This is a genomic window from Burkholderia sp. AU4i (assembly GCF_000466765.1).
Taxonomy (GTDB): domain Bacteria; phylum Pseudomonadota; class Gammaproteobacteria; order Burkholderiales; family Burkholderiaceae; genus Burkholderia; species Burkholderia cepacia.
The window spans coordinates 1-49,740 of the sequence record NZ_ASSI01000086.1 but is presented as its reverse complement, the minus strand read 5'-3'; the positions used below and the strand labels follow the sequence as shown (position 1 = coordinate 49,740).

Annotated in this window: 41 protein-coding genes and 1 pseudogene; 10 read left to right on the top strand and 32 right to left on the bottom strand. The window is 66.9% G+C overall.

Annotation, left to right across the window (positions count from 1 at the left end):
* Window positions 1-227: 227 nt before the first annotated feature.
* The 9 genes from L810_RS20250 to L810_RS20210 form a co-directional block, all read right to left on the bottom strand.
* Window positions 228-2,912, bottom strand: coding sequence for a GH92 family glycosyl hydrolase (locus tag L810_RS20250; protein WP_021160145.1), 2,685 nt, complete (start codon window positions 2,910-2,912; stop codon window positions 228-230).
* A 447-nt stretch (window positions 2,913-3,359) separates the two neighbouring features.
* Window positions 3,360-4,547 (bottom strand): beta-propeller fold lactonase family protein, encoded by a 1,188-nt coding sequence (locus L810_RS20245; RefSeq protein WP_021160143.1) that lies wholly within the window; start codon window positions 4,545-4,547, stop codon window positions 3,360-3,362.
* 127 nt (window positions 4,548-4,674) lie between these two features.
* Window positions 4,675-6,177: a M81 family metallopeptidase gene (locus L810_RS20240; protein ID WP_021160142.1), complete on the bottom strand. Its 1,503-nt coding sequence runs from the start codon at window positions 6,175-6,177 to the stop codon at window positions 4,675-4,677.
* Window positions 6,174-7,463 (bottom strand): Zn-dependent hydrolase, encoded by a 1,290-nt coding sequence (locus L810_RS20235; RefSeq protein ID WP_021160141.1) that lies wholly within the window; start codon window positions 7,461-7,463, stop codon window positions 6,174-6,176. The genes L810_RS20240 and L810_RS20235 overlap by 4 nt, the downstream gene beginning before the upstream one ends.
* Window positions 7,464-7,497: 34 nt before the next feature.
* Entirely contained in the window at window positions 7,498-8,199 is a 702-nt protein-coding gene (locus L810_RS20230) for an ABC transporter ATP-binding protein (protein WP_021160140.1), read from the bottom strand.
* Entirely contained in the window at window positions 8,196-8,963 is a 768-nt protein-coding gene (locus L810_RS20225) for an ABC transporter ATP-binding protein (RefSeq protein WP_021160139.1), read from the bottom strand. The genes L810_RS20230 and L810_RS20225 overlap by 4 nt, the downstream gene beginning before the upstream one ends.
* A complete protein-coding gene (locus tag L810_RS20220) occupies window positions 8,960-10,003 on the bottom strand; it encodes a branched-chain amino acid ABC transporter permease (protein WP_021160138.1) in 1,044 nt (347 codons plus the stop codon). The genes L810_RS20225 and L810_RS20220 overlap by 4 nt, the downstream gene beginning before the upstream one ends.
* Window positions 10,000-10,860, bottom strand: coding sequence for a branched-chain amino acid ABC transporter permease (locus tag L810_RS20215; protein WP_021160137.1), 861 nt, complete (start codon window positions 10,858-10,860; stop codon window positions 10,000-10,002). Before L810_RS20215 ends, L810_RS20220 begins: the two co-directional genes overlap by 4 nt.
* 69 nt (window positions 10,861-10,929) lie before the next feature.
* Window positions 10,930-12,138, bottom strand: a complete 1,209-nt coding sequence (locus L810_RS20210; RefSeq protein ID WP_021160136.1) for an ABC transporter substrate-binding protein — start codon at window positions 12,136-12,138, stop codon at window positions 10,930-10,932.
* Window positions 12,139-12,366: 228 nt separating this feature from the next.
* On the opposite strand from L810_RS20210, the gene L810_RS20205 reads away from it, so the two are divergent.
* Window positions 12,367-13,221 (top strand): FadR/GntR family transcriptional regulator, encoded by an 855-nt coding sequence (locus L810_RS20205; RefSeq protein WP_021160135.1) that lies wholly within the window; start codon window positions 12,367-12,369, stop codon window positions 13,219-13,221.
* A 176-nt stretch (window positions 13,222-13,397) separates the two neighbouring features.
* On the opposite strand, the gene L810_RS20200 is transcribed toward L810_RS20205, so the two are convergent.
* The 3 genes from L810_RS20200 to L810_RS20190 are packed head-to-tail and all read right to left on the bottom strand — an operon-like array spanning window position 13,398 to window position 17,713.
* Window positions 13,398-14,837 (bottom strand): aldehyde dehydrogenase family protein, encoded by a 1,440-nt coding sequence (locus L810_RS20200; RefSeq protein WP_021160134.1) that lies wholly within the window; start codon window positions 14,835-14,837, stop codon window positions 13,398-13,400.
* A 36-nt stretch (window positions 14,838-14,873) separates the two neighbouring features.
* Window positions 14,874-16,271 carry an aspartate aminotransferase family protein gene (locus L810_RS20195; protein ID WP_021160133.1) on the bottom strand — a complete coding sequence of 466 codons (1,398 nt, stop codon included), beginning with the start codon at window positions 16,269-16,271 and terminating at the stop codon, window positions 14,874-14,876.
* 50 nt (window positions 16,272-16,321) lie between these two features.
* Window positions 16,322-17,713: an APC family permease gene (locus tag L810_RS20190; protein WP_021160132.1), complete on the bottom strand. Its 1,392-nt coding sequence runs from the start codon at window positions 17,711-17,713 to the stop codon at window positions 16,322-16,324.
* A gap of 251 nt (window positions 17,714-17,964) precedes the next feature.
* Between L810_RS20190 and L810_RS20185 the strand changes: the two genes are divergently transcribed.
* On the top strand, window positions 17,965-19,059 hold the full coding sequence (locus L810_RS20185) for an AraC family transcriptional regulator (RefSeq protein WP_021160131.1): 1,095 nt from the start codon (window positions 17,965-17,967) through the stop codon (window positions 19,057-19,059).
* Window positions 19,060-19,388: 329 nt separating this feature from the next.
* On the top strand, window positions 19,389-21,824 hold the full coding sequence (locus L810_RS20180) for a PEP-utilizing enzyme (protein WP_042975487.1): 2,436 nt from the start codon (window positions 19,389-19,391) through the stop codon (window positions 21,822-21,824).
* A gap of 34 nt (window positions 21,825-21,858) precedes the next feature.
* Here the strand turns inward: L810_RS20180 and L810_RS20175 are convergent, their stop codons facing one another.
* Window positions 21,859-22,233 (bottom strand): hypothetical protein, encoded by a 375-nt coding sequence (locus tag L810_RS20175; protein ID WP_021160129.1) that lies wholly within the window; start codon window positions 22,231-22,233, stop codon window positions 21,859-21,861.
* Window positions 22,234-22,509: 276 nt separating this feature from the next.
* On the opposite strand from L810_RS20175, the gene L810_RS20170 reads away from it, so the two are divergent.
* The 3 genes from L810_RS20170 to L810_RS20155 all read left to right on the top strand — a co-directional run bounded on the left by L810_RS20170 (window position 22,510) and on the right by L810_RS20155 (window position 25,477).
* The gene (locus L810_RS20170) at window positions 22,510-23,490 is read left to right on the top strand and encodes a bifunctional helix-turn-helix transcriptional regulator/GNAT family N-acetyltransferase (protein ID WP_042975486.1); all 981 of its coding nucleotides are present in this window, start codon (window positions 22,510-22,512) and stop codon (window positions 23,488-23,490) included.
* 411 nt (window positions 23,491-23,901) lie between these two features.
* Window positions 23,902-24,126, top strand: coding sequence for a hypothetical protein (locus L810_RS20160; protein ID WP_021160126.1), 225 nt, complete (start codon window positions 23,902-23,904; stop codon window positions 24,124-24,126).
* A gap of 241 nt (window positions 24,127-24,367) precedes the next feature.
* Window positions 24,368-25,477, top strand: a complete 1,110-nt coding sequence (locus tag L810_RS20155) for a polyamine ABC transporter substrate-binding protein (protein ID WP_042975491.1) — start codon at window positions 24,368-24,370, stop codon at window positions 25,475-25,477.
* Between the two features lie 221 nt (window positions 25,478-25,698).
* On the opposite strand, the gene L810_RS20150 is transcribed toward L810_RS20155, so the two are convergent.
* The 5 genes from L810_RS20150 to L810_RS20130 all read right to left on the bottom strand — a co-directional run bounded on the left by L810_RS20150 (window position 25,699) and on the right by L810_RS20130 (window position 30,694).
* Window positions 25,699-26,298, bottom strand: coding sequence for a Rossmann fold nucleotide-binding protein (locus L810_RS20150; protein WP_021160123.1), 600 nt, complete (start codon window positions 26,296-26,298; stop codon window positions 25,699-25,701).
* Window positions 26,295-27,542 carry an MFS transporter gene (locus tag L810_RS20145; RefSeq protein ID WP_021160122.1) on the bottom strand — a complete coding sequence of 416 codons (1,248 nt, stop codon included), beginning with the start codon at window positions 27,540-27,542 and terminating at the stop codon, window positions 26,295-26,297. Before L810_RS20145 ends, L810_RS20150 begins: the two co-directional genes overlap by 4 nt.
* A 297-nt stretch (window positions 27,543-27,839) precedes the next feature.
* Window positions 27,840-28,169, bottom strand: a complete 330-nt coding sequence (locus L810_RS20140) for an H-NS histone family protein (protein ID WP_021160121.1) — start codon at window positions 28,167-28,169, stop codon at window positions 27,840-27,842.
* Window positions 28,170-28,518: 349 nt separating this feature from the next.
* Window positions 28,519-29,868, bottom strand: a complete 1,350-nt coding sequence (locus L810_RS20135; protein ID WP_042975483.1) for a reverse transcriptase family protein — start codon at window positions 29,866-29,868, stop codon at window positions 28,519-28,521.
* A 253-nt stretch (window positions 29,869-30,121) separates the two neighbouring features.
* Window positions 30,122-30,694 (bottom strand): plasmid fertility inhibition factor family protein, encoded by a 573-nt coding sequence (locus L810_RS20130; protein ID WP_021160119.1) that lies wholly within the window; start codon window positions 30,692-30,694, stop codon window positions 30,122-30,124.
* A 158-nt stretch (window positions 30,695-30,852) separates the two neighbouring features.
* On the opposite strand from L810_RS20130, the gene L810_RS47365 reads away from it, so the two are divergent.
* Together L810_RS47365 and L810_RS20125 are read left to right on the top strand one after the other, a co-directional pair.
* A complete protein-coding gene (locus L810_RS47365; protein ID WP_155836316.1) occupies window positions 30,853-31,053 on the top strand; it encodes a hypothetical protein in 201 nt (66 codons plus the stop codon).
* Window positions 31,054-31,315: 262 nt separating this feature from the next.
* Window positions 31,316-31,588, top strand: a complete 273-nt coding sequence (locus L810_RS20125; RefSeq protein ID WP_021160117.1) for a hypothetical protein — start codon at window positions 31,316-31,318, stop codon at window positions 31,586-31,588.
* Here L810_RS20125 and L810_RS47360 read toward each other — a convergent pair.
* A complete protein-coding gene (locus tag L810_RS47360) occupies window positions 31,585-31,725 on the bottom strand; it encodes a hypothetical protein (protein WP_021160116.1) in 141 nt (46 codons plus the stop codon). The two genes, L810_RS20125 and L810_RS47360, sit on opposite strands and share 4 nt — an antisense overlap.
* A gap of 292 nt (window positions 31,726-32,017) precedes the next feature.
* Here L810_RS47360 and L810_RS20120 point away from each other — a divergent pair, with 292 nt between their 5' ends.
* Window positions 32,018-32,446, top strand: coding sequence for a VOC family protein (locus L810_RS20120; protein ID WP_021160115.1), 429 nt, complete (start codon window positions 32,018-32,020; stop codon window positions 32,444-32,446).
* A 141-nt stretch (window positions 32,447-32,587) separates the two neighbouring features.
* Here the strand turns inward: L810_RS20120 and L810_RS20115 are convergent, their stop codons facing one another.
* The 12 genes and pseudogenes from L810_RS20115 to L810_RS47355 form a co-directional block, all read right to left on the bottom strand.
* Complete coding sequence (locus tag L810_RS20115) at window positions 32,588-33,571, bottom strand: succinylglutamate desuccinylase/aspartoacylase domain-containing protein (RefSeq protein ID WP_042975482.1); 984 nt, start codon at window positions 33,569-33,571, stop codon at window positions 32,588-32,590.
* 81 nt (window positions 33,572-33,652) lie between these two features.
* Window positions 33,653-34,981: an MFS transporter gene (locus tag L810_RS20110; protein ID WP_021160113.1), complete on the bottom strand. Its 1,329-nt coding sequence runs from the start codon at window positions 34,979-34,981 to the stop codon at window positions 33,653-33,655.
* Window positions 34,982-35,161: 180 nt separating this feature from the next.
* Window positions 35,162-36,070, bottom strand: coding sequence for a LysR family transcriptional regulator (locus L810_RS20105; RefSeq protein ID WP_021160111.1), 909 nt, complete (start codon window positions 36,068-36,070; stop codon window positions 35,162-35,164).
* A gap of 139 nt (window positions 36,071-36,209) precedes the next feature.
* Complete coding sequence (locus L810_RS20100) at window positions 36,210-37,163, bottom strand: dTDP-4-dehydrorhamnose reductase family protein (protein ID WP_042975481.1); 954 nt, start codon at window positions 37,161-37,163, stop codon at window positions 36,210-36,212.
* Between the two features lie 90 nt (window positions 37,164-37,253).
* Entirely contained in the window at window positions 37,254-38,336 is a 1,083-nt protein-coding gene (locus L810_RS45440) for a DUF6708 domain-containing protein (RefSeq protein WP_081712882.1), read from the bottom strand.
* Window positions 38,337-38,443: 107 nt separating this feature from the next.
* Window positions 38,444-38,899, bottom strand: a pseudogene (locus L810_RS20090) (contractile injection system protein, VgrG/Pvc8 family); the annotation flags it as partial.
* 740 nt (window positions 38,900-39,639) lie between these two features.
* Window positions 39,640-40,137, bottom strand: coding sequence for a hypothetical protein (locus L810_RS20085; protein WP_042975479.1), 498 nt, complete (start codon window positions 40,135-40,137; stop codon window positions 39,640-39,642).
* A gap of 86 nt (window positions 40,138-40,223) precedes the next feature.
* Window positions 40,224-43,565 (bottom strand): type VI secretion system Vgr family protein, encoded by a 3,342-nt coding sequence (locus L810_RS20080; RefSeq protein WP_021160107.1) that lies wholly within the window; start codon window positions 43,563-43,565, stop codon window positions 40,224-40,226.
* Between the two features lie 56 nt (window positions 43,566-43,621).
* Window positions 43,622-44,299 carry a hypothetical protein gene (locus L810_RS20075; RefSeq protein ID WP_042975478.1) on the bottom strand — a complete coding sequence of 226 codons (678 nt, stop codon included), beginning with the start codon at window positions 44,297-44,299 and terminating at the stop codon, window positions 43,622-43,624.
* Window positions 44,300-44,400: 101 nt separating this feature from the next.
* On the bottom strand, window positions 44,401-45,369 hold the full coding sequence (locus tag L810_RS49155; RefSeq protein ID WP_021160105.1) for a type VI secretion system baseplate subunit TssF: 969 nt from the start codon (window positions 45,367-45,369) through the stop codon (window positions 44,401-44,403).
* Between the two features lie 371 nt (window positions 45,370-45,740).
* Window positions 45,741-46,154, bottom strand: coding sequence for a DoxX family protein (locus L810_RS20065; protein WP_021160104.1), 414 nt, complete (start codon window positions 46,152-46,154; stop codon window positions 45,741-45,743).
* Window positions 46,155-46,161: 7 nt separating this feature from the next.
* A complete protein-coding gene (locus tag L810_RS47355) occupies window positions 46,162-46,533 on the bottom strand; it encodes a hypothetical protein (protein ID WP_155836314.1) in 372 nt (123 codons plus the stop codon).
* A gap of 624 nt (window positions 46,534-47,157) precedes the next feature.
* Between L810_RS47355 and fliD the strand changes: the two genes are divergently transcribed.
* Window positions 47,158-48,660, top strand: coding sequence for a flagellar filament capping protein FliD (gene fliD, locus L810_RS20060; protein ID WP_021160103.1), 1,503 nt, complete (start codon window positions 47,158-47,160; stop codon window positions 48,658-48,660).
* 200 nt (window positions 48,661-48,860) lie between these two features.
* Here fliD and L810_RS20055 read toward each other — a convergent pair whose 3' ends face one another.
* Complete coding sequence (locus L810_RS20055) at window positions 48,861-49,508, bottom strand: hypothetical protein (RefSeq protein ID WP_027792145.1); 648 nt, start codon at window positions 49,506-49,508, stop codon at window positions 48,861-48,863.
* Window positions 49,509-49,740: the final 232 nt, after the last annotated feature.

The following is a 49,740-nucleotide window of genomic DNA, read 5'->3' as shown; positions in this document are numbered from 1 at the left end:
CGACGGGCGCGACCGTCGCGGGGCCGTCGGTGCCGGGCGTGCCGGACGCGCCGGCGGGCGCATCCATGTCGCCACCGCAGCCGGCGAGCCAGCCCGTGCCGACCAGTGCGGCGCCATACGACAGGAATTTCCGGCGTTCTTTCGACGTCATGTGGTTGTCTCCCGGATGATGCCGCCATCGTCGCGGGCACGCGTGCGGTGCGAGACCATACGCGCGCCGATCACGTTCACTGCGCGCCGGCCCGGTGCATGCGCATCACCGTCGACGGACTGCCGGCCGTCATCTGCGTATAGTCCGCGTTCGGCCCGGACGGCGGCGTCAGGTTGTCGGCGGCTGCCCATTGCGTCGGCGCCGCCGACAGCGTGTAGCTCATCGTGCCGCCATTCGCGATCTTGCCCAGCGGCAGCCATGAGCCCGCGTAGTCCGCGCCGTTCACCTTCAGCGACTGGATATACGCAAACGACGGGTGCCCCGCACCGTCCATCGCCACCTGCTTGTCGCTTTCGAGCCGCAGCGTCTTGCCGTTGCCGAACCAGACGGTGATCCCGCTGAACTGCGGCGTGGACAGCGCGAGCCCCGCTTCCGACGGAATCACCGGGAACATGCCGAGTGCCGCCCACACGTACCAGCTCGACGTCGCCCCCATGTCGTCGTTGCCCGGCAACCCGTCGCGCGCGGTCGTGAACGCCTTCGACATGATGATCGGCAGGATGTACTGCGCACCGCTCGGCTGCCCGGCCCAGTTGTAGCCCCACGGCGACTGGAACGACGGTTCGTTGCCGATGTACAGGCCGGTGGACGATTCGCCGCCGTTCAGGTCGCCGGAGGCCGGCACGGTCGAGAACGGCGTCGTGACCGCAAACAGCGTGTTCAGCCGCGCGACGGCCGCCTGCTTGCCGCCGATCGCGTCGATCAGCGCGCTCCAGTCCTGCGCGAAGGTCCAGAAGTAGTTCGGCTCGGTCGATTCATGGAACGAACCCTGCACGAGCGTCCCCAGCGTGCCCGGCGCCGAGCCGGCCGGCGGCGCATTGCGCGCGGCGATCACCTTGTTCGTGTAGTCGAAGATGTTGCGCCACCACCCGGCCCGCGTGTACAGCGTGCCGATGTTGTCGGGCGTCACGCCGACCGACGGCGCGTTCAGCACGCTGGCGGGCAATGCCTGCAAAAACGCGGCCGCGGAACGATCGCTCAGCACGCGCTCGATGGTGGCCGAGGACGAGTGACCGTCGTCGCCCTGCGACAGGTAGTGGGCCGTCAGGAAGTTGGCGAGCCCCGCGGCGCTCGTGCGGTCGTTGCATGCGCTCGACGGATCGAACACCGACTGCTTCGTCAGCCGCGCCGCCGACACCAGATCGAAATCGGTCGCGCCGAACTTGTACGCGCCGGCGATCACGTTCAGCGCGTTGTCGCCGGCCATCGGCGTCGAATCGTCGCTGCCGTCGACCCAGTGCGGGAACGCGCCGCACTGAAGCCCGTCGACCACGAGCGACTGCATCATGTCGCTCGTTTCCTTTGGCGCGAGCAGCGCCAGCAACTGCGTCTGCGACCGGTACGTATCCCACAGCGAGAAGCCCGTGTAGTGGTTGCCCGCGCCGCCCTGCGATCCGTCCGTGCGCCGGAATGCGTAGTCGCCGACCTTTGCCGTCGCGCGCTGCGGAACGGTGCCGGTCTGGTCGACCGACGCCGGATAGCCGCCGCTCGCGTTCCTCGGCTGGCGCATGCTGCGGAATTCGCCGTTCGTGTCGCTGTAGAGCGTCGGCGTGCCGAACACGCGATAGAGCGCGGTGTAGAACTTCGTCAGGTTCGCCTTCTGCGTCGCGTTCAGCGATGCGGGCGCGGCGGCCTGGTCGATCTGGATCGTGTTGAGCCGGTCGTTCCACAAGCCGGACGCGTTGTTGCGCGCGTCGTCGAACGCGAGCTTTTCGCCTTCGGCTTTCAGGTTGGCCTGCGCATTCTGGATGCTGACGGACGAGACCCCGACCTTCACGGTGACGGTGCGGTCCGCGTCGGTCAGGTCGAATTGCAACGTCGCCGCGCCGTTGCTGACGGTATTCACCGCCGACGTGCCCGCCTGCTTGCGCAGCGGCTTGTCGAAGGTCGCGTAGAAATACACGGGCGCGTTCCACACCGTGCCGTACGGCGTGCAGAACGCCGGCGCGACGGCCTGCCCGCTCATCGACCTGCCGTCGCTCGCGAGCGCCAGCGCGACGTTGCTGGCGGTGACCTTCGTGCTGCCCGAATCGCTGTTGCCGTTCAGCTTCGCGTCGATCGAGAAGAAACCCTTGTCCTTGTCCGTGTACGTGAAGCGCGCGATGCCGGAACGCGCCGTCGCGCTCAGCTCCGTGACGATGCCGTTCGCGAGGCGGACCTTGTAGTACCCGGGTTCGGCCGTTTCATCCGCATAGCTGTACCCGATTCCGGTCGGCTGGCCTCCCGACGCGATCGCCTTCGCCGCATCGGACGGCAGCATCGCGACCGTGCCCTGCCCCGGGCACCCGACACCGCTCAGGTGGGTCACGCTGAAGAAGTCGATCGTGCCGCCCGCCCCGCCCGTCGACAGGTAGCCGCCCGAGCCGTTGAAGTCGTAGCGCGGCGTGTTGGGCCCGAAATTCACCATCCCGAACGGCACCATCGCGCCCGGGCTCACGTTGCCCGCGTAACCCGAGTCCGAGTTGACCTGCGTGCCGATGAGCGGGTTGACGAACCGGGTCAGCTGCATGTTGGTGCGCCTGGGCGGCGCCGGCTGATCGGGCTGCGACGGCCGGGACGGTTCCGGGGACGGCGGCACGGCCGACGGCGTGTCTCCCGCGCCGTTACTGGCCGTCTGAACGCTGTTCACGTCGTCGCCGCCGCACGCGGCAAGCGCCGCGCAAGTCAGCGCGGCGACGAGCAAGAGTCGTGGATGTCTCATTTTTTCGTTTAGTACCGTTAATCAAAACGATTGTTCCGGCGCCGCGATCATCCGGCACGCCGCGCGGCTTGCGGCCCTGCGCGGCACATCGATGCCGCGCGGCGTGACGCCGACTTGCCTCCAGGCGACGTCACGCCGGCTCGTTACATGCGAATACCCCGCGACGATCATTGCCGCCGCAACCATCGCTTCCGCCGCCCTGTTTCCGGGAACGTTACATCCTTCCCAGTGGCTTACAGTGCAACAGCAACTGTTTATTCACCACGAGAAGTTTCCCGAATTTTCAGTTTGTTTAACTAAACAATCGGGCGTTAAGCAGATCGGGATACGCATCTCCGCCATTTGTTGCGTTGCAACGGCGGCGCACCGGGAGGTGCATTGACAGGCGCCCGGCGAACCCGGGCGCCGCATGAACGTGGAGAACTGGACGAACGGATGCCGTGCGCGTCAGCGCGGCAACGTCCGCAACGACGACGGCCCGCCCGTCAGCGCGATCCGCTTGCCCGTATCGCGCAGCTTGCCGCCTTCCACCGCATAGAACGCCAGTTGCCGCTCGACGTTGAACTGCACGATCACGTGCCGGCTGTCCGCGGTGAACACGACGCCTTGCGCGGCTTCGCCGCCGGGCACCTCGCTCACCTTCACGGCCTGCCCGTTACGGATTTCGAACAGCAGCACCTTGCCGATCTTGTGGCGGCCCGGATTGTCGGCCGTCAGGTTCGAACCGTCCATCGCCTGCACGGCGATCCACTTCCCGTCCGGCGAAATCGCGACACCTTCCGGCAGCGACGGCACCGTCAGGTACTGGACCGTGCGGAACGGCACGCGCGACACGTCGATCAGCGCGACCGAATCGGCATCGCCCGCGAGCGTGCCCGTATAACCCGGCAGCCCGGCCAGCCCCACGTTGCTGACGACGGCCCAGCGGTTGTCGCTCGACACGTCGATCGTGTAAGGCGCGACGCCTGTGCTCAGGCGCGACCCGCTGTCGGTCACCTTGCCGTCGTCGACGTTCAGCACCGCGATGCCCTGCTCGTCGCGCAGCGACACGAGCGCATGCTTGCCGTCGTGCGTGAAGCTGATCCCGGCCAGCCGCTTCTTGCCGATCTTCAGGCTGCCGTCGAGCGTCACCTGCGTGCCGTCGATGCGAAGGATCGACACGCTGCCGTCGACGTTCGCGACGAGCGCGAGCTTGCCCGAGCGGTCGATCGCGATCCCCTGCGGATGCGTGCCGAGCTCGATGCGCGTGACCGACGGCGGCGCGGCGTCGAGATTCACGACCTGCAGGAACGTGTCGAACACGAGCTGCTTCGCGGCCGTGTCGTAGCGCGTCGGCGCGCCGACAAGCGCGAGCTTCGCGTCGGGCGTGATCGCGACGGCCTGCGGCGGCCCCTGGATGCCGTTCTCGACGTCGACCTGCCGCGCGACCTTCGGCGGGAACGCGCTGGCGTCGAGCAGCGTCAGCGTGTCGGCGGGCGGCGACGCGAGATAGGTGTCGCGGCCCTCGACGCGCTGGTACTTGCCGTCGTTGCCGGACACGATCCAGTCGGCGGCGTGCGCGGCAACGGCCGTCGTGGCGAGCGTCAGCGCGGCGAGCAGGCGCGCGCTGCGCGGGCGGAAAGGATTCGAATGCATGGCGGTCGGTTCTCCGGATCGGTTGCGGATGCAATGGTTGGCTCGACCCTGCTGCTCGACGGGTCGAAACCACCGCATGATGCCCGAAAGCCGCCGGATCCGGCGTCCCGCACCCGGTTCGTTTCGGTCAACCCGTCCGTCGCGCGCCGGACGGCCACTCGCCGACGTCATCGAGCGGATACACCGGCCGCGCCAGCCGCTCGTAGTGAAACAGCCCGTAGTCCGAGCTCGTCACGCCGCGGCTGTCGCACTCGACCAGCGCGGCCGCGATCGGCACGAACACCGGCCGGCAATACATCCGCGATTTCAGCAGCAGGAAGCGTGCGCGGCGCGGATCGACGCCGACGCTCTCGAACACGCCGAGGTCCCACGGTTCCTGCGTACGCTCGGTGATGACGAGCGTGGCCGCGCCGATATCGAGCACGGCCGTGCGGCCCATATAGGCGCGCTGGCCCGTGTAAGTCGGCCCCGTGATCACGTATTCGCCGTCGGTGAGCGCACGCACGATGCCGGTCGCGCGAAACGGCTCGCGCCGCACGCCGCCGTGCGACGGCAGGCGGTTGCCGACCGACACCGTCACGGTCGCGCCGACTCCCGCGTCGATCAGCGCCGCAACGGCCTGCGGGTCGCACAGCGGCCCGCTGACGATGCCGTCGAGGCCCTGCGCGAGCGCGGCTTCGAGCAGGTCCATCGTGTCGCATGGGCCACCCGACATGCAGTTGTCGCCGTGATCGAGCATCAGCACGGGGCGATCCGCGTCGCGCGCGAGCGCTGCCGCCTGCGCGACCGATTCGGCGAGCGACGCGCTGCGATAGACGAATTCGTCGCGCGCGTCCCAGATCTGCCGCGCGATGCGCTCGGCCGCCGCGTCGGCCGCGGCGCGGTCGCCGTCGGCCACCACCACGACACTGATGCACGGCGCGGGAATGTCCGCGAGCGAGAAACCCGGCAGCACCGATACCGCGAGCATCCCGTCGGCCTCGGCCGCGCGCGCGGCCTCCACCGCGCGCTTCATCGCGCCTTCCGCGCTCGCGCTGCGCAGCGTCGACGTCATCAGCGGCGGCTGCCGCCACGCGAGCACGGGCCGCGCGCGACCGTGAAGCCGGTCGAATAGCAACCGCGCCGCATGCTCGCCGGTCTCGTACATGTCGACGTGCGGATAAGTCTTGAAACTGACGATCACGTCCGCGTGATCGATCATCTTCTGCGTGACGTTCGCGTGCAGGTCGAGCGCGACCGCGATCGGCGCATCGGGCAGCGCCGCGCGCACGCGTTCGAGCAGGTCGCCCTCGCCGTCCGCGCTCTGCTCGGCGACCATCGCGCCGTGCAGGTCGAGCATCACGGCATCGCAACCCGGCGCCGCCGCGACGATCGCGTCGCAGATCGCCGCATACGCGTCGGCCGCAACCGGCCCGCTCGGGTTCGCGGCCGCCGATACGGGCGTGACGATCCCGGCACCTTCACGCTCGGCCGCGTCGAGGAACGCGGCCATCGCGGTGCGCATCCCGCGATTCGCGCGATACGCATCGTCGCCCCAGTCGGGGCCGTTGCGGCCGAACGCGGCGAGCGGCGTCGGCACCGGCGAGAACGTGTTCGTCTCGTGGTTCATCCGGGCGATCAGGATCTTCATCGTGTACTGCCCTTCGCGATCCCGGCCGCGCCCAGCATCGCCTGCAGCAGCACGTTGCAGCCGGCTTCCAGATGCACCGGATCGGCGTCCTCGATCTCGTTGTGGCTGATCCCGTCCTTGCACGGCACGAAGATCATCGCGGTCGGCGCAACGCGCGCGAGATATACAGCGTCGTGGCCCGCGCCGCTGATCACGTTCATCGACGACAGCCCGAGCGCGTTCGCGCCGGCGCGAACCTGCTCGACCAGCGTCGCATCGAACGGCTGCGGCGGAAAATACACGACCTGCTCGACGTCGATCCGCATGTCGGCCGCTGCGCCCAGGTCGGCGCACGCCGCGCGCAGTTGCGCATCCATCGCCGTCAGCGTCGCGTCGTCAGCCGCGCGCAGGTCGACGGTCAGCGTCACGCGGCCCGGAATCACGTTGCGCGAATTCGGGTGCACGTCGACCCAGCCGACCGTGCCGCGTCCGTGCGGCGGATGCGCGAGCGCAATGGCGTTCACCGCGCGCACCAGATCGGCCGCGACCAGCAGCGCGTCGCGTCGCAACGCCATCGGCGTCGGGCCCGCGTGCGCCTCCATGCCGTGCACGGTCACGTCGTACCAGCGCTGCCCGAGTGCGCCCTCGACCACGCCGATCGTCGTGTCGTGCGCCTCCAGCACCGGCCCCTGCTCGATATGCGCTTCGAAATACGCGCCGACCGGATGCGCGCCGTGCCCGCCGTCCGCATGGCCCGCATACCCGATCGCGGCAAGTGCGTCGCGCACCGACACGCCGTCGCGATCGCTTTGCGCGAGCGCATGGTCGAGCGTGAACGCGCCCGCGAACACGCCGGAGCCCATCATCACGGGCACGAAGCGCGAGCCTTCCTCGTTGGTCCAGACGGCGACCTCGAGCGGCGCGGGCGTGCGCACGCCCGCGTCGTCGAGCGTGCGCAGCACTTCGAGGCCCGCGAGCACGCCGTAGTTGCCGTCGAACTTGCCGCCGGTCGGCTGCGTGTCGATATGGCTGCCCGTCGTCACGGGCGGCAGGTCGTCGCGTTCGCCGGCCCGCCGCGCGAAGATGTTGCCGATCGCATCGACGCGCACCGTGCAGCCGGTTTCCTTCGCCCACGCGACAAACAGGTCGCGCGCCTCGCGATCGAGTTCGGTGAGCGCGAGGCGGCATACGCCGCCCTTGTCGGTCGCGCCGATCCGCGCGAGACGCATCAGGCTGTCCCACAGCCGCGCGCCGTCGACGCGCAAGCCGGACGCCGCGGCGCCCGGTGTCGAATCCTGAACTTGCATCGATGGATTTCCTCGCAATGAAAGAGCGCGACGCTTACGCGACGCCGACGCCCAGGTAACGGTCCTTCACCTCGTGATCGGCCGCGAACGCCGCGTTGCTGCCTTCATAGACGATCACGCCCTGTTCGATCACGAAGTGGCGGTCCGCGAGTTGCGTGCACACTTCGAGGTTCTGCTCGACGAGCAGGATCGCGACGCCGGCCGCCTTGATCCGCTTCAACTGCTCGACGATCTCCTCGACGATCACCGGCGCCAACCCCTCGACCGGCTCGTCGAGCATCAGCAGCCGCGGGTGGTTCATCAGCGCGCGGCCGATCGCGAGCATCTGCTGCTCGCCGCCCGACAGCTGCGCACCGCCGTTGCGGCGGCGCTCCTTCAGGCGCGGAAAGATCCGGTAGATGTCGTCAAGCTGCCACGGCGAATCGCGGCGCGCGCCGAGCCGCAGGTTTTCCTCGACCGACAGCAGCCGGAAAATCCCGCGATGCTCGGGCACGAAACACAGGCCGCACGCGGCGATCCGGTGCGCGGGCTGCCCGGCGATCGGCCGGCCCGCGAACGTCACGGTGCCGCCGGTCGGCGCGACGACGCCCGCGATCGTCTTGAGCGTGGTCGACTTGCCCGCGCCGTTGCGGCCGAGCAGCGTCACCGTCTCGCCTTCGTTCACGTTCAGCGAAATGCCCTGCAGCACGTGACTCTTGCCGTAGTACGCATGAACCTCCTTCACGTCGAGCATCATGCGCGGCCTCCCGTGATCATGTTGCCGAGATACGCGCTGCGCACGCGCTCGTCGCCGCGAATCGCATCCGGCTTGCCTTCGACCAGCACGCGGCCCTGCTGCATCACCGTAATCGTGTCCGAGATGTCCATCACGATGCCCATGTTGTGTTCGATCAGCACGACCGTGTAGTCGTCGCGCAGGCCGCGGATCAGTGCCTTCATGTCGTCGAGATCGTCGATCCCCATGCCCGACGTCGGCTCGTCGAGAAAGATCGCGCGCGGTCGCGCCGCCAGCGCCATCCCGACCTCGAGCCGGCGCTGCTGGCCGTGCGACAGCACGCCGGCCGCCGTGTCGGCGAAGCGCTGCAGGCCGAGCCGCTCGAGCACGTCGTCGACGATGCCGTCGTGCGCAAGCGCACCGCGCGGCGGCGCCCACGGATTCAGCGCGCGCCGCGATTCGACGCCCTGCGCGGCAACGCGCAGGTTCTCGCGCACGCTCAGGTTCGGAAACAGGCTCGTCACCTGGAACGAGCGCGCGATGCCGCGCCGCACGCGCTTGTGATCGGGTTCGCGCGACACGTCGTGACCGTCGAACAGGATCGAGCCCGACGTGATCGGCAGCGTGCCCGTCAACGTATGGAACAGTGTCGTCTTGCCGGCGCCGTTCGGCCCGATCACCGAATGCACGGTGCGCGGCATGATCCGCAGATCGACGCCGCCCAGCGCCGTGAACTTGCCGTAGCGCTTGACGATGCCGCGCGCTTCGAGAATCGCTTCGCTCATTGCCGCTCCTCGGCCGTCTCCGCCGTGCGTCCGCCGCGCCGCAGCGACGCCACGACGCGTTCACCCAATCCCCACAACCCGCGCTGCATGAACAGGCTGACCGCGATCAGCACGAGGCCGAGCAGCAGCAGCCAGCGCGGCCACAGCGTCGACAGCCAGTCCGCGAACAGCACGTAGAATGCCGCGCCGAGCACCGACGCGAACAGGTTGCCGGTTCCGCCGATCACCGTCATCACGAGGATCATCTCGCTCGTGTGATAGTCGATGTTCGACAGCGGCGCGATGCCCGTCATCAACGCGTGCAGCGCACCCGCGAAACCCGTGACCGCCCCCGAAAGCACGAACGCCGCAAGCTTGAAGCGCTTCACGTCGTAGCCGGCCGCCGCCGCGCGCGCCTCGTTGTCGCGGATCGCGAGCAGCGTGCGACCGAACACGGAGCGCGACACGCGCAACAGCAGCCAGAACACCGCGACAAACAGCACCGCGACGAAGCCGTAGTAGCGCCACGGCGAATCGAGTGAAACGAGCGGATGCCCGAACGCGGCGAGCGCGGGACGCGGGATGTCGAGCAGCCCGTTGTCGCCGCCCGTGACGTCCGGCGTCGTGTAGGCGAGAAAGTAGAACAGCTGCCCGAACGCGAGCGTCAGCATCACGAAGTAGGTGCCACGCTGCCGGATCGAGAACCAGCCGACGAGCGCCGCCGCGACGGCTCCGAGCACGGTGGCTGCAGCGAGCGCAGCGGTCACCGATGCGACGCCGTGCGTCAGCACCAGCCCCGCCGCGTAGCTGCCGAGCCCGAAGAAGATGCCCTGTCCGAATGACAACAGCCCCGTATAGCCCAGCAGCAGGTTGCAGCCGAGCGCGGCGAGCGCGAACACGAGCACTTCGGTCGCGAGCGAGCCCGAGCTCAGCGCGACCGGCAGCACGCACACGACGGCCACCGCGAGCCAGCCCTCCGGGCGTTGCAACGCAGAGCGCCATGCAGGCACGCGCTGCGAGACTGCCGCTCCCGACGGCAGCGGTTTCGACGATTCGATCATGCGGCCCTCCCCAGCAACCCGTTCGGACGCAACAGCAGCACGGCCGCCATCGCGACATAGATCATCAGCCGTGCGCCTTCCGGCCACAGCGTGCTCATCAGGCTCTGCACGATACCGACCAGCAACCCGCCGACCAGCGCCCCGAGAAAATTCCCCATCCCGCCGACGACCACCACGACGAACGCGACGCCGAGCGCCTCGATGCCCATGAACGGATCGACGCCGCGAATCGGTGCAGCGAGCACGCCCGCGAGCGCCGCCGTCGCCGCGCCGAGCGCGAACACGAGGCTGAACACGCGCGTCACGTTGATGCCGAGCAGCGACACCATCTCCGTCGATTCGCTGCCCGCGCGCACCGTACTGCCGAGCCGCGTGCCTTCGAGCACCCACCACAGCAACGCGGCGAGCACGGCCGTGAACCCGATCACGAACAGCCGGTATTTCGGGTAGACGAAGCCGCCCCAGATCACGACGCCGTTCAGCACGTCGGGCGGCGGCACGTTGTCGCCGAGCGGGCCCCATGCGAGGATCGCGCACTCCTGCAGCACGAGCGCGAGCCCGACGGTCGCGAGGATGTGGAATTCGTGCTGTTGTGCATACACGTGACGCAGCACGAGCTTCTCGACGATCCACGCGAACGCGCCGACGACGATCGGCACGACCGCGAGCGCGACCCAGAAACTCGCCGACCATTGCAGCGCCTGGTAGCAGAGATACGCGCCGAGCAGGTAGAACGCGCCGTGAGCGAAATTCACGAAGCGCAGCAGGCCGAACACGATCGACAGGCCGACGGCGAGCAGGAAATACAACATGCCCACGCCGATGCCGTTGACGATCTGCAGCAGATAGACGTTCATGGCTTCCGTGTCAGAAAGGAAGGAAATGGACGTCCGCGGCGCACGGCGCACGCGGACGCGCGCAAGGTGTCAAGCCAGCTTGCAGCCGGTCTTGTCGACCGGCAGGAACGACTGGCCCGAGCTGACGATGTCGGCGTAATCGTCGGCATTCTTCATCCGGTTCTTCGGCTTGCCCTTCAGCAGGTAATAGTTCTTCATCACCTGGTGGTCACCCTTGCGGATTTCTTCCGGACCGGTGAGGCCGTCGTACTTCATGCCCTCCATCGCTGCGATCACCTTCTTCGGATCGACGCTGCCGGCCTTCACCATCGCGTCGATCAGGATCTTCGAGCAGATGTACGAACCCGCAAGGCTGTAGTTCGGGTTGGCTTTGAATGCGGCGTTCGTGCGTTTCACGAGGTCGCGGTTCAGCGGCGAATCGATCCCGTGCCAGTACTGCGCGCCGAAATACACGCCATCGCAGATGTCCGGCCCGAGCGCCTCGAACTGTTCCAGGCCCGATGCCCACGCGAGCAGGATCGTGCAGTTGCGCTTCATCCCGAAGCTGACGGCCTGGCGCAACGTGTCGGATGATTGCGAGCCGAAGTTCAGGATCAGCAGCACGTCCGGCTGCGCGGCCGCCGCGTTCGTCAGGTAGCCGCTGAACTCCTTCTCGGCGAGCGAGTGGTAGCTGTTGCCCACATGCTCGATGCCCTTCTCCTTGAAGATCGCTTTCGCGGCCGACAGCAGGCCGTCGCCGAACACGTATTGCGGCGTGATCGTGTACCAGCGCTTCGCCTTCGGCAGCATCTGGATCAACGGGCGCACCGTCTGCTCGATCGCGCCGAAGGTCGGCACCGACCAGCGGAACGTCGCGTCGTTGCAGTCCTTGCCGGTCAGCTCGTCCGCGCCGGCCGTCGTGATGAACACGCCGCCCGCCTTCTGCACTTCCTTGCCCATCGCCAACGATTCGGACGACAAAATACCACCCGCAAAAAAACGCGCGCCCTTCTGCTGCGCGATCTCCTGCACACGCCGCACGGCGGTCGCGGGCTTGCCCTCTGTGTCGAGCGCCGTATAGGCAAGCGGCGAACCGAGCACCTTGCCGTACTGCTTGACGACGAGCTGCATGCCGAGATCGGCGTACTTGCCGTTGGCGGCGAACGGCCCCGACATCGGCACCGGGCACGCCAGCTGGATGGGCGAACCCTGCGCGAACGCGACACGGGACGACATGCTGCCGAGCGCACCCGGCACGGCCGACAGCGCGGCCAGTTTCAACAGTTCTCGGCGATTCAAGTTGACGCTCCTGATAAAGGGGGACACACGCGATGCGACCGACTGCCAAACCGTGCCCACGCCCTGCAGGATGCGCGCCGCCGGTTGATCCTATTTATCATGATAAATAGAATGAACCTGATGCTAGAGTTGATCAAAATTAGTGTCAATCAGGCAAAATTCCGTACTCGCGCCGGAACGGATCGTCGACGATGACGCGGCGCGCAGTCAGACAAAGGAGTCGTGAAGATGGTCATGGACCGAGCCAGGGCGGGCCTCGCAGTCGAAATCAAGCAGCCGAAGCGGGCCGACCTCGTCGCCGAGGAGATCAAGCGGCTGATCACCGAGAAGGACCTGAAGCCGGGCGACCGCCTCCCGCGTGAAGCCGAGCTGCAGCAGCTCTATGCGGTGAGCAAGAGCACGATCCGCGAGGCGCTGAAGTCGCTCGAGGTGCAGGGGCTCATCAAGGTCACGACGGGGCCGACGGGCGGCGGGATGGTCGTCGAGGTGCCGCTCGACCGCACGCTGCAGCTGCTGCAGAACTACCTGTTCTTCAAGGACGTGACGATCGACGACATCTATACTGTGCGCCAACTGCTCGAACCCGAGCTGGCGGCGGGCGCCGTGCCGCACCTGACCGAGCGCGACTTCGCGGCGCTGGAGGCGAACATCGCGTGCTGCGACGGCGCGTCGGGCGTACACGACCGCGGCCACATGCTGCGCCAGCGGCAGGAGGACACGACGTTCCACGACATCCTCGCGGCCGCGAACCCGAACCCGTTCCTGCGCTTCAGCTGCGAGCTGATCAACGAGATGATCCGGCAGTTGATCGAGTTCCGGAACGACACGCCGCTCGTCGAGCACAAGCGGTTCGGCGAAGCGAACGTGTCGATCCACAAGGCGATCCTGCAGGCCGCTCGCGAGCGCGATGCCGAGCGCGTGCGTGCGCTGATGGTCGAGCACATGACCGAGGCCCCCAAGCATGTGAAGCGGATGAAAGGCAAGCTGCGTGGGCGCCTGATCCTCGACTCCGAGATCCGCAGGCGGGCTGCCGCTCACATTGCGGGACCCGATGCGGCCGCAACGGATCCCGAAGAGGACTGAGCGTCGGCCGGCGCGGTCGATTCACGGCCAACTGCTTCGCGGCGGCCTGAATACCCCTACCGCGCCGCGAATGCCGATGACGCACCGTTGCGCACCGTTGCGGCCGAACGCCGAGAGCGGCGTCGGCACCGGCCGGAACGTATTCGTCTCGTGGTGTACCCGGGCGATCGGGATCGTCAGCGCACGCCGCCTTCCGTGTACCCCGTCGTGCCCTTCGTCTCCAGATATTCGACGAGGCCGAACTCCGCATACTCGCGTCCGTTGCCCGAGCGCTTGTAGCCGCCGAACGGCGCAGCCGGGTTCCATGGCGGGTAGTTGATGTGGACATTGCCGACCCGCAGCCGTGCCGCGACCCGGCGCGCGCGCTCGAGGTCCTTCGTCTGCACGTATGCCGCAAGCCCGTAGACCGAATCGTTCGCGAGCGCGACGGCCTCGTCCTCGGTGCGGTAGGTCAGGATCGACAGCACCGGCCCGAAGATTTCCTCGCGCGCGATCGTCATGCCCGGCGTGACGTTGGAGAACACCGTCGGCTTCACGTAGAAACCGTCGCCGAGCCCGTCGGGCCGACCGGTGCCACCGGCGACGAGCGTCGCGCCTTCGTCGATCCCGCACTGGATCAGTTGCTGGATGCGGTCGAACTGCATGCGACTGACGACCGGCCCGATGCCCGTTTCCGTCGAACGCGGATCGCCGACGACGGTGCGCGCCGCCTCGTTGCGCGCCGCGGCCTCGGCTGCGGCAAGGTGGTCGACATGCACGAACATCCGCGTCGGCGCGTTGCACGACTGCCCGCTGTTGCTGAAGCAACTGCGCGCACCGCGCGTGACCGCATCCTCGATGTCGGCATCGGGCAGGATCAGGTTCGGGCTCTTGCTGCCGAGTTCCTGGTGCACGCGCTTCACGGTATCGGCGGCCGCCTTCGCGACCTCGACACCCGCGCGCGTCGAACCGGTGAACGACACCATGTCGACGTCCGGATGCCGCGACAGCGCGTCGCCCACTTCGTGCCCGTAGCCGTGCACGAGGTTGAACACGCCCGGCGGCACGCCCGCTTCGTGCAGGATCTCCGCGAACAGGATCGCGCTGAACGGCGCGATCTCGCTCGGCTTGAGCACCATCGTGCAGCCGGCCGCGAGCGCCGGCGCGACCTTGCACACGATCTGGTTGATCGGCCAGTTCCATGGTGTGATCAGCGCGCACACGCCGATCGGCTCGTGCGATACCAGCAGCGAATCGGTCTGCGTGCTGAAGCGGAACGACTGCAGCGCGCGAATCGTCTGCTCGAGGTGCGCGGTGCCGACCGCCGCCTGCATCGCACGCGCGAATGCGATCGGTGCGCCCATCTCCTGACTGATCGTCCGCGCGACCTCCTCGTAGCGGCGCTGGTAGATCTCGAGCACGCGCCGCAGCAGCGCGACGCGCTCGCCCACCGGCCAGCGCGAATACGTGTCGAAGGCCCGCCGGGCCGCGCCCACCGTGCGGTCGACGTCGGCCGCGCCGCCGATCCTGAGCTGCGCATACGGCCGCGCCGTGCTCGGGTCGATCACGTCGATCGCCTTCGCATCGGCCGGGTCGAGCCACTGGCCGTCGATATAGGACTGTTGTGACGTTCGCATCGAATGCTCCTGTGGTGACGAATGCCGGTGTCGCGCTCAGCGCGTCGCGCGCGCGAAGGTGTCGACGAGGATGTCGCGGATCTGCGCGACGAACCACACGATTTCGTCGCGCGACATCACGAGCGGCGGCGAGAACTGCACGATCGGCGTGCCTTCGTGATCGACGCCCGCGCGGCACAGCAGCCCCGCGTCGAAGATCGCGGGCGCGAGCAGCGTCGACACGAACGCCTGCGCGCTGATGCCGGCCGCCCAGCGGCGCGCGGCCTTGTCGGTCACGAGTTCGAGCGAGTAGTGGTAACCGTCGCCGCGCACGTCGCCGACGCACGGCAGTTCGAGCAGGCCGTCGAGGGTCTGGCGGAACACCGCTTCGTTGCGTCGGACGTTCTCGAGCACGCCTTCGCGCTCCATGATCGCGAGGTTCGCGAGCGCGGCCGTGCACGCGACCGGATGGCCGCCGTATGTCGCGCCGTGCAGGAACATCTGCTGCGGGCCGTCGAGGATCGTTTCCACGACCGCGTCGCTCGCGATCACGCCGCCGAGCGGCACGTAGCCCGACGCGATGCCTTTCGCGAACGTGATGACGTCCGGCTTCAGCCCGTAGCGCGCGGAGCCGAAATATTCGCCGAGCCGGCCGAACCCGCAGATCACTTCGTCGGCGACGAGCAGCACACCGTGCCGGTCGCAGATGTCGCGCAGCCCGGCCGTGTAGCCGGCCGGCGGCGTCAGGCTGCCGCCCGCGTTCTGCAACGGCTCGACGACGATCGCGGCGACGGTATCCGGGCCTTCCTGCACGATCAGCGACTCGATCTCGTCGAGCAGATGGCGCGTGAACTCCGCTTCCGTCTCGCCCGCCGGGCGACCGTAGCGCTTCGTGTTGCCGACATGCCGCACGCCCGACATCAGCGGCTCGAAATGCTTGCGGAAGTTCGTCATCCCGTTCAGCGCGAGCGCGCCGAACGACGTGCCGTGATACGCGACGCGCCGCGCGATGAACTTGCGCCGCTGCGGCTCGCCGCGCGACTGGTGATACTGGCGCACCAGCTTGATCGCCGCTTCGTTCGACTCCGAGCCGCTCGACGTGAAGAACACGCGGTTCAGCCCGTCCGGCGCGAGCGTCGCGAGCTTGTGCGCGAGCGTGATCGCCGGCTCGTGGCCGACACCCCAGTTGGTCGCGAACGGCAGCCGCACCATCTGCTCGCGGATCGCGTCGCCGATTTCCGCGCCGTGGCTGTAGCCGACCTGCACACAGTACAGCCCGGCCAGCGCATCGAAGTAGCGCTTGCCGTGGCGGTCGACGAGCCAACAGCCTTCGCCGCGGTCGAACACGGTCAGCGCGTGGTCGCGATACGCATCGGCGTGCGTGAAATGCATCAGCAGGTGGCGCTTGCCGAGCGCCTGCAGGTCCGCGTCGAGATTGACGTCAACAGCGTTCATGGTTCACTCCTCCTTCAGGGTTTCAGGTCCGGCGCGGCGCGCCCGGTCATTCAGTTCATCGACAGTGTCGGCGCCGGGCGCGTGAAGCCGCGCGTCAGCCATGCGAGCTGGCAGAGCCCGAGCACGAGCCAGCCGATGCCGACGTAGAACGTCTGGCGCGACAGCCCCGACCAGAGCCACACGTTCATCGCGAAGCCGAGCGCCGGCATCACGCCGAACGTGATCCAGCCCGCGAAGCGGCGATGCTCGGCGCGGCACAGATAACTGCGCATCACGCACAGGTTCACGACCGCGAATGCGACGAGCGCGCCGAAGCTGATCATCGTCGACGCGAGATCGAGCGTGACGAACAGCGCGGACAGCGACACGACACCGACCGCGAGCGTCGCCCGCACCGGCGTGCGCAGCCGCGCATGCAGGTGGCCGAACACGCGCTCCGGCAGCACCCGGTCGCGGCCCATCGCGAACAGCACGCGCGTCACGCTCGCCTGCCCGGCCATCGCGCTCGCGAAACAGCCGGCCACGTACACGGCGACGAAGAACGCCGACAGCGTGCCGCCGCCGATGCGCCGCATCAGCTCGAGGCTGGCCGAATCGAGATCCTTGAATGCGTGCCAGTCGGGAAACACCACCTGCCCGACATACGCGATCAGCATGAACAGCACGCCGCTCGCCAGCGTGCAGAGCAGGATCGCGCGCGGCACCGTGCGCTTCGGCTCGCGCGTTTCCTCCGACAGCGTGGTGACCGCGTCGAAGCCGAGAAACGACAGGCACAGGATCGCGGACCCGGCGAAGATCGCGTGCGCATCGCCCGACGACGGCAACGCGACGGCCATCGACAGCCCCTCGCCTGCCGCGACCCGCGCCGATGCGATGACGAAGATCGCGATGAACACGAGCTGGCTCGCGATGAGGATCAGGTTCACGCGATTGACGAGCCGGATGCCGACGATGTTCAGCCCGGTGATCAGCGCGATGCTCCCGACGATCCACACGCTGGCCGGCACCATCGGAAAAATCTGCTTCATGTAGATGCCGATCGCGAGGTAGCTGATCATCGGAATGAACAGGTAGTCCATCAGCAGCGCCCAGCCGACCATGAAGCCGGCCGACGTGCCGAAATTGCGGCTCGCGAACGTATAGGCGGACCCGGCGCTCGGCATCAGCCGCGCCATGTGGCCATAACTGCGCGCGGTGAACAGCATCGCGACCAGCGTGACCGCATACGCGGCCGTCAGGTGCCCGTTCGTCTCGCTCGTGACGAGCCCGTAGGTCGTGAATACCGTCATCGGCAGCATGTACGCGAGGCCGAAGATCACCAGCGTCGCGAGGCCGAGCAGGTGCGGCTTGCGGCGTTCGTCCGCGTCGCCGCGAAACGCGTGCGCTGCGAAGTCCTGCGTCGCGGCGGCCGATGCGTATCGACCGGGGCTGTCGTTGTCCATGCTGTCCTCACGTAGGTGGCGTTCACGGCTTCAACACTCGTTCGCCCGGCACGGCCGGCGGCGCACGACTGGAAGAAAGTGTGGTGCGCCAAAAATTCCGCCACGAATGAGAAATGCGGACGTAATCAGGGGATATTTCCGGACACCCCGCCGCGTATCGCGCCGGCGCGTCATGCATGGTGCTGTGCCGCACTGGTGTTTTGCGGACATTCCGGCTATGTTCTACGCGACCCAGTCGCCCCGTCAGCACCATGGACACTCGATCTCATCGAAACCAGAGCCGGGCCGAGCGCAGCCTGCGTTCGTCGCTCGGCCTCGCGCGCCCGGCCGGACGCCAGGAGGACATTCCCGCCACCGTCCACGCGATCGCGGTCGCGCTGGACGAGTGCCGCGTGCGGCATATCGACGGTGCCGCGCTGCTCGAAGGCACGGGGCTCGGCGCGGACGAAGTCGCGTCGCCGAACCTGCACGTGAATCGCGGCCAGGAGCAGCGCTGCTTCCACAACCTGCTGCAGCGCAGCGGCGTGCCGTCGATCGGGCTATCGATCGGCGCGCGGCTGCACGTATCGACACTCGGCCTCGCCGGCTACGCGATGCTGATCAGCGGCTCCGTCATGCAGGCATTCCGGTGCATGAGCCAGTTTCCGCTGTTCATGGGCCTGTATTTCGACGTGCGTATCGATGCGCATGCGGACGGCATGAGCGTGACCATCAGCCGCTACAACGGCGAGCCCGATCTCGAGGTGTTCCAGGTCGACATGTGCCTGTCGAGCCTGCGCCTGATCGTGTCCGACCTCGTCGGCAAGCCGGTCTGGCCCGCGCAGGTACAGCTCGCGCGCCGCACGCCGCGCAACGCGGCCGACTACACGCGCCACTTCGGCTGCAAGGTCGCGTTCAATGCCGGTGACAACCGGCTCGTGTTCACGTCCGTGAACGGCACCGAGATGCCGCTGCTCGCGAACGAAGTCAGCTTCAATGCGCTGCACGGCCAGTGCGAGGCGCTCGAACGGCAGTGGGCCGCGTCGGTCGGCACGCGTTTCGCCGATCGCGCGAAAGAGCTGATGGCCCGCGACCTCGCGCGTTTCAAGTCGATGACGTCGCTCGCGAACGCGCTGCACCTGACGGAGCGCACGCTGCGCCGTCGGCTCGACAAGGACGGCCTCACGTTCCAGTCGCTGCTCGACGACGTGCGCCGCGACGAGGCGGTGCGGATGCTCGACGATCCGGAGCTGACGGTCGCGGCCATTGCGGAACGTCTCGGCTACAGCGAGCCGCGCAGCTTCCGCCATGCGTATCGACGCTGGACCGGGCACCCGCCGCGCGCCGGCGCCGAGTCGGACACGTAACGCGCCATGGACGCGCGGTTGAAAGGCGCGCAGCACAAGCCTTCGCGCCATCCGGCCACGAGCGGGATTCATTGACGGCATCGGTCATTCCCGCACACGTCATGCATGACCTGCGTCTGCATGGCGTCGCGTTCGAGATGGCGGTTATCGTCCGGGTCGACTCAAGTAGAATGCGCGCAACCATCAAGCCGAGCGGGGCCACGCTTCCATTCCACTCGCACCGGCGCAACGCGAACAAGACGACACGAAACTGCGCAGCGGCATCCGCGAGCCGCGCCGCCCCATCCGGGCGCGCGCCACCGCGACGATCGCCCGCCGACGAAGCCTCCATGAGCAAACCGATCCTGTACCTCCTCGCCGGCAACGGCAGCGCGGCCGACTGGTGGGACGACACGCTGCCCCACTTCCGCCATTACCGGCCCGTGCCGCTGGAACTGCCGGGCTTCGGCGACAACCCCGCGCCGCCCTGCGAAGATCTCGCCGCGTATGCGCAAGCGCTGCTGGACGCGACCGAACCGGGCCACGCGATCATGGCGGTCGGCGTGAATGCGCTGCTGGTGCTGCACGCGTTGCAACGGCGCCCCGGCCACTTCGGCCGCAGTGTGCTGCTCGCGCCCGTCGGTGCATTTCTGTGGGAACGGCGCCTGCCGAAACTGATGGCGCCGAAGCCGCTGCGCAAGACCATTCACTGGCTGCTCGCGCACTACCCGGCGCTGTTCGCCCGCAAGTTCTCGAACCTGACCTGGACACGCGCGCAGTACCGCCGCATGGGCGCCGGCTACGCGCGCTGCCGCGCGTTCCTGCCGCACTGGGATCTCGTGCGCGCCGATACCGCGCTGCCGCTGCTCGAGTGGGTCACCGATCGCATCGAACTCGTGTGGGGCGACCAGGACGCCGTGCTCGGCGTGCGCCAGGCCGCCGCATGGTCGGCCATCCTCGCGCGCGCCGACCTCACCGTCACGCTGCAGGCCGGCTGGGGACACTATCCGTGGATCGACGCGCCGGCGGCATTCGCGCAGTGGCTCGAAGCGGGCGACGCCGGCTTCGTCGCGCACACCAAGGGCGGGCGCCTGGCGCTGGCGACGATGGCCGGCCTGCCCGTGCCGCCCGCGCTGTCGCTGACCCGCGCCGACGATCCGCGCCTGCCCGGCTTTCTCGCGAGCCAGCCCGACGCCGAGTGGGCGATCCGCTCGTCGAGCCATGGCGAAGACCAGGCCGATGCGGCCAACGCGGGCCTGCACACCACGTTCCTGCGCGTACCGGCCTCGCAGGCCGCCGCGCGCGTGGCCGAGCTGCTCGACGGCGGCCTCGAGGAAACGGTCGTGCAGCGCTTCATCACGCCCGTGCTGTCGGGCATCGCGTTCGTGCGGCATCTCGCGGTCGAAGTCGAATGGGTGGAAGGTCACCTCGAATCGCTCGCCGACGGCCAGGCCAGCCCGCAACGCGCGATCCTGTCGCGGCTCGGCGAGCCCTGGCAGCGCGGCACGTTCCCGGGCACGCACGGCCTGGGCGCGACGCAACTGTGGACTTTCCTGCAACGCGTGCTGCGCGCGTTCCACTACGTGCCGGGCGATGTCGAATGGGCGTGGGACGGCACGCAGCTGTGGCTGCTGCAATACCGCCCGATCAGCAGCTACGGCTGGCACCGGCACCTGACCGCCGCGAACATCGCCGAGATCCTGCCGCCGCAGCCCAGCCGGCTGGTCGAGTACGCACAACGGCGTGCGGCCGGCAGCATCCCGGCCATCATGGCGCGCTGGGATGCACGCGTATTGCAGGACAACGAACCATTCACCGCGCTCTACGGCGGCGCGTCGTACATCAACAACGACCTGTTCCTCGCCCGTCTCGCCGACTGGGGCGTATCGGCCGGCAACTACAGCGGCGAGATCGGCGGCGCGACCCCGCCGCTGCGCTGGCGCCCGCTGCGGCTGCTGCGTTCGCTGCCGGTGTTCTGGCGCATGCTGCGCGCCGCACGCGGGCATCTGCCGACGCTCGAACGCGGCCTGCGGCGCTTCGACCGGGAACTCGCGACACTCGTCGAGCAACGCGCCGACGGCCGGCAGCTGGCCGACTGGTTCACGCGCTTCTACGTGTTCGTCGTGCAGGGCAACCTGTGCATCGCGTCATCGCTGGCCAGCAGCGGCGGCGCGCTCTGGGGCCGTCCGCCGACCGCATATGGCCAGCTCGGGAACAGCCCGCATCGCCTGCCGTGGGAAACCGATCCTGGCACCGCACGGCCCGCGCCCGCCGATCTGCCGTTGCAGGCGTTTCCCGACTGGCCGCTGCCCGTCCGCGTGCTCCACGCGCTCGGCGCGCCCGGCATGCGCGGCTGGTATCTGCAGGTGCGCGAGTGGTATCGCGACAACCTGATGCGCGTGTTCTTCCGCCTGCATCACGCGATGCCGGCCGCCGACCGCGACGCATGGTTCGCGCCCCATCCCGATCGCCGCGAACGCAACGGCAGCTTCTGGCAGGACGGCAGCGAAGGCACCGACGAGGCGGCCGGCTTCATGATCTATCCGGGCCACACGCAAGGCGTGCTCGGCCGCGACATCCTGCTGGAAGACACGCTCGACCCGGGCCGGCACGCGCAGTACCAGGCCGCGCGTGCGGTGATCGCGCGCATGGGCGGCCGGCTGTCGCACGGCGCGACGCTGCTGCGCGAACTGCGCAAGCCGTCGGCCGTGCTGCCGCGCGTCGACGCGGCGTGGATCGGGCGCGAGGTGCGGCTCAGCGACGGCCGGCTGACGCTGGTCGACTAGGCGCGGCGCGGTTGCCGCGGGCCCGGGCGCGTACTCAGCGCACCGGCGTGCGGAGTTTCCCGTCGACCTTCAACGTACGCCGGTCGTGCGCGGCTTCGTATTCGACCGTCTGTGCCGGTGTGACGGCGCCGTAGGAACGGCCGTTCACGTAGACGATGCCGTCCCGCAGCTCGATCCGGTCACCGTTGACCGTCGCGGTGGCCCGTTCGCCCTGCAGCACCGCGCCCGAGCAACCGGCGGTCGAAAAGCTGCGGACCGACGTGCCCGGCATCGCGGCGATCCCGCCCTGATCCGCCGCATGCGCCGCGCTGCAGGGCGGCGCATCCATGCTGCCGGCCGCGTAAACGGTACCGGCACCGATCCCGCATCCGGCAAGCAACGCAATCGTCATCGGCTTCAGATTGTTCATGGTGGACTCCGTTGTCCGCCGCCGCGGATCGATGACCGGCCGACACCCGTGCTCGCATGACGGGGCGTCCGGATGCATCGAGTATGCGTCCGGTTCGCGGCACTCCGCCATCCGCGCCAATACCACTCACCGCCCGCCCATCCGTCCCCGTGATCCGCGCCGACGCCGGCCCCGCAAGCACCGCTCGGCACGACGCGTCCCGATGAAAATCCGCCTTGATCAAGTTGCGACCCGCAACTATTATTGATTGCGATCCGCAACCTTTCCGGGCTGACCATGGACCTCATCGACGCTCCCGCCAAGCCTCGCGAAGCAACCATCCTCGAGCTTCGCGACTTCTCCCGCAAACTGGTTCGCGAGCTCGGCTTCATGCGCGCGACGCTGGCCGATAGCGACTGGGCGCCTTCGGCGGTTCACGCGATCCTCGAGATCGGGATGGCGCCCGGCATCAACGCCCGCGATCTGGGCAACATCCTGCGGCTGGACAAATCGAACACGAGCCGGCAACTCGCGCGGCTCGAGGCGGCCGGCATCGTCGAACGGCGCGTGTCGAGCGACGATGCGCGCGCGACCGAGCTGTACCTGACCGCCGACGGCAAGAAGCTCCAGAAAAGAATCGACGCGTTCGCGACGGATCAGGTGTCGAATGCGCTGCGCCGCATGGTGCCGGCGGATCAGCAGGCGCTGCTGCGCTCGCTCGCGCTGTATGCCGATGCGCTCGCGCAGGACAACGCCGCCAGGGCAAGCGCCGCGACACCCGATGCGCCATCGATCCGCGAAGGCTACCAGCCGGGCTGCATCGGCGATATCGCGGGCCTTCACGCGCGCTTCTACTCGGAACACTGGGGATTCGGCGCCTTTTTCGAAAAGCGGGTGGCGACCGAGCTGGCCGAGTTCGCCGGTGCGCTGCCGGCCGACGGCAAGGCGCTCTGGCTGTGCCAGGAAGACGGACGCACGCTCGCGTCGCTCGCGATCGACGGCGACCCGGCAACGGGCGTCGCGCACCTGCGATGGTTCATCGTGAACGATGCGTTGCGCGGCTCGGGCATCGGGCGCCGGCTCATGACGGAAGCCATGCGCTTCGTCGACGCGCAGCGGTTTCGCGAAACCTATCTGTGGACGTTCAAGGGCCTCGATTCGGCACGCCACCTGTACGAGTCGTTCGGCTTCGTGCTGACGAGCGCATCCGCGGGCACGCATTGGGGCACCGAGGTGGTCGAGCAGCGCTTCAGCCGGCCGGGGCCATCCGGCGGCTGAGGATCGATGGGCCGCCTGCGCTGCGACGCCCTTCATGGTTTCTCGACTGCCTTTGCGACGACCGTTCCGGCGCGATTCGCGCTGCAGGCCGTCGAATATTCTCATCACTTGACGCGCGTCATGGCCGCTCGAGCCGCGTCGCGTGCGCGGTTCATCCGTTATCGCGATCACGCCGAACGCCTGCATCGACCTGCGAATCACTAGGGAAAATCCTGAGACATCCTTACAGCGATTTCCCTGATGATTCACGGAAGCGTCATGTTTCGGCGATCCAGCGGTCCGCCAAGCTTTCAGTTTGCGTCTCGAAACCGATGACGCATCGCGGCAAATTCGATGACCGCGGCCTGAAACGGCAGTCGCTGGCGAATCGTCAGGTGTTCAATACTTTCAACAACCCGGTCGAGAGTAAACGTGAGATTCCGTGGCCCGCTGGTGCGGTGGAGACGAGGCGATGCGCGAAACCTGCGCGCCGCGATCGCGTCCACCGACGACCGTGGTGACGGCTGGCAAAGTCCTCGCCTGCATCTGTCGATCTACACCATCCTGTCCTGCCGCTCCGTTCGCCGCCACAACGCCGTCGCCGCACGTGCGTACGTCGCGATCCATACCGACGACGTGGCCTCGCTGCTGCCTTAGCGCTTCACCCCTTTCCCTGCATCCGTTCGACCTGCCCGCCGTGTCGCCCGACCGGTGACGGAATCCGCTCGCGCTTCGTTTCCGTGCAAGCCGGCCCGCAATCGAACGGACTCCTGATCGTCGTGCACCGCGCTCGCTCACCGCGAGCGGTGCTCGCGCACGCCCGCTTCATCCGATGAACCGTCGCGCACCGGCCCGCGCATCGCGGATCGACACGCGCCTGAAAATGGAAGACTTCGTCATGCGAATCCGCACGCTTGCCCGCAGCATTGCAACCGCCGCCACCCTGTCGGCCGCCGCGTCCGCCGGCACGACCGCCCACGCGGCCGGTGAACTGAACATCTACAACTGGTCCGACTACATCGCACCGGACACGGTCCCGAACTTCCAGAAGCAGACGGGCCTCCACGTCCGCTACGACAACTACGACAGCGACGACACGCTGCAGGCGAAACTGATGTCGGGGAATTCCGGCTACGACATCGTCGTGCCGACGTCGAACTACATGGCCAAGCAGATTCAGGCGAGCGTCTACCAGCCGCTCGACAAGTCGAAGCTGCCGAACCTGTCGAACCTCGATCCGCTGCTGATGAAGATGGTCGCCGACGCCGATCCGGGCAACCAGTACGGCGTGCCATGGGCCTACGGCACCGACGGCATCGGCTACAACGTGCAGGCCGTGAAGAAGGCGCTCGGCGACAAGGCGCCGGTCGACAGCTGGGCGCTGGTGTTCGATCCGGCCAACATGGCGAAGCTCAAGAGCTGCGGCGTGTCGTTCCTCGACCAGGCCGTCGACGTGTTCGCGGCCACGCTGCAGTACATGGGCAAGGACCCGAACAGCACGAACCCGGCCGACTACCGCGCGGCGTACGAGGTGCTGAAGAAGGTGCGCCCGTACATCACGCAGTTCAACTCGTCGGGCTATATCAACGATCTCGCGAACAACGACCTGTGCGTGTCGTTCGGCTATTCGGGCGACGTCGGCATTGCGCACCGCCGCGCCGCCGAAGCGAAGCGCCCGTACGAGATCCGCTTCGCGAATCCGAAGGAAGGCGGGCTGCTGTGGTTCGACATGATGGTGATCCCGAAGGATGCGCCGAACCGCGACGCCGCGCTGAAGTGGATCAACTACCTGCAGGATCCGAAGGTCAACGCCGGCATCACCAACGCGGTGTTCTATCCGACCGCGAACAAGGCCGCGCGCCAGTACGTGAAGCCCGCGATCGCGCGCGACCCGTCGGTGTATCCGGCCGACGAGGTGCTGAGCAGGATGACGCTGCTCAAGCCGATGCCGCCCGAGATTCGTCGGCTGCAGAACCGGCTGTGGGCGCAGTTGAAGACGGGGCGTTGAGCATGGCCGCGTGACGTGACGTGACGCGACCCGATCCGGTGCCGCGCTTCCGGCCGTCCGGACGGAATTGCATACGGCGCCGACGCGCACGTGCTCGCGTCATTGCGGCAGACGTTCGACCCATACGCGACGTCGCCCGACCTGCCGCACGGCCGGCGACAGCAGGAACCGGCCGCGTCGAGCGGACGTCGAGACGAAACCGCTCGACGCCGTTCGACGCGCTATCGCGACACCCGCTCCGCCGCAAACGCGTCTTCCACGAACCGGATCACGTCGTCGAGCGACGACGTGCACGTGGCGCCCGCCGCGAGCGCGCGAAACGCCCCCTCCGGCCCGAAGCAGACGAGCGGTTTGCGCCAGCGCAGCGCGAGCGCAATCTCCTCGGCCGTGCCGTGCCCGCCCGGCAGCGCGACGATCAGGTCGCTGCTCAGCACGTTCACGTAGTTGCGGTTGATCGTGTGCGGCTCGGCATCCGGCTCGCGGCGCGGCAGCGGCGTGAGGATCGGGATGTCGACGAACGGATGCGGATAGCCGTCGAGCGGCACGAAGCCCGCGAGCGGATCGGCCTGCGTCGGCAGGATGCCGATCGATCGCCCGGCCCGCCCGGGCACGCCGGCGAACGCCCGCGCGACCGCCAGCATCACGCCCTGCCCGCCGCCCGTCAGCAGGTTGAATCCGGCCTGCGCGAGCCATGCGCCGAGCGGCTCCGAAAACGCGAGCCACGGCTCCTTGCCCGAGCCCATCACGCCGATCGTCCTGTTCTTCTGCTGCATCGTGGTTTCCGGAGAAGTGGTTGGATTGCGCGCGCTCGCCGCGCTCATTCGAGCTCGACGCCTTTGAGCTCGGGAATCAGGAACAGCGTCGCGACCATGTCGAGCACGTAGAGGCCGGCGAGCATCGCGATGGCCGTCTGGAACGAATAGTGCGCGGCAAGCGCGCCGACCGCGACCGGGCCGAAGCCGCCCACCGCGCGGCCGATGTTCCACAGCACGTTCTGCGCGGTTGCGCGTGCGGCGGTCGGATAACCCTCCGACATCAGCGTCCCGTAGCCACCGACCATCCCGTTGACGAACATGCCCATCAGCGCGCCGGCCCACAGCATCGCCGTGGGGTCCGACAGCTGCGCATACGCGATGACCGTCGCCACCGCGCCGAGCTGGTACAGCAGGAACGTCGGCTTGCGCCCGATGCGGTCGGCCAGCTGCCCGAACACCCAGACGCCGATCATCATCCCGACGACCGTCACCGCCGTCCACACCCCCGACTTCGTCAGCGAGAAACCCATCTGTTTCGACAGGAAGGTCGGCAGCCAGATCATGATCCCGTAGTAGCCGAAGTTCTGGACCGAACACAGGATCACGATGCCGAGGCTCGTGCGCGCGGTGCGGCCGTCCGCGACGAGCAGGCGGAACGCGTTGGCCTTCGGCTGCGCCGCGCGCTGCACGAACGCTTCCGGCTCGTGCAGCTTGTTGCGCATCGCCCACGCGAGCAGCGCGGGCAGCACGCCGACCAGGAACATCCCGCGCCAGCCGATGTGCAGCAGCAGGAACGGCGTCAGCAGGGCAGCCAGCAGCACACCGGCCTGCCAGCCGAGCGCGACGTAGCACGACACGCGTGCGCGTTTGCTGGCCGGCCACGCTTCCGCGGCGAGCGCCATGCCGATCCCGAACTCGCCGCCCAGCCCGATGCCCGCGATGGTGCGGTAGACGAGCAGATCCCGGAAGCCCTGTGCGAACGCACACAGCCCGGTGAATACCGCGAACAGCAGGATCGTCCAGGTCAGCACGCGCACACGCCCGTAGCGGTCGCTCAGCGCACCGAACAGGATGCCGCCCGCGACGGCGCCGATCAGCGTCCAGGTGACGAGCGCGCCGCCCTGCCCGGCTGTCAGGTGCAATGCCGCCGTAATCGCCGGAAGCATGAAGCCGAGGATCAGCAGGTCGAAGCCGTCCATCGCATAGCCGATCGCCGATCCGGCCAGCGCTTTCCACGCGTACGCGCCGACCTGCTCGACGCGCGGGGCCGACGGGCCGCCGAGCGTCGGAGATTTCATGTTTGCTGCCATGGTGTCCCGCCACGATTGTCCGGCGACATTCTAAGGCCTGTGCCCGCGAACGAAGGGCCGGCAGGTCGGCCCGTGGCGAGGGTCCGCGCGCGCCGGCGCCCGCCTGCGGGACGACATGGCGGCAACCTGCGGGTCATGAACGGGAGAGTAAAACGGCGGGCCGGTGTCGGCGGTGAAGCCGGCGACGTCGCGGCCAGGCCGGACACCGGACGAACGACTACGTGGAGAGAGCGGGTTGCCGGCCGGCCCGCTTGCGCGAGCCGGAGGGCGCCGGATGGTCCGGCTGCCTGGCCGGCTTCAGCCCTGGTCGTCTCCGGGCCACCAGGTCTTGGCCTCGCGGTCGACGGCGAGCGTCTCGAGATCCTTGCCTTCGAGCCATTTCGGCCGCGGGCCGCGGCCCGACCATGAGCGGCCGGTCGTCGGATCGTAGTACTTGGCAGGTGCCTTGCGTTTTCGCTGGACGATATAACCGAGCGCGCTCAGCACTTCCTGCTGCGAAATTCCCAAAAGCTCGACCTGTTCCTTGAATGCCGCGAGCGCGGCCTGCTTCTCCTTCTGCTTCGCATCCGACAGCTTGATATTCAGGTCCCGAAGTTGTGCTTCGAGTTCCTGCAGGGCCTGGGTCATGTATTCATCCTCTGTGGGCATGTTTTCGCAAAAAGCTCCGATGGCGGAACCTACCACGAAGTTCCGCCGATGGGTGCTGTCAAATAGATGTATCGTTTGCCTGAGCCGGCGCGGCTTGCGCGATACGCACTAAACGACGTCGCGCGTCAATCGATGACAGACTGAACCGGCCCGGCGACGCGCAGCCCGCCGCATACGAAGGCACGGGCGAACGACTGCGGCAAGTAAGCGCCGCACCAGGCACTGGCGCGGCATGGCGCGAATGATAGCAGTGCACGGCATCGCGATGCAGAAGTCGTCGGCCGGCGTCGATCCGAACCCGGCCGCTCGTCGGTCGCTTTTCGGCCGCTTACAGACCGACTTCGCGGGCGTCCCACGCGATCCTGTCGAACAGCGCGCGCAGCTTCGCGCCGCGCGCCGCGTTCAGCGCGGCCGCATGCGCGACGCGCCCGGCGAGATGCGCGCGGAAGTCCGGACGCGCATCGCGATTCTGCGACGCCGGCCCGCTCCGGATGCAGTTGGTCAGGATGGCCTTCAGGAGATCGAACTCATCGCGCGCCAGGTTCGGATGACGATTGACGACCACGCCGGCGAGTTGCTGGCGCATGCCGCGCCGCATCACGCGCGTCTTGCGCAGGTGCAGCGCAAAGCCCTCCTCGAGCGCGATCGCGGCCACGCGCACCTGCAGCCGCTCGACGTCGCGCGCCAGCGCGCCGCCGCCGGAAAATGCGAGATCGTCGGCATAACGCGTGTAGGTTGCATCGAGCGAACGCGCGAGCGCGGCGAGCCGCATGTCGAACCGGAAGGCGCTCAGGTTCGCCAGCGCCGGCGACGTCGGCGCCCCCTGCGGCAGATGCCGTTCGCGATAGCGCTGGCGGCCGATCCAGTCGAACCGGTCGCGCAGGTCCGGCGCGAGCAGCCGCGCGGACGGTACGCGATTGGTGCACAGCCCGGTGAGCGTGCGCGCGACTTCGGCCGGGTACCCGAGCGTGACGAACAGCGCGTGAATGCGCGCGGCGCGTATCGATACGAAGAAATCCGCGAGGTCGAAACGGACGACGACATCGCGATCGGCATGCGGCGCCGCGAACGACACGATCCCGTGCCCCTTGCGAAAACCGTGTACCGCATCGTGCGGCGCAATGCGGTCGAGCAGCCCGTGCAGGATGCGGCGCTGCGCTTCGCGCAGCCGGCCCTTCGGGATCTCGACCAGGCGGCACCCGCCGCTGCGCTTGTCGTGCGCCACGTACGTGTAGTGATGCAACGGCGTGGCGCCGCTGCGCGCGTCGACGCGCCAATGGTCGGACAGCCAGTCGAGTTCCGGCACGCGCACGCCGAGCCAGCCGGCGAGATCGCCGGGCGTCGCCCATTGCGGCACGTCGCAACCGGCCAGCGGCACCGGCAACGGCTGCTGGACGAGCGGCCGCCTCACGACGCGGATCGCGGCGGGCCGGTCGCTGCCGTACCACGCGAGCACGAACGGCGGCGCATCGGCGAGGTGCGCCGCAAGCGCATCGATGTCAACGTCGGCCCAGCGCGCGCCGAAGCGCACGAGCGCGGCATCCGCGACTTCGTGCGTCCACGTCGGCGCGCCGCCGAGCACCGCCGCCATCCGGGACAGGACGCCGGCACGTTCGGGCGCGCCGGCCAGCATCGCCTCGGCAATCGTGCGGGTGGTATCGCGCAGGGATGAAGACATGGAAAAGGATGGGCGGGACGATGAGCCAACGTGACGGGTACTGCGAGGAGTCACGTTGCGCAACGCGCAACGGCGCTCCTTGCGACGCATCGGGATGTCGATCTGATCCACGGGGTAGCCCCGTAGTCCTGGAACATCGGCTGCCTGTTCCGGGCGTGAGCTTGACCCACCGGCCCGCGATGCGACTTTAAAGGCCGCGAACGCGGCGTGTCAAACCGGGGCGATCCGGCGCCGCCGGATCGCGACGACCGACCTACGCGCGCCGGGAAAACAGTTCGCGGTACGCGATCGGCGCGACGCCGACGCCGGCCATGTTGTTCAGCATCGTGGCCCAGGTCGCGTTGTCGACGCTGACCGGAAACGACCGCACGCGGTTGGCGAGCAGCCAGAAGGTGCGCGTCATGCCGTTGCTCATCGCGACTTCGTACCCGCCTCCCTCGATCCAGTAGCCGACCGGCGGCAGTGCCACCGGTTCGAGGCGGCCGGCCCGGAACGCGGCGGCGGCCGACGCGTACTTGCTGTCGAGCGGCATGACGCGCCGCGGCACGCAGTCCTGCGAGTTCGGCTGCGGGAATCTCGGGCTCGTGCCGAGCCACAGGCCGTAGAACGTCTGCGCGTCGAGATGCACGACGTAGCGCTCCGTTTCGGCGGGCGTCGCCGCCATGTAGCAGTCGGCCTGGCCCGGAACGGCGACACGCCACATCGCGCGCTGCGCGCTGAGGTCGACCAGTTCGCTCGCCTGCGGCCGCGGGTGGACGGGAGACGCTCGTCCCGCTTCGCGCAGGTCGCGCACGCGATCGAGTCCGATACGAAGACGTGTCAGCATGGGCCCTCTCTTGCTCTCGTGACTTGTTCGAATGAGCCGGGGGGCGGGCGAAACCATCGTCGCGTGTCGGCAAACCGTGTGTCCGGCGCCCCGGCGCTCCCGGTGTGCCCGGGAACCCGCGCAGTGTAGCGCCTTTCCGTTCGGGCACGAGTCGCTTCGTGCCAGGGATTCCTCCCGCGCTCGAACGATCGCCCCCCATGAACGCCCATGCGCTTCGCCTGCCGCGCGGCACCACCATCGATCATCGCCTCAATATTCGCCGCCGATTATTTGAATATCGAAACAATCAAAAAATAAAAACAACACCATCCAGAATTCAATTAAATCAAATTCAAACAAAAATTATCGAATTCCATTAACGATAAATTAATTCGATTGGCGCCTTCAAACCCAAATAAATAGTCTGTGTTGTGCGCCGCAACACCGCGATTCAAAAATCAAAGAGGTAACGGAGGCGCAGCACGAATCCTTTCATTCGTGCTTTGTCGCAAAGTTCCAGCTTGCCAGGCCCGTTGATTTCCAGACGCTTGCGAATCAGCAATCCGGAAGGACAGACATGTCTTTCCGGACGTGGCCGACGTCGTCAGATCGCATCATTTCATTCAATTCCAAAGGAAAGTCATGAAGAAGATTGCAACCGTGCTGTTTTCAGCACTGATGCTCGCCTCCACGTGCGCGTCCGCACAGGCGCTTTGCAAAGCCGGCAAGATCGACAAGATCGAAACCGACACCACCGGCAACCTGCTGGTGACGATCAACGACGGTGTCTACTCGTTCAGTGCCAAGGAAGTTTATTCGATTATTTACCAGGCATATTCAGAAAACAGAAATCTGTTTATCTATGGAAATAATTGCGCGAATGGCTCGCCGGCGACCCGCTTTGCGATTCGTTAATCGACCTTGAAGCGCTCGACGATTATCGATTCGTGAAGCCCGGTGCTGGATTGACGGTCTGAATCCAGCACCACCGCGGGCTGGCGTGCCGATACTGCGTGACATGGCACATGCATGCCCGCGACCTGTTCATCCATCTGCCATTCCCGTCCGGGTACCGATGAAGCCGGCCGGCTTGCCGTCGGGAATCAGCCGTCGTCCGGCGTTTGTCGCCTCCATCGCATCATCGCGACGTTCACGCCGAGCCGGACGCCCGGCTCGTTGCGCGAGGCTCGCGCGTGATTCCATGTGCGGCTTGTGAAAGCGCCTGCACGACCGTAGCATCAGGCATCCCTGCGTCGGCGACCGTCGGGGCCCGGCCATGAGCAGACGCCCGGCCGTCGGATATCGCCATGCGCAGACCGTACCCATCCACGTCGAAGGCGCCCAATGATCGACCACGTTTACATCTCAGTCACCGACATCGAAAAATCACTGGCCTTCTACGCTGAAGCCTTGAAGCCGCTCGGCTGGAGAATTTTCGGCAACTACGACTCCGCTTCGGGCCCGGAAGGCGTCCCCGATCTTTACGGCATCGGCGACGATGTGTACGGCAAGGGAGCGGGAGTCGGATCGAGCATCTGGCTGCGCAAACGTCATCCCGGCGAGACCGGGCTTTACGTCGGGATCGTCTGCGATACCAATGAACTCGTCGACGCCGCCTACGCCGCCGCGATCAAGGCCGGCGGCATTGACGAAGGGAAGCCGGCGGATCGTACCTACTTCGCCCCCGGCTACTACGCCGCCAACGTAGCCGACTTCGACGGCAACCGTCTCGAATTCGTACACAAGGCGTGGAACCCTAAGCGACACGCGTAGCACATTGATGCACGGGCGCCCTGCCTGTTCGGCCTGCGCCGCCCGCGCCGACACGTGAATCGTATGCGGCACGGCGCACCCCGCATCGGCCGAGGGGTGCGACCGCGCGGGCCGTCTCCCGGCGGTCCGCCACCGGCGACGTCACCGATCCAGCAAGCGCCCCAGCCGCATCATCGTGACGTTCACGCCGAGATGCCGCATCGACGGTTGCACGATCACGCAGTTGTCATACGGCGTGACGATCACATGGTCGCCGTCGCGGGCAATTTCGGTGCCGGCCTTCCCGATCACCTCGAGCCCCGTGAACGGTTGCGAGAACCGGAAATCCATCGAACGCGCGACGACCGGCTCCGTGATCTCGACGAACTTCTGCCGCACCGGCACGGCCTGCGTGAGGAAGGCCGCGACGTCGTCGCGCGCAACCACGCCCGCATGCAGCAGGAAGCGTGCCGCGCTGTCGAGCGCGACGTCACGCGCGCTCGCGGCGAAGTGCTGGCCCGTCTCGATCAGCAGCGCATTCTTCGCGCTCGCCGCGTCGCCGAAGCCGCCGTAGTCGCGCAGCCGCGTGCCGTTCGCATGGCCGCGATCGATGATCACGTGCTCCGGCGTGCCGATTGCGGCCGCCAGCGCGATCGCCTTCTCGAGCGGCCCGGTCATCATCAGCGGCGCGGACGCCTCGTGCATCGAATGAATGTCGAGCAGCAGGTCGACCGTATCGAGCAGCGGACGCATCGCGCGCGCACGCGCGAGCTCGCGGCTGTCGCGCGTGCCGTCGAGTGTGGCCGGCGTCCACACGCGATTCATGTCCTCGTCGAGGTAGCGCGTCGCATCGGCGTTCTCCGCACTGAAGTGCTCGTATGCGCCCACGTTGCCGAAGCCGAGCGACAGCCGGCCCGCAACCGGCTGCAGGCCCGCGGCCAGCAACGTGTCCACCGCGATCGCGCCGCTGACTTCGTTGCCGTGCGTCAGCGCGAGGATCATCACGTGCTTGCCGGGCCGGCCACTGTCGAACGTATGCAGATAGTCGATGCCCGTATTGCCCGCGCGCCAGCGCGAGATGTCGGGGAAGGCCACTTCGATCGGATAGGCCGGCAAGGCGGCGCGGATGGCTTCAAGCGTGGTCATGTCGGAAAGGCTCAACAGGGTTCGGGAAAGGCACGGCCGGCGTGTGCCGGCTGCGCCGGAATCGGGTTGGCGGCCGGCGCGTCACGCCCCGGTCGCGCGTGTCGATGGCGCGGCGGCGGCCGCCGCGCCGCGCATCCGGCGGCCGAGCGAAATCACCGACGTGATCCCGAGCACGGCCGTCGCCATCACATAGAAACTCGGCGCCAGCTTGTTGTGCGTCGCGTCGATCAGCCAGGTCACGATCAGCGGCGCGAAGCCGCCGAACAGCGTCACCGAGAAGTTGTACGACAGCGCGAGGCCCGTGCCGCGCGTGCTCGTCGGGAAGATGTCGGCGAGCAGCGCCGGCAGCGGCGCGAGGCTCACCGCGATCAACAGGCCGACCAGCGCCTGGACCGCGAGCAGCGTCTCGACCGTCGGATAGCGGTTCAGCATGACGAACAGCGGCCACGTCGTCGCGCCGACCAGGATCAGCGCGATCAGCATCACGCGGATGCGGCCGAAACGGTCCGACAGATGCCCGACGACCGGCGCGGCGACCATCAGCATCGCGCCCGTGACGACCGCGCCGAGATACGACGACGTGGCCGGGATATGCAGCTGCTTGACCGCGTACGTCGGCATGTACAGCTTGTGCACGTAGTTGAAGGCCGTGGCCGTCGCGACCACACCCGCGCCGAGCAGCATGTTCGCGCGATCGCGCACGAACACGTCGCGCAGCGGCGACTTCGCGCGCCCTTGCTCGCCCAGCCGGCGGAAATCGGCCGGTTCGTCGATGTTGCGGCGAATGTAGAGCCCGACCGGGCCGATCAGCAACCCGACCGAAAACGCGACGCGCCAGCCCCACGTGTGCAGCTGGTCGGTCGTCAGCAGCAGGCTCAGCAGCGCCGATACGCCGGCCGCGAGCACCGTCGCGAGCCCCTGCGTCGACATCTGCCAGCTCGCGAAGAAACCGCGGCGCTTCGCGTCGGCCTGCTCGACCATGAACGCGGTTGCCGCGCCGAATTCGCCGCCCGTCGAGAAACCCTGCAGCATCCGCGCGACGATGATCAGCAACGGCGACGCGATGCCGATCTGCGCATACGTCGGCGCGAACGCGATCATCGCGGTGCCGAGCATCATCAGCCCGATCGACATCGTCAGCGATGCCTTGCGGCCCGCGCGGTCGGCATAGCTGCCGAGCACGATCGAACCGAGCGGACGCGTGACGAACGAAATGCCGAACGTGCCGACCGACAGCAGCAGCGAAGTCGCCGCGTCGTGCGTGGGGAAAAACAGCTGGCCGATGACGATCGCGAAGTAACCGTAGATCAGCAGATCGTAGAACTCCAGCGCGTTGCCGATGCTCGCGGCGCAGATCTCGCGCCACGGGTTGTGCGGGGCCGGCGTCGCGCCGTGTGTATTGCGGGTCATCCCTTTGCTCCTCCGGTAATGCTGGCCGTCAGGATTTTGAAAGACGGCGCGCGGCTTTGCCGGCGGCCGTTCGGGCCAGTCAAGCGCGGAGTGTAGGCAACGCGGGGCGGGCGTTCGTGCCGTTTCGGCACGCAATCGTGCCGATCGGCGCGCAGGCCGCGCGGGCGCTGCCCGCGGAGGCTATGCGGCGCCGTCGTCGCGTGCCGGCGCGGTGCGCCAGATCGCGTCCAGTACCGGGTGCGGGTCGTTCCGTCGCCGGTACAGCGCGATGTCGAAGCCGATCTGCCAGTCGGCGCCCCCGACGATCGCGAGTTCGCCGCGCCGCACGTCGTCGGCGACGAGCCGCTGCGGCAGCCACGCAAGGCCGAGCCCGCGGCGCGCCATCGCGAGGATCGCTTCGTACGAGTCGGCCTGGTACACGGGCCGCAGCGTCGGGCGGCCGGGCATTTCGGCGAGATGACGCGCCAGCACCGCGCGCAGGGTCAGCGTGCGCGCGAACGCGAGCCACGGCACCGGCGCCTGGCCGGCCGGCAGCCGGTAACGCACGCTGCCGCGCCCATCGAACGCGCTGACCGGCACCAGCACCTCGCGCGCGACGGACAGCCAGTCGAAGCGGTCGCGATCGATCAGCAGCCGCGTATGTGGGCTCGAATAGACGATCAGCATGTCGGCGTCGCCGGCCGTGAGCTGCAGGATCGCTTCCTCCGCACTGCCGGTCGACACGGTCGCCGTAAAGAAGCCGGCGCGCGCAACGGTCTCGTCGTACCAGTCGGGGAAGAAGGTGGCCGACAGCGTGCGGCCGGTCGCGATTCGCAGGTTGTTCTCCAGCACCGGCGACGCTTCCTGGAGTTGCGTGCGGGCGCCGTGCAGGATGTCGAGCGCGTTCGATGCCGCATCGAGAAAGACGGTGCCCGCCGCCGTCAGTTCGAGCGGCTTCGTGCGCGCGATCAGGCGCGCGCCGACCCACTCCTCGAGCGACCGGATGCGGCGGCCGAACGCCGGATGCGTGACGAACCGGTTCTCTGCCGCGCGGGTGAAGCTGCGCGTGCGGGCGAGTTCGACGAAGTCTTCGAGCCATTTCAGTTGCATGGCTGGGCTCCTGGGTGGGCGATGATGGGCCGGCCGGTGCGCGCGGGCCGCCTCCGTCGCGCGGCTGCGGCTGCGGCTGCGGCTACGGACGTGGACGGCTGCGGATCACGCGGCGCGGGGCCGCGCGTGGCGCCCGATCCTACAGCGTCTGCGGCGCATCGCGCAGCACGGCGCGCAGCGCGATATCGAAAGGCGTCGCGTGATCGATCCCGGCTGCACGCACGCGCGATGCGTCCAGATGGCAATCGTACGGACGCGGCGTCGCGTCGGTCGGCTGGTCGATCCGCGTGAGCGATGCTTCGATGCCGAGCGCGGCCGCGATCCGCTGCGCAATGTCGTACTTCGTCATCGGCTCCTCGCCCGACCAGTGACGGATGCCCGTGATCGACGCACCCGCGAGATGGCGCAATGTCAGGTCGCGGATGACGTCCGCGACATCGGGCGTATACGTCGGGTAACGGATCGCCCAGGCGTCCATGCCGACCGCGTCGGCGCCCGGCCGTGCGGACGCGGCGATCGCCGGCACGAGACTCGTGACGGCCGATTCGCTCCAGTCGACGATCGGGCCGTACAACAGCGGCAGGCGCAGCACGCACGACAGCGGCGACGCGGCGAGGAGCGCCGCCTCGCCTTCCAGCTTCGTGCGGCCGTAGATGTTGAGCGGATTCGGGGTGGCGTCCTCGCGGTACGGAGCGGCCTTGCCGTCGAAGACGTAGTCGGTGGAGATGCCGAGCGTCCATGCGCCGTGGCGCGCGGCGAGCGCGCCGATGCGCGCCGGGGCGGTGACGTTGATCGCGCGTGCGCCGTCAGGATCGCGTTCGCAGACGTCCGGGCGGCGTTCGGCCGCGCAGATGATCACGGCGGCCGGCTGGTGGGTGGCGAACAGGTGTTCGAGGGCCGGCTGGTCGAGGACGTCGAGTTCGGCGAGGTTTTCCGCCGGCAACGCAAGACGTTTTGCGCCCGCGCCGTGCGGGTTGCGGATCGTCGCGACGAGGTTCAACGAAGACTCGCGGGACAGCGATGCGGCAACCGCGCGGCCGAGGAGGCCGGCGGCGCCGATGAGAAGGACGGTCGATTGCGGCACGGTAGCCATCTGTGAAAGGGGAACGGGGATTCCCCCATCTATACAAGAACAGGCATCCGATGTCGACTCCCCTGACACGTCGGCTGCATGCCCGCCTTCTCAGGAACCGTGGGCAAGGAGGCGATCGGCGCCGAACACCTGCGTGAACAGCAGCCACAGCAATATCGCATCGAGCGCAAGCATCGCCACCGTACCCAGCGCGACCGAAACACGGCTGTAGGTCTTCTTCGCCGGCCGCACGATTGCGTCCTCCGGCGCCACTCGACATTGCGCATCCACCTCCGCCGGCCAGCGCGGCAAACGGCTCATGCGCATGGCCACCCAGCGGAACAGGCCCGCCAGCGTCGTGATCGGTGCGAACAACACCGCGAGCGGGCCGAACATCTGCCATAGGCGGTACACGCCGTAAAGGAACGGCTCGCGCCGGTTTTCGATCGGCAGCAGATAATCCGGAGCAGGCACACTCGCCGGCCCTTCCTCCATGTAGCGGCGGAAGTATTCCCAGTGTGCAAGCAACGGTTCGTCCGCTCGCATACCGCTCGGGTGAACCGGCATGACGTTGCCGAGATAAAAAGCATGCGTCGCCTGACCGTTCTCGTCCGGCAAATAGCCGAGCACACCCCAGTTCAGCCCGCTCTTCTTCAGGCAGAACACCAGCTTATCCCAATCCAGAGACCAGGTGCCGCCGGGGCCGGCGTGCTGGAAAACATGAACCGTGCGTGTCGAGCGCACCAGCCGAATCGGCTTGTAGGTGTAGCCCAACATGTCTTGCTTCCATTGATATCCCACCCATATCGACAAAGGGACGAACAATAGAAAAATCAGCAAAGAAGCCAAAACCAGAGGAAGTGTTATTTCATATTTCAAAAATCCATAAAAAGGGATAGCCAGGAAAGAAATAATTGGCAATTCAAACAATGAAAATATCAATCCACCGAAACCACGCCGGGCATACTGACTGTCGGCTACTTCCATGTAGGTTTCGTTGCGTATGACTACCATGTCCAGCGAAGCCGGTAGGCAATCTACTTTCGTTGGCTTTGCTTTATTGAGGACGTAAGCAAGCATCTCGGCTGTCGGGGCCCAAGGATCCCTCGGCGGCAAACCAATGACCACCTCCCGCCAGTAGCGCTTATCAAACAACTGGCCCCAGTAGGCCTTCATCGACGATTCATCGCTCATACAGCCTATCCCGTTGTCGCCTTCTGGAAGTTGTCTTGCTCCTCCGGGCCATCCTGATAGCTATTGGCCGGCCCCCACATGCAATTTCGCGTCCATGTCAAGGTGGGCCATGCGGGCACCACGCTGCCCGCATTGTGATAGCCGAAAATCTGCTCGCTGATGTCGAGCACGCTGGCATTCTGGAAATTGTAGTGATCGACGCGCTGACGGAGCACCGCGAGCCACGGCTCGACCTCGAGGCGAAAGCGGGCCAGCCCGCCGTTGTAGCCGATCCGCTCCGCCGCAATGATGTGACCGTGCACGGGGCGGCGGACGTCGCTGCCTTCCCGCGCCCGCCATTCGATCAGGATCGTCGCGCCGATCAGCCGCTCCAGCGGCAGCGCCGCGTTTCCCGACAATGCCGTCAACTGGAACCGGTAGCCGCCGTGATCGACCGCCTCCCACCCCAGCAGGCTCTCGGCGACCAGCGCGTCCGCGCCCAGCGGCGTGGTGACCCGGAGAAACCGGTCGTGCTGCGACCAGCCTCCGGCGAGTTTTTTCAGAACGTCCATATTCGTCGACATGAATGGGTTCGTTTTAGGTACGACGTACGCGGTTCGCTCCGCCTCGTGTCGTGGCCAACGGACAACGGTTCATTCCCGCAAGCCGGTCACTGAGCGACGGCACATGGATTCCTGCCTTGCTCCGGCACTGCGATATGCACACCTCCACCGGCCTGCCTGAGCGCACAGAACGCCGCGCCATAAACCGGGCCGGAATCCCCGCCCGGAATGATCGAGACGGAGCAGGGCCGGCCGAGATCCAGCGGTCTGGGCGGCGTGCGAACGATTGCACCCTTCACCGTCTGCCCGTACACCAGACACTCGCCAGGCCTCCGGTAAACGGGTTCGGCCCCGGCCGGCATCTCGAACCACCGGGCAGTCACATCGGGACTCGCCGGTTCGGTTGGTCTGGCGCCACCCACCGAGCGGATCCGGATGAGGCCTTCTGCCCGTGGCCCGTGCGTCACTCACAGGCAGGCGGCCGGGTTTCCGTCGACCTGCCTGATCTCCGGTTCGACGGGCGCCTCCGACGCTGCCATCGCGCACGACAGCGCACGACAGCGACGCGAGCAGGCCCGGCGCGCTGCTTCGGAAGCGTGTCCGCATTCCCTGGATCCTCCCGGAACGGCACAAGTACGTGATCGAGCACTCGTGGTGGCCCGACATCACCATGATCGAAACCCGGCAACGGCGCTCGGCACGACCGTGGCCGCGTCATCATCCGCGGCCGGTACGCCACGACTCGGAGCCCGTTGCACCGCTCAGTGTCCTGCCGACGCGCACGGGTTCCCCTCCTGCCCCGGCGTCGCAATGCGGACACCGCCCCCCGCTTGCCTGATCACGCAAAACGCCGAGCTGTACACCGGGCCATAGTCCCCCCCCGGTACGATCGAGATGCTGTAGAACTTGTTGATGTCCAGCGCCCTCGGCGCCGCACGCACAACCGCACCGGCCACGGTCTGGCCATAGACGAGACACTCGCCTCGCTTCAGATAAACCGGCGGCGCACTCCCCGGAACCTCCAGCGCCCAATACGTGACAACGGGACTGACCGGGCCGGTTTGTCTCGTCACATCGACCCCGCGGATCTGGATCGGGTCGGAACCCGTGTCGTCACTTGCCGGCAGGCAAGCAGCCGGCTTTCCGTCGATCTGCCTGATGTCCAGGCGAATCGGACCGTGCGACGTGGCAACCGCACAGGCGGTAAAAACCAGGCTCGATATGCTTGCCACCGCACTGCCCAACAAAATTTTCCTCATGCTTCGAATCCATTCATCGCAGCATTGAAGCCACTCGAGTTGATCAGGAATTCAAACATCACCACCGCGCGACGGCGCCTGTCTCGCTACTTCGGCAAATTGTCCGCATTCTTTGGATCCCGAAGCAATGGCGCGAGCACCCAGTTGAGTTCTTCCGGCGATCCGACGTATCCGCGGTGCCCGATCGCCTGGTATGTCTTGCGCACATGAATCGCGAAATAATCTGCGACCAGGTTTCCCTGCTGTTCCATGTTGTAGTCGTGAAAAACGTTCTGAGGCGTGATGGTGTACTGATAGGCACTCTCGCCGCGAATGGTGACGGTCAACCCGTGCCAGCGCACCGAATATCCGAGCTGGTATTGCCAGACGTGCGTCATCTCGTGCATGAACCATGACTTGTCGCCTTCCGCCACCGATTCGGCGGAGAAGTCCTCGAGAAAGTCCTCGTCGCGAAAATACATGTGCCCGTTAGGGGTGACTGCGGTTCTCTTGCGCTGCATGTCGAACCAGAAGTAACTCCCCCGGTGCACCCGCACCTTGTCGTAATCGATGCCGTCCTTGAAGACGGTCCGGGCCATCTCGATCTCGCCCGCCGTCAACGGCCGATCGTGTCCCTTGACCGTCACCGACTTCTCCGATTCGCCCAACTGAAACTGGTTCGTCTGCACGCCCTTGATCTTGACCTCGACCGGCGGTGGCGGCGTGCCCGACGTGCGCCCGCAGCAGTCCACCAGTTGGGTCGGCGTCAGCAGCGCGGACAGGATCCCCAGCGGGCTTGCCGATGCCACGCGCTCGGTCCTGCCCGCGTCGTCGGTCACGCCCGACGCCGTGGTGCCGTCGGCCAGCTTCAACTGATAGGCGACCTTCGACAGCGGCACGCCATCTTCGTTGACGAATCGCAGTTGCTCGTCGTAGAGCGCGAGCGGCACCGGTATCGGCAGGGCCGGCAGCACCGGCGACTGCGCACCCGGTCCCATGAACGGATGGGCGCCCGCCTTGACGGAAAACGATCCGGGCGTCTCGACCAGGATGTCCGCGCCCTTCAGCGTGATCCGGCTCGGCCCTTGCTGCAGCACGATCGCATCCTTCGCGAGCACGTCGATCCGGTCATCCGACGACGTGATGCGCACCGACTGGTCCGCGAGGATCTGCATCGACGACGCATGCGCCTCGACGCTGAGCGGCCCGTGGCCGGCCACGGCCTTGATCCCGCCCGCGGCCGCATACAGGCTCGCCGCATCGCCGGACGCGCCGGCGACCGTCGCGCCGGCGGCCAGGTGCGCATCGCCCTGTGCGGTCAGATGCACGTGCTGTTCCGCATAGGACACCGCGCTGTTGCCGGTACTCATCACGACGTTTTGCGGCGACTCCAGCACGACGGCCGGCACCGCGAACCGTTCGACCGGGTCCCCGCTGCCGCCTGCTCCGCCGGCGGCCGGTTTGGTCGCACTCTGCCCGTTCACCGCACCCGTGTACTTGCCGTCCTGGGCGGGATCGATCGCCTTCAGGAAATCCGACTGCGCGGCGTTCGCCGTCAGCCGGCCAGCGCCCGCGCGCGCAGCCGATTCGTCGAGCCCCTGTGCGGTTTTCACCGCCTGCTTCAACTGGGCAACGCTCTCTCCCAGGTCCATTTGCGTCGAAGCCGCTTCCGTGCGCGCGGTGCCCGACACCAGCACGCCTTCGCCCGCGCGCACGACGCCCCACCCTTCGGTCGCGAGATCGAATCCTTCGCCGCGATAGGCGCCGCGAACCGCACCCTGCTGATCGACCAGATAGCCTTGCGCAAGCCGGCTGTTCGCGACGCTGTTGCCCAGTTCATGACGCAACTGGCCCGACGAATCGTCCATCACCCAGCGGCTGCCCGCTGTCCCGTCGAGCTTCTGTGTCTGCATGCCGGTCAGCACGCCCGCGTGATTCGCGCTGCTGCCTTCACCGGCCGCGAACGGGGGTTGCACGCGGCCGCCGTACAGCTGGCCCAGCACGACCGGCATGTCGATATTTCCCGAGTCGAAGCCGACCAGGACTTCCGCGCCGACGCGCGGCGTAAAGCTGTGGCCGAAGTTCGGGCCGGCCGATTGCTCGGCGATGCGCGCGACCACGCCGGATCGATGGTCGCCGGGCGCATGCCCCTGCGGGTTCGACCGGCTTGCCGTGTCGGTCAGTCCGCCGGGTAGCGGCGCCGTGCCGCGCATCCACGGAAACTGCACGCGCACCTGGTGGTCGCGCGTGCTGCTCACCCGGTTCGACGGTTCGCCGACGACGGTCGCGGTCTGCACGCCCTGCACGACCGGCCGGTCGCGATAGGGCGGCACGATCGGCACGCCGGGCGGCACCGCGGCAAAGCGGTTGCGATAGAGCCCCTGCTCCAGCTCGCCGTGTTCGAGCAGCTGCGCGATATCGGCGCCGAGATTGTTGACCGCCTCGTGCTCGAGCGTCAGCGGGACGAACGACACCGTTCCGTCCGGGTAGCCGGTCAGCGTGTGAACCTTGCCGATCTCCAGCGTGCGCGACGATCCGGCGCCATAGTGGATCCGCTTCGACAGGCGCAGCGCGTCGAGACGCTGCGACGCGTAGCGCTGCGCCTGGTCCGACGTTTCGAAGCGGCCGGCGCGCTGCGCGTCCAGCACTTCGCGTACGGGCATGACGGGCGCGTCGCGATCGGCCTCGGCCTGGGCATGCCCGGCGAGCGCGACGAGATTGCCGGCTTTCCAGCTCGCGGCGGTAACGTGATCCGGGACCATCTGGTGACGCGTCGTGAAATAGGTCATCACGCCGTCGGGGTCGCCCACGTCCTGCCGGTTGTAGGCGACGGTGCTGCCTTTGGGCTGTTCGGCGCGCCGGTCGAACACGACGACGGTATGGTCGCCGGACGGCTTCTCGCCCGCGTCCTGCGCGTGCTCGATGCGAAACGACAGGCCGGCCTCGGACAACTGGCGCGTCACGAAGTCGAAGTCGGTTTCGCGATACTGGCCACGCAGATCGAACGTACGCAACGGCTCCTTCAGTTCATAGCGTCGACGCGCCTCCGGATAGTCGCCGAACACGCGCTCGCAAATACCTTCGGTATCGAGGCCGACGAAATACAGGCAATTGCGGCGCAGCCGGAGCAATTCGAGCCAGGAGGCCATCGTCAGCCGATAGCGCGTGATCTCGCCGTCGCTGTCGCTGTACGCGGCCCGCACGACGTACCCGTTCCAGCAGCGCTCTCCCGCGCCGGTCGCGAGGCGCAGGCGGATCGCCGTGCCGAGCAGCGGATTCAGGTCGAGGAACGACGCGCTCGACAGCACGTCGATCTCGAACCGGAAGGACTCGTCCATCGCTTCCCGGCCGTGAAACCGCTCGACCGCGAATGCGCCCGGCATCGCCGTATCGACCTGGATCTGGCGAGTCGCTTGCGAATAGCCCTTCAATGCAGCAGCAATGTCCATTCCGTCCTCTTGCGTCACACCGGCCGCGATGCCCGTTGCCGGTCACGCGGATTCGCTCAGTTGATCGCGTCGGTCTTCTTTCTGGCAGCCCGCGCATTCGCCTCGTCGACCAGTTCCTGGATCGAGCTGTACGTAGGATTCCTGACGCCGGATTTTTCCTGCTTGCCCTTGCCGCGCAGGAACATCCATTCCGGCCACTGCCGGATGTGATCGAAGGCACCCACCACGAACTCGCCGCACGGCGGAACGTGCAGTTCCTCGGCGGACTTTTCGCCGGCGAGATACGCGTCCGACTCCGGCCCGAACACGCGGTCCTGGCAGGACTCGTGCCAGAAAACCATGACGCGGCTGCGATCCGGGTCGGGGAAATCGTCGAACACGAAGCCGTCCTTCCGGTCGGAAACGGCAATGGTGCGCAGATTTCCCTGCGCATCGCGAATGCCGACCTTCCAGTGCGGATCGTCGTTCCGGTCGTACTCCTGCCACGGGTTGATCGCTTCCTGGAGCACCTCGCGGCTGCCATCGCGCTTCTCCAGCTCGAACACCACCGTGCTCTTCGGGAACGCCTCCGAATGGCCCAGCTTCGGGTTGCCCTTTATCTTGACGATGCCGTTCGCGGGCACACGCACCTCGAGCCCTTCCTTCGCATGGAGCGGCTCGACACCGTCGGGCTGGTCGAACAATGCGACCACCGGGCCGACATAGCCCTCCGGAATCACGTAGATCAATGGCATGCGCCGACTCCTATCAAGTCCGAACACGATTGCCGCGAGCAGCACGACAGCGAGCAACACGACGTAGCGCCACCTCACGCGACGCCCCGATGGCGGTGGCACTACTTCTTCCATAGCTTGGGATCCAGGTCTTCGCTATCGGGCGCGCGGCCCTCGTTGGGGTTTCGATGAAGGTGATAGTCATTCCAGGCCTGAACGGTCGTGTCACGGGTGGCCGGCGGTCGCTTGAAGCTGTCCTGCAGACGTTGCCAGACAGCCCCCACGTCCTCGTAGGCGGAAATATGCAAAGGCTTGCCCAGGCCGCCGCTCACGCCGTCGCCGATCTTGCTGATCGGATCGGCCGGCCACGCGACGACGTCCATGCCCGGCAGGATGACCGGCGGCCCGTCGCCCGGCACGCCGGACCATGCCGACGGATCCGGGTCACTCATGCGGCGGGCGGGCGTGCCCGGCGCGGTCTTGATGTCGCCGATCGCCGGATAGTCGTCGCGCCGGTCGGGCGTACCGCCGAGAGCCTGCGTGAAGATCCACAGTTTCGATCCGAAGTTGCCGTCGAGCGTCAGTTCCACCCGCAATGCAGGCAGGCGCAACGCGCGCGGCACGTCGGCTATGGAGCGGAACTTCGCCCCCGTCAGCTGCAACGGCGAAAGCGTGACGTCATACGCAGTCCGGAACAATATCTTGGATCCGTTGAGCGGCCGGCTGTAAAGCTGCGTACCGCGCGGCACTGTGACGGCGGCGGACATCTGTGCCGCCCGGCCGCTATCCATCTCGAAGTGTGCGATCGAACATGACGGAAACGCGCGCAAGTAGTGCGGGTACAGCGTCTCGAACAATGCCTCGGTAAACCGCGGATAGTCGTCGTCGATATGGCGGGCCGTACGTGCCGCCATCAACGCAAACGACTCGACCAGACGCTCGACGTGAAGGTCCATGCTGCCGCTGTCCATCCCGCCGGTCAGCGACAGCCGGCTTGCAATCTTCGGATAGCGCGCGGCGAACTCGCGCACGTATTGCCGCAGGAAGGTTAGTTCCCGTTCGTAGTAGGACAGCAAGTCTTCCGGACTCATACGTCGTCGTTCTCCGTCGGCAATGTCCTGAAGCAGACGATTTATGCGAGACGCCGCGGTCGTGCGCCCGGTCGCTGCCGATACGCATTGCAAGCAGCAATGCGTGTGCGCTGCGGCCTCGCGCGCGTCACCGGAATCGTCCGAATGCGAGGGCAGAGCATGGGCAGCACATTGAAACGCGATGCGAAAACACCTGAGTCAACGCGGCGTGAACAGCGTCACTGTGCACGCGCAATCATGTCCGGAACCTGTTCGTTTGGCAACGCAGCACCCACGCCGCACGCGCCACACGTCACGCCCCACCCACAAAAACAAAACCCGGCGCACTTTCGTGCACCGGGCTCCGAGCCGAACGGAACCGCCGTCCCGCCTTACTTCCGGTCGAGCGAATACCGCCCCGGCCCGGTCAGTGCGAGCAACAGCAGCCCGCCGATGATGCTCACGTTCTTGTAGAAGTTGATCATCGCCATGTATTGCTCCATCCCCTGCAGCGCCCAGTAGCGATGGCCGATCAGCGCGGTCGCGAGCGTATAGGCGGCGAACACCAGTGCGAGCGGACGCGTATAGAAGCCGGCCGCGATCAGCAGGCCGCCGACCAGCTCGACCGCCACCGCGATCACCGCGGCCAGTTCGGGCGCCGGGTTCCCCGTCGACGCCATGTACGCGACGGTGCCCGAGAAGCCACTCAGCTTCTGCCAGCCGAACAGCACGAACAGGATCATCAACAGCACGCGAGCCGCCAGCAGCAGCTCGTCCTTCTTCGACTCCAGCGAAACGTAACGCATAGCAATATCACCCTTGAATTGACGGTTTGATGCATCCGGTGCCGGGAGGCGCCGAATCACTCCTCGCACGATCGGACAGCAGGCCGGAGGGCTCGCCGCCGAAGAATCCGTCGGGTTGCGCCGTTCCCGGCGCGCTTCCGATCGGTTCTGGCGAAGCACGGGTGCAGTCTACTGTCTCGCCGGGGATCATCAATCCGCCAAAGAAGGATTCGCTATCTCGCTCAAGTGGACAATCGAAGACAATCACGCCGACAGGCAAAGGTCGGCAGGCAGCGCAAATCAACCCGCTCAATGTTTCCGGAACACGGAAACACCCTGCTTCTTTCAGGCCACCTGATTCAATCGATATTTTCGGCCTCAATTGACGTAAATCGGTCACAACCGCGTATCACGACTGTCATTGAACGACTGGTTCGATATGCGACTCACAAGGTCTGACTTGATTCACGCAACTCGCCGGGCATTGCAATCGACCTGGCATTCCGTTGCATAAAAAGCTCATGGCCCTGAAACGAACATCGGCAATGCGAAAACGTTTCACGGGCAGGCGGGCTGCAATCACCGGTGGCGCGTATCGTCCGTCAGACAAGGATTTCGGTCCGATATCGACCATGGAACACACTTTCCACACACCGTCGATCGATCCGATGTTTAGCGGAACCAGCTCAAAACATTGACCAATCCTTCTCGCCCTTTTCCGGCTCTCAAAACCGTGAAAATGCTTGAATAAATACAACCGAAACGGTGTGTTTACGGCAAAAGATCGTAAACCTTTAGCCCTCACTCAAACACCCCGTTCCAATCTGCATTTTTCTCGACATGCATTACAAAAAATTACCAAGCAATACCGATTTAAATATACGATAGCGCACGTCCTTACGTTTTCCCGACACTCCCGTGAACCCCGGGAACGCATCGCGCCGGACGCGCCCTGCCTTCGAAGCGCCGCAGGCCGACCCGGCAGCCGCTCGTCACGGGATCGTTATTCAACCGGAGACCACCCATGGCAACGAACACGCCCGTGAGCAGCGGCGCGAACACGAACAGCCTGTTGCAACAGGCGGCGCAATCGATCATCAACGGCTCGACCGGGAATCCGTCGATGGACGTCGGCACGCTCGTCAAGACGCTGGTGAATGCGAAAACCGCCGGCCGGGCCGCGGCGCTCGCCGCGTCGCAGACCACCGGCACCACGCAGATTTCCGCATTCGGCGCGCTGTCGTCGGCGCTGGGTGCGCTCGAGGCGGGCCTCGCCTCGCTGACGAATGGCGGGCTGCAGTCGACGTTCACCGCGGTCGCGAGCGGCAAGGGCCTGACCGCGACGGCGGGCGCGGGCGCGGTGGCCGGCACCTACACGATCGGCGTCACGCAGACCGCGACGGCGCAGGCGCTGGCTTCGGCGGGCTTCGACGGGAGCAAGGCGCTCGGCACCGGCACGCTGACGCTGTCGCTCGGCAGCCAGTCGTTCAAGGTCGACGTCACCGGCACGAACAACACGCTGTCGGGCATCGCGGCCGCGATCAACTCCGCGGCGAACAACCCGGGAATCAGCGCGACCGTGATCAACGGCACCGATGGCGCGCACCTCGTGCTCGCGTCGACGAAGACGGGCTCGGCGAACGCGATCAGCGTCGCGGTCGGCAACGTGGCCAACGACAACGGGCTGTCGAACCTCGGCGTCACGTCGACGGCCGACACGACGGGCGGCGCGTCGAAGATCGAATCGGCGAACAGCGCGGCCGCGTGGCGACAAAGCGCCGTCGCGCAGGACGCGAAGTTCACGCTCAACGGCATCGCGTCGACCAGCGCGAGCAACACGGTGTCGGGCGTGCTGAGCGGCGTCACGCTGAACCTGTCGGCGGCCGCGGTCAGCGCGACCGATACGCAAACGCTCACGGTGAGCACCGATACGAAGTCGCAGGCGGCCACGATCACGAACTTCGTGAGCCTCTACAACACCGTCGTCAAGACGATGGGCGCGCTGTCGAGCTACACCGAAGGAGCAAGCTCGCAGGGTGCGCTGATCGGCGATTCGACGCTGAACACGATCCGCAACTCGCTTGCGTCGATCGTCGCGCGCGGTGTCGCGAACGAGAACGGCAACGGACACACGAACCTGATGGCGATCGGCATCTCGCTCGAGAAGGACGGCACGCTGAAGGTCGACAGCGCGAAGCTCGACAGTGCGCTGTCCAGCAACCCGTCAGGGGTCGCGCGCCTGTTCAACTCGACGAACGGGATGGGCAAGCAACTGACCGACCAGATCGCGCCCTTCACGAAGAAGGGCGGGATGATCGAGGTGCGCACGAACGCGCTGACTGCCAACCTGAAGCGCGTCACGCAGCAGCAGACCGATCTGGCCGACTACGCCTCGCAATTGACCAAGCAGTATCAGGCGCAGTTCACGGCGCTCAACACGCTGATGGCCAAGATGAACTCCAACACGCAGTACCTGACGCGGCTGTTCGGCGGCGCCAACAGCAGCGGCACGCTGGCGAACAAGTGACGAGCGCCCGGGCCGCCCGATGATCGCGGCGGCGGCCGCCGGTCTGTGGATCGACCGGCTCGCGCCACCGCGCGTGGTGTCGTGCCCGGAAACATCGTTCATACCCGGCCGTGCGCAAGCGCGCGCCGGGCGCCCTCCGCCGGTTCGCGCTCCATCCCTGCGGGTTGCTTGCCCGCAGTTCACCTCGAACGGCCGTGCCGTCAGCCGAGACCTTCGACGCGATCGGCAAACAAATCGATCGCACGCGACACCTGACGCCCAAAATAGCCTGGCCGTTCGCGCTCGTATGCGCGCAGCAGCGACGTGCATTCACGCTCCGCCCAGCGCCACACGGGGCCCTGTTTCGCGAAGACCGGATGACCGTGCAGTTCGGCCGGTACCGCGTGCTCGTCGTCCCAGCCCCAGAAATACGCCTGGTACGCGCGTGCGTACGGCATCCCCAGATGGCTCGCCACGGTCTCGTCGTGGCGCAGCGTGAAATCGACGATTTCCTTGCGCGCACGGCCGCCGATATCGTCGTGACGCGCCTCGATCCAGCAGTGATACCTCGCGAGCTGCGACAGATGCCGCGCGGTGCGGCGCCGCTCGCGCGTCGTGCACAGCGCATACAGGTTGCCGCCGCCGAAATCCAGCACCTCGCCACCCGCGAACGGCCGGTACGGCTTGCCGGTCAGCAGCGTCAGCACCTGCGCGCCGACGATCGCGTAGTCGGCACATCGCATGTAGCCGCTGCGCGTCGTCGCTTCCGACACGCTCCGGTGGACGACCTCATCGATCACGGCGTGCAGCATGGGATCTACCGGTGCCGCCAGGATCGGCGGCTGGCTTGTCGTCGTCACGTGTTGCATGGGAAGCGGATGCGGATTCAACGGTTCGTCGGGAAAAGCGCTCGGCGGCGCGATATTACGAATCGTTACAAGAAACGATGAGGGGCGTTGATCAGATTTGTGTGCTTTTGTCGCCCTGCGTGAACATGCAACGGTCGGCCGGCGGCGGTTGATCGCGGGACGCAACGCGTCGGACGGACGGACGGACGGACGGGCGAGCGGCGCCGCCGCGGCTTGGCTTGGCTTGGCTTGG

Coding starts and splice junctions, on each gene's coding strand:
- L810_RS20150 (WP_021160123.1), bottom strand. CDS start 26,298: ATGAGCGCGGCGAGCGCGCGCAATCCAACCACTTCTCCGGAAACCACG.
- L810_RS20195 (WP_021160133.1), bottom strand. CDS start 16,271: ATGAACGCTGTTGACGTCAATCTCGACGCGGACCTGCAGGCGCTCGGC.
- L810_RS20055 (WP_027792145.1), bottom strand. CDS start 49,508: ATGCAACACGTGACGACGACAAGCCAGCCGCCGATCCTGGCGGCACCG.
- L810_RS49155 (WP_021160105.1), bottom strand. CDS start 45,369: ATGAGTCCGGAAGACTTGCTGTCCTACTACGAACGGGAACTAACCTTC.
- L810_RS20140 (WP_021160121.1), bottom strand. CDS start 28,169: ATGACCCAGGCCCTGCAGGAACTCGAAGCACAACTTCGGGACCTGAAT.
- L810_RS20080 (WP_021160107.1), bottom strand. CDS start 43,565: ATGGACATTGCTGCTGCATTGAAGGGCTATTCGCAAGCGACTCGCCAG.
- L810_RS20205 (WP_021160135.1), top strand. CDS start 12,367: ATGGTCATGGACCGAGCCAGGGCGGGCCTCGCAGTCGAAATCAAGCAG.
- L810_RS20130 (WP_021160119.1), bottom strand. CDS start 30,694: ATGCTGACACGTCTTCGTATCGGACTCGATCGCGTGCGCGACCTGCGC.
- L810_RS20145 (WP_021160122.1), bottom strand. CDS start 27,542: ATGGCAGCAAACATGAAATCTCCGACGCTCGGCGGCCCGTCGGCCCCG.
- L810_RS20105 (WP_021160111.1), bottom strand. CDS start 36,070: ATGCAACTGAAATGGCTCGAAGACTTCGTCGAACTCGCCCGCACGCGC.
- L810_RS20190 (WP_021160132.1), bottom strand. CDS start 17,713: ATGGACAACGACAGCCCCGGTCGATACGCATCGGCCGCCGCGACGCAG.
- L810_RS20085 (WP_042975479.1), bottom strand. CDS start 40,137: ATGAGGAAAATTTTGTTGGGCAGTGCGGTGGCAAGCATATCGAGCCTG.
- L810_RS20110 (WP_021160113.1), bottom strand. CDS start 34,981: ATGACCCGCAATACACACGGCGCGACGCCGGCCCCGCACAACCCGTGG.
- L810_RS20170 (WP_042975486.1), top strand. CDS start 22,510: ATGGACCTCATCGACGCTCCCGCCAAGCCTCGCGAAGCAACCATCCTC.
- L810_RS20200 (WP_021160134.1), bottom strand. CDS start 14,837: ATGCGAACGTCACAACAGTCCTATATCGACGGCCAGTGGCTCGACCCG.
- L810_RS20235 (WP_021160141.1), bottom strand. CDS start 7,463: ATGCAAGTTCAGGATTCGACACCGGGCGCCGCGGCGTCCGGCTTGCGC.
- L810_RS20075 (WP_042975478.1), bottom strand. CDS start 44,299: ATGCCATTGATCTACGTGATTCCGGAGGGCTATGTCGGCCCGGTGGTC.
- L810_RS20135 (WP_042975483.1), bottom strand. CDS start 29,868: ATGTCTTCATCCCTGCGCGATACCACCCGCACGATTGCCGAGGCGATG.
- L810_RS20240 (WP_021160142.1), bottom strand. CDS start 6,177: ATGAAGATCCTGATCGCCCGGATGAACCACGAGACGAACACGTTCTCG.
- L810_RS20100 (WP_042975481.1), bottom strand. CDS start 37,163: ATGGCTACCGTGCCGCAATCGACCGTCCTTCTCATCGGCGCCGCCGGC.
- L810_RS20225 (WP_021160139.1), bottom strand. CDS start 8,963: ATGAGCGAAGCGATTCTCGAAGCGCGCGGCATCGTCAAGCGCTACGGC.
- fliD (WP_021160103.1), top strand. CDS start 47,158: ATGGCAACGAACACGCCCGTGAGCAGCGGCGCGAACACGAACAGCCTG.
- L810_RS45440 (WP_081712882.1), bottom strand. CDS start 38,336: ATGAGCGATGAATCGTCGATGAAGGCCTACTGGGGCCAGTTGTTTGAT.
- L810_RS47360 (WP_021160116.1), bottom strand. CDS start 31,725: ATGGATGAACAGGTCGCGGGCATGCATGTGCCATGTCACGCAGTATCG.
- L810_RS20155 (WP_042975491.1), top strand. CDS start 24,368: ATGCGAATCCGCACGCTTGCCCGCAGCATTGCAACCGCCGCCACCCTG.
- L810_RS20245 (WP_021160143.1), bottom strand. CDS start 4,547: ATGCATTCGAATCCTTTCCGCCCGCGCAGCGCGCGCCTGCTCGCCGCG.
- L810_RS20230 (WP_021160140.1), bottom strand. CDS start 8,199: ATGATGCTCGACGTGAAGGAGGTTCATGCGTACTACGGCAAGAGTCAC.
- L810_RS20125 (WP_021160117.1), top strand. CDS start 31,316: ATGAAGAAGATTGCAACCGTGCTGTTTTCAGCACTGATGCTCGCCTCC.
- L810_RS20250 (WP_021160145.1), bottom strand. CDS start 2,912: ATGAGACATCCACGACTCTTGCTCGTCGCCGCGCTGACTTGCGCGGCG.
- L810_RS20175 (WP_021160129.1), bottom strand. CDS start 22,233: ATGAACAATCTGAAGCCGATGACGATTGCGTTGCTTGCCGGATGCGGG.
- L810_RS20120 (WP_021160115.1), top strand. CDS start 32,018: ATGATCGACCACGTTTACATCTCAGTCACCGACATCGAAAAATCACTG.
- L810_RS20115 (WP_042975482.1), bottom strand. CDS start 33,571: ATGACCACGCTTGAAGCCATCCGCGCCGCCTTGCCGGCCTATCCGATC.
- L810_RS20185 (WP_021160131.1), top strand. CDS start 17,965: ATGGACACTCGATCTCATCGAAACCAGAGCCGGGCCGAGCGCAGCCTG.
- L810_RS20215 (WP_021160137.1), bottom strand. CDS start 10,860: ATGAACGTCTATCTGCTGCAGATCGTCAACGGCATCGGCGTGGGCATG.
- L810_RS20180 (WP_042975487.1), top strand. CDS start 19,389: ATGAGCAAACCGATCCTGTACCTCCTCGCCGGCAACGGCAGCGCGGCC.
- L810_RS20220 (WP_021160138.1), bottom strand. CDS start 10,003: ATGATCGAATCGTCGAAACCGCTGCCGTCGGGAGCGGCAGTCTCGCAG.
- L810_RS20065 (WP_021160104.1), bottom strand. CDS start 46,154: ATGCGTTACGTTTCGCTGGAGTCGAAGAAGGACGAGCTGCTGCTGGCG.